General features: G+C 72.9%; 53 protein-coding genes and 1 pseudogene (2 of these 54 running past the window's edge). 32 read left to right on the top strand and 22 right to left on the bottom strand.

From position 1 onward, the window contains the following. Positions 1-769: the 5' portion of a radical SAM protein gene (locus IE316_RS19825; protein ID WP_190205749.1), read on the bottom strand. 551 nt of this gene lie to the left of the window's left edge; the window shows 769 of its 1,320 coding nt (coding positions 1-769); its start codon is at positions 767-769; its stop codon lies beyond the left edge, outside the window. A gap of 143 nt (positions 770-912) precedes the next feature. Here IE316_RS19825 and IE316_RS19820 point away from each other — a divergent pair, with 143 nt between their 5' ends. Next, a complete protein-coding gene (locus IE316_RS19820) occupies positions 913-2,187 on the top strand; it encodes a D-arabinono-1,4-lactone oxidase (protein ID WP_190205748.1) in 1,275 nt (424 codons plus the stop codon). Here the strand turns inward: IE316_RS19820 and IE316_RS19815 are convergent. The 3 genes from IE316_RS19815 to IE316_RS19805 all read right to left on the bottom strand — a co-directional run bounded on the left by IE316_RS19815 (position 2,147) and on the right by IE316_RS19805 (position 5,724). Then, positions 2,147-3,415, bottom strand: coding sequence for an MFS transporter (locus IE316_RS19815; protein ID WP_190205747.1), 1,269 nt, complete (start codon positions 3,413-3,415; stop codon positions 2,147-2,149). The genes IE316_RS19820 and IE316_RS19815 overlap by 41 nt on opposite strands. Positions 3,416-3,493: 78 nt before the next feature. Next, positions 3,494-4,015: a hypothetical protein gene (locus tag IE316_RS19810; RefSeq protein ID WP_190205746.1), complete on the bottom strand. Its 522-nt coding sequence runs from the start codon at positions 4,013-4,015 to the stop codon at positions 3,494-3,496. Then, on the bottom strand, positions 4,012-5,724 hold the full coding sequence (locus tag IE316_RS19805) for a PHP domain-containing protein (RefSeq protein ID WP_190205745.1): 1,713 nt from the start codon (positions 5,722-5,724) through the stop codon (positions 4,012-4,014). Before IE316_RS19805 ends, IE316_RS19810 begins: the two co-directional genes overlap by 4 nt. A 194-nt stretch (positions 5,725-5,918) precedes the next feature. Here IE316_RS19805 and IE316_RS19800 point away from each other — a divergent pair, with 194 nt between their 5' ends. Continuing rightward, positions 5,919-6,497 (top strand): TetR/AcrR family transcriptional regulator, encoded by a 579-nt coding sequence (locus IE316_RS19800; RefSeq protein WP_190205744.1) that lies wholly within the window; start codon positions 5,919-5,921, stop codon positions 6,495-6,497. Here IE316_RS19800 and IE316_RS19795 read toward each other — a convergent pair. Beyond that, the gene (locus tag IE316_RS19795; RefSeq protein ID WP_190205743.1) at positions 6,492-7,355 is read right to left on the bottom strand and encodes an alpha/beta fold hydrolase; all 864 of its coding nucleotides are present in this window, start codon (positions 7,353-7,355) and stop codon (positions 6,492-6,494) included. The two genes, IE316_RS19800 and IE316_RS19795, sit on opposite strands and share 6 nt — an antisense overlap. 201 nt (positions 7,356-7,556) lie before the next feature. On the opposite strand from IE316_RS19795, the gene IE316_RS19790 reads away from it, so the two are divergent. The 4 genes from IE316_RS19790 (at position 7,557) to IE316_RS19775 (ending at position 10,663) form a co-directional block, all read left to right on the top strand. Continuing rightward, on the top strand, positions 7,557-8,858 hold the full coding sequence (locus IE316_RS19790; RefSeq protein WP_190205806.1) for a polymorphic toxin-type HINT domain-containing protein: 1,302 nt from the start codon (positions 7,557-7,559) through the stop codon (positions 8,856-8,858). 151 nt (positions 8,859-9,009) lie between these two features. After that, positions 9,010-9,477, top strand: coding sequence for a hypothetical protein (locus IE316_RS19785; RefSeq protein ID WP_190205742.1), 468 nt, complete (start codon positions 9,010-9,012; stop codon positions 9,475-9,477). 417 nt (positions 9,478-9,894) lie between these two features. Next, entirely contained in the window at positions 9,895-10,176 is a 282-nt protein-coding gene (locus IE316_RS19780; RefSeq protein WP_190205741.1) for a hypothetical protein, read from the top strand. Between the two features lie 124 nt (positions 10,177-10,300). Further along, positions 10,301-10,663, top strand: a complete 363-nt coding sequence (locus IE316_RS19775; protein WP_190205740.1) for a hypothetical protein — start codon at positions 10,301-10,303, stop codon at positions 10,661-10,663. A gap of 220 nt (positions 10,664-10,883) precedes the next feature. On the opposite strand, the gene IE316_RS19770 is transcribed toward IE316_RS19775, so the two are convergent. Together IE316_RS19770 and IE316_RS19765 are read right to left on the bottom strand one after the other, a co-directional pair. Continuing rightward, positions 10,884-11,624 (bottom strand): SDR family NAD(P)-dependent oxidoreductase, encoded by a 741-nt coding sequence (locus IE316_RS19770; protein WP_190205739.1) that lies wholly within the window; start codon positions 11,622-11,624, stop codon positions 10,884-10,886. A gap of 58 nt (positions 11,625-11,682) precedes the next feature. Further along, positions 11,683-12,516 (bottom strand): class II glutamine amidotransferase, encoded by an 834-nt coding sequence (locus IE316_RS19765; RefSeq protein ID WP_190205738.1) that lies wholly within the window; start codon positions 12,514-12,516, stop codon positions 11,683-11,685. A gap of 104 nt (positions 12,517-12,620) precedes the next feature. Between IE316_RS19765 and mmuM the strand changes: the two genes are divergently transcribed. After that, the gene (gene mmuM / locus IE316_RS19760) at positions 12,621-13,517 is read left to right on the top strand and encodes a homocysteine S-methyltransferase (RefSeq protein ID WP_190205737.1); all 897 of its coding nucleotides are present in this window, start codon (positions 12,621-12,623) and stop codon (positions 13,515-13,517) included. A gap of 4 nt (positions 13,518-13,521) precedes the next feature. On the opposite strand, the gene IE316_RS19755 is transcribed toward mmuM, so the two are convergent. Further along, complete coding sequence (locus IE316_RS19755) at positions 13,522-14,031, bottom strand: hypothetical protein (RefSeq protein ID WP_190205736.1); 510 nt, start codon at positions 14,029-14,031, stop codon at positions 13,522-13,524. Between the two features lie 187 nt (positions 14,032-14,218). On the opposite strand from IE316_RS19755, the gene IE316_RS19750 reads away from it, so the two are divergent. Continuing rightward, positions 14,219-15,139: an alpha/beta hydrolase family protein gene (locus IE316_RS19750; RefSeq protein WP_190205735.1), complete on the top strand. Its 921-nt coding sequence runs from the start codon at positions 14,219-14,221 to the stop codon at positions 15,137-15,139. On the opposite strand, the gene IE316_RS19745 is transcribed toward IE316_RS19750, so the two are convergent. Together IE316_RS19745 and IE316_RS19740 are read right to left on the bottom strand one after the other, a co-directional pair. Next, positions 15,124-15,969, bottom strand: a complete 846-nt coding sequence (locus tag IE316_RS19745) for a GNAT family N-acetyltransferase (RefSeq protein ID WP_190205734.1) — start codon at positions 15,967-15,969, stop codon at positions 15,124-15,126. The genes IE316_RS19750 and IE316_RS19745 overlap by 16 nt on opposite strands. Next, positions 15,959-16,441: an ATP-binding protein gene (locus IE316_RS19740; protein WP_190205805.1), complete on the bottom strand. Its 483-nt coding sequence runs from the start codon at positions 16,439-16,441 to the stop codon at positions 15,959-15,961. Before IE316_RS19740 ends, IE316_RS19745 begins: the two co-directional genes overlap by 11 nt. 85 nt (positions 16,442-16,526) lie before the next feature. Between IE316_RS19740 and IE316_RS19735 the strand changes: the two genes are divergently transcribed. Next, on the top strand, positions 16,527-17,342 hold the full coding sequence (locus tag IE316_RS19735) for a helix-turn-helix domain-containing protein (RefSeq protein WP_190205733.1): 816 nt from the start codon (positions 16,527-16,529) through the stop codon (positions 17,340-17,342). Next, positions 17,339-17,578: a DUF397 domain-containing protein gene (locus IE316_RS19730; protein WP_190205732.1), complete on the top strand. Its 240-nt coding sequence runs from the start codon at positions 17,339-17,341 to the stop codon at positions 17,576-17,578. Before IE316_RS19735 ends, IE316_RS19730 begins: the two co-directional genes overlap by 4 nt. Here the strand turns inward: IE316_RS19730 and IE316_RS19725 are convergent. Further along, complete coding sequence (locus IE316_RS19725) at positions 17,535-19,028, bottom strand: carboxylesterase/lipase family protein (RefSeq protein WP_190205731.1); 1,494 nt, start codon at positions 19,026-19,028, stop codon at positions 17,535-17,537. The two genes, IE316_RS19730 and IE316_RS19725, sit on opposite strands and share 44 nt — an antisense overlap. Positions 19,029-19,144: 116 nt before the next feature. Here IE316_RS19725 and IE316_RS19720 point away from each other — a divergent pair, with 116 nt between their 5' ends. Then, positions 19,145-20,161, top strand: a complete 1,017-nt coding sequence (locus tag IE316_RS19720) for a LacI family DNA-binding transcriptional regulator (RefSeq protein WP_190205730.1) — start codon at positions 19,145-19,147, stop codon at positions 20,159-20,161. 47 nt (positions 20,162-20,208) lie between these two features. Continuing rightward, a pseudogene (locus IE316_RS19715) lies at positions 20,209-20,358 on the top strand (VOC family protein); the annotation flags it as partial. A 3-nt stretch (positions 20,359-20,361) separates the two neighbouring features. On the opposite strand, the gene IE316_RS19710 reads toward IE316_RS19715, so the two are convergent. Then, positions 20,362-21,438 (bottom strand): alkene reductase, encoded by a 1,077-nt coding sequence (locus IE316_RS19710; RefSeq protein WP_190205729.1) that lies wholly within the window; start codon positions 21,436-21,438, stop codon positions 20,362-20,364. A gap of 67 nt (positions 21,439-21,505) precedes the next feature. Between IE316_RS19710 and IE316_RS19705 the strand changes: the two genes are divergently transcribed. After that, positions 21,506-21,979 (top strand): MerR family transcriptional regulator, encoded by a 474-nt coding sequence (locus IE316_RS19705; RefSeq protein WP_308438937.1) that lies wholly within the window; start codon positions 21,506-21,508, stop codon positions 21,977-21,979. Between the two features lie 7 nt (positions 21,980-21,986). Here IE316_RS19705 and IE316_RS19700 read toward each other — a convergent pair whose 3' ends face one another. Beyond that, the gene (locus IE316_RS19700) at positions 21,987-23,126 is read right to left on the bottom strand and encodes a YihY/virulence factor BrkB family protein (RefSeq protein WP_190205728.1); all 1,140 of its coding nucleotides are present in this window, start codon (positions 23,124-23,126) and stop codon (positions 21,987-21,989) included. Positions 23,127-23,214: 88 nt separating this feature from the next. Between IE316_RS19700 and IE316_RS19695 the strand changes: the two genes are divergently transcribed. The 15 genes from IE316_RS19695 to IE316_RS19630 all read left to right on the top strand — a co-directional run bounded on the left by IE316_RS19695 (position 23,215) and on the right by IE316_RS19630 (position 38,284). Further along, positions 23,215-24,849, top strand: coding sequence for an acyl-CoA dehydrogenase family protein (locus IE316_RS19695; RefSeq protein ID WP_190205727.1), 1,635 nt, complete (start codon positions 23,215-23,217; stop codon positions 24,847-24,849). A 432-nt stretch (positions 24,850-25,281) separates the two neighbouring features. Next, positions 25,282-26,565 (top strand): GAF domain-containing protein, encoded by a 1,284-nt coding sequence (locus IE316_RS19690; protein WP_190205803.1) that lies wholly within the window; start codon positions 25,282-25,284, stop codon positions 26,563-26,565. Between the two features lie 193 nt (positions 26,566-26,758). Then, a complete protein-coding gene (locus IE316_RS19685) occupies positions 26,759-28,060 on the top strand; it encodes a hypothetical protein (protein WP_190205726.1) in 1,302 nt (433 codons plus the stop codon). 241 nt (positions 28,061-28,301) lie between these two features. Then, on the top strand, positions 28,302-28,874 hold the full coding sequence (locus IE316_RS19680) for a GNAT family N-acetyltransferase (RefSeq protein WP_190205725.1): 573 nt from the start codon (positions 28,302-28,304) through the stop codon (positions 28,872-28,874). A gap of 146 nt (positions 28,875-29,020) precedes the next feature. Next, complete coding sequence (locus IE316_RS36265) at positions 29,021-29,104, top strand: putative leader peptide (RefSeq protein ID WP_351056814.1); 84 nt, start codon at positions 29,021-29,023, stop codon at positions 29,102-29,104. A 128-nt stretch (positions 29,105-29,232) separates the two neighbouring features. Then, the gene (locus IE316_RS19675) at positions 29,233-30,933 is read left to right on the top strand and encodes a nitrite/sulfite reductase (protein ID WP_190205724.1); all 1,701 of its coding nucleotides are present in this window, start codon (positions 29,233-29,235) and stop codon (positions 30,931-30,933) included. Further along, on the top strand, positions 30,930-31,109 hold the full coding sequence (locus tag IE316_RS19670; RefSeq protein ID WP_190205723.1) for a hypothetical protein: 180 nt from the start codon (positions 30,930-30,932) through the stop codon (positions 31,107-31,109). The genes IE316_RS19675 and IE316_RS19670 overlap by 4 nt, the downstream gene beginning before the upstream one ends. After that, the gene (locus tag IE316_RS19665) at positions 31,106-31,819 is read left to right on the top strand and encodes a phosphoadenylyl-sulfate reductase (protein WP_190205722.1); all 714 of its coding nucleotides are present in this window, start codon (positions 31,106-31,108) and stop codon (positions 31,817-31,819) included. The genes IE316_RS19670 and IE316_RS19665 overlap by 4 nt, the downstream gene beginning before the upstream one ends. Positions 31,820-31,848: 29 nt before the next feature. Next, positions 31,849-32,385 (top strand): adenylyl-sulfate kinase, encoded by a 537-nt coding sequence (cysC, locus tag IE316_RS19660; protein WP_190205721.1) that lies wholly within the window; start codon positions 31,849-31,851, stop codon positions 32,383-32,385. After that, positions 32,382-33,317 (top strand): sulfate adenylyltransferase subunit CysD, encoded by a 936-nt coding sequence (gene cysD / locus IE316_RS19655; protein ID WP_190205720.1) that lies wholly within the window; start codon positions 32,382-32,384, stop codon positions 33,315-33,317. The genes cysC and cysD overlap by 4 nt, the downstream gene beginning before the upstream one ends. A 2-nt stretch (positions 33,318-33,319) precedes the next feature. Then, on the top strand, positions 33,320-34,669 hold the full coding sequence (locus IE316_RS19650; RefSeq protein ID WP_190205719.1) for a sulfate adenylyltransferase subunit 1: 1,350 nt from the start codon (positions 33,320-33,322) through the stop codon (positions 34,667-34,669). After that, positions 34,657-35,814: an aliphatic sulfonate ABC transporter substrate-binding protein gene (locus IE316_RS19645; RefSeq protein WP_229910469.1), complete on the top strand. Its 1,158-nt coding sequence runs from the start codon at positions 34,657-34,659 to the stop codon at positions 35,812-35,814. Before IE316_RS19650 ends, IE316_RS19645 begins: the two co-directional genes overlap by 13 nt. 61 nt (positions 35,815-35,875) lie before the next feature. After that, positions 35,876-36,664, top strand: a complete 789-nt coding sequence (locus IE316_RS19640) for an ABC transporter ATP-binding protein (RefSeq protein ID WP_190205718.1) — start codon at positions 35,876-35,878, stop codon at positions 36,662-36,664. Next, positions 36,651-37,547, top strand: coding sequence for an ABC transporter permease (locus IE316_RS19635; RefSeq protein WP_190205717.1), 897 nt, complete (start codon positions 36,651-36,653; stop codon positions 37,545-37,547). Before IE316_RS19640 ends, IE316_RS19635 begins: the two co-directional genes overlap by 14 nt. 5 nt (positions 37,548-37,552) lie before the next feature. Beyond that, a complete protein-coding gene (locus tag IE316_RS19630) occupies positions 37,553-38,284 on the top strand; it encodes a sirohydrochlorin chelatase (RefSeq protein ID WP_190205716.1) in 732 nt (243 codons plus the stop codon). Between the two features lie 4 nt (positions 38,285-38,288). On the opposite strand, the gene IE316_RS19625 is transcribed toward IE316_RS19630, so the two are convergent. Further along, positions 38,289-38,837, bottom strand: coding sequence for a DUF1697 domain-containing protein (locus tag IE316_RS19625; protein WP_190205715.1), 549 nt, complete (start codon positions 38,835-38,837; stop codon positions 38,289-38,291). A 234-nt stretch (positions 38,838-39,071) separates the two neighbouring features. Between IE316_RS19625 and IE316_RS19620 the strand changes: the two genes are divergently transcribed. Beyond that, positions 39,072-41,336, top strand: a complete 2,265-nt coding sequence (locus IE316_RS19620; protein ID WP_190205714.1) for an MMPL family transporter — start codon at positions 39,072-39,074, stop codon at positions 41,334-41,336. Positions 41,337-41,410: 74 nt separating this feature from the next. Here IE316_RS19620 and mgt read toward each other — a convergent pair whose 3' ends face one another. From mgt to IE316_RS19600, 4 genes are all read right to left on the bottom strand, one after another. Continuing rightward, positions 41,411-42,619 carry a macrolide-inactivating glycosyltransferase gene (mgt, locus tag IE316_RS19615; RefSeq protein WP_190205713.1) on the bottom strand — a complete coding sequence of 403 codons (1,209 nt, stop codon included), beginning with the start codon at positions 42,617-42,619 and terminating at the stop codon, positions 41,411-41,413. Positions 42,620-42,689: 70 nt separating this feature from the next. After that, positions 42,690-43,973, bottom strand: coding sequence for an ABC transporter substrate-binding protein (locus IE316_RS19610; RefSeq protein ID WP_190205712.1), 1,284 nt, complete (start codon positions 43,971-43,973; stop codon positions 42,690-42,692). Beyond that, a complete protein-coding gene (locus IE316_RS19605) occupies positions 43,973-44,806 on the bottom strand; it encodes a carbohydrate ABC transporter permease (protein WP_190205711.1) in 834 nt (277 codons plus the stop codon). Before IE316_RS19605 ends, IE316_RS19610 begins: the two co-directional genes overlap by 1 nt. Then, on the bottom strand, positions 44,803-45,753 hold the full coding sequence (locus IE316_RS19600; protein ID WP_373311241.1) for a carbohydrate ABC transporter permease: 951 nt from the start codon (positions 45,751-45,753) through the stop codon (positions 44,803-44,805). The genes IE316_RS19605 and IE316_RS19600 overlap by 4 nt, the downstream gene beginning before the upstream one ends. A gap of 108 nt (positions 45,754-45,861) precedes the next feature. Between IE316_RS19600 and IE316_RS19595 the strand changes: the two genes are divergently transcribed. Further along, positions 45,862-46,725 (top strand): phosphotransferase, encoded by an 864-nt coding sequence (locus IE316_RS19595; RefSeq protein ID WP_190205709.1) that lies wholly within the window; start codon positions 45,862-45,864, stop codon positions 46,723-46,725. A 31-nt stretch (positions 46,726-46,756) separates the two neighbouring features. On the opposite strand, the gene IE316_RS19590 is transcribed toward IE316_RS19595, so the two are convergent. Together IE316_RS19590 and IE316_RS19585 are read right to left on the bottom strand one after the other, a co-directional pair. Then, on the bottom strand, positions 46,757-47,479 hold the full coding sequence (locus IE316_RS19590) for a 3'-5' exonuclease (RefSeq protein ID WP_190205708.1): 723 nt from the start codon (positions 47,477-47,479) through the stop codon (positions 46,757-46,759). Positions 47,480-47,593: 114 nt separating this feature from the next. Further along, complete coding sequence (locus IE316_RS19585) at positions 47,594-48,841, bottom strand: DUF5919 domain-containing protein (protein WP_190205707.1); 1,248 nt, start codon at positions 48,839-48,841, stop codon at positions 47,594-47,596. A gap of 298 nt (positions 48,842-49,139) precedes the next feature. Between IE316_RS19585 and glgX the strand changes: the two genes are divergently transcribed. After that, positions 49,140-51,248 carry a glycogen debranching protein GlgX gene (gene glgX / locus IE316_RS19580; RefSeq protein WP_190205706.1) on the top strand — a complete coding sequence of 703 codons (2,109 nt, stop codon included), beginning with the start codon at positions 49,140-49,142 and terminating at the stop codon, positions 51,246-51,248. 82 nt (positions 51,249-51,330) lie between these two features. Next, positions 51,331-53,679 carry a malto-oligosyltrehalose synthase gene (gene treY / locus IE316_RS19575; RefSeq protein ID WP_190205705.1) on the top strand — a complete coding sequence of 783 codons (2,349 nt, stop codon included), beginning with the start codon at positions 51,331-51,333 and terminating at the stop codon, positions 53,677-53,679. Here the strand turns inward: treY and IE316_RS19570 are convergent. Further along, complete coding sequence (locus IE316_RS19570) at positions 53,676-54,146, bottom strand: SSI family serine proteinase inhibitor (RefSeq protein WP_190205704.1); 471 nt, start codon at positions 54,144-54,146, stop codon at positions 53,676-53,678. The two genes, treY and IE316_RS19570, sit on opposite strands and share 4 nt — an antisense overlap. Next, on the bottom strand, positions 54,143-55,145 hold the 3' portion of the coding sequence (locus tag IE316_RS19565) for a M14 family zinc carboxypeptidase (RefSeq protein WP_190205703.1). The gene runs 356 nt beyond the window's last position; only the last 1,003 of its 1,359 coding nucleotides appear in the window; its start codon lies beyond the right edge, outside the window; its stop codon occupies positions 54,143-54,145. Before IE316_RS19565 ends, IE316_RS19570 begins: the two co-directional genes overlap by 4 nt.

The raw sequence follows: 55,145 nt of genomic DNA, 5'->3' as shown, positions 1-55,145 counted from the left end.
CGATCCAGCGGCCGGGGAAGCGCTCCTCGATGGCCTTGGCGTAGTGGCCGTAGAAGTCGGCCTCGTCCCGCCCGGAGACCGTCGAGGTGATGGCGCCGCCGGTGAGGGTGTAGGCGGTGGACGCCTTCTGGGTGTCGTACCGGTCGATGATCTCCAGGGCTTCCAGCACCTCCTCGACGTCCTTGACGCCCGTGTAGGGGCGGCCGGCCGCCTTGTGCTGGCGCCAGTTGTGATTGATGTCGCAGTACTGGCACTCCTCCTTGGCGCCGAAGTACTGGCAGACCCGGAAGACGGTCAGGTAGATCAGGTAGCCCCACTGGATGGTCGGGGCGACCTCCATGACCGACTTGCCGTTGGAGAGGGTGTGCCGGTAGTACTCCGGCATCGGCGGCACGCCGACGTCCGCGATCCGCCGGCCGTCGAGGTAGAGGCCGAGCACCCCGTCCTCGCCGGCGGCCACGCGGTACGGCGAGGAGGGGTTCACCCGCACCGAGACGACCGTGCGGCGCAGGTCGTAGGGGCCGCCGGTGAGGATGATCTCCTCGGGCGGGCGGCGCAGCGCGGCCTCGCCCAGCTCCGGCAGGGTGCCGTGGTCGAAGGAGAAGATGAAGTACGACTTGGGCTTGACCTCGCCGTCCTCGTTGTCGCTGAGCGCGCTCGGGTCGAAGGCCACTCCGCCGCGGAGCAGGTCCTCCTTGAAGACCGCCTCCCGCGGTACGTGCGGAAAGCGCTCCATCAGATCCTCGACCAGCGCGGTGCGGCTGCCCATCCGTGTCTCCTCCCGGGTCAGGCGTTCGACTTCTCACGGTATGCCCCCGCTGGTGCGGCTTCCCCGCCGGGGCCCCTCCCGGGGCGCCAGGTAGGTTTCCGCGGAGGACCTCGGGTCCGCACGATCGATGGGAGGGCTGCGGTATGACCGACACCGCCGTGACCAATTGGGCCGGCAACATCACGTACACGGCCAAGGAAGTGCACCGGCCGCACTCGCTGGAGGCGCTGCGGGCGCTGGTCGCCGGGAGCGCGCGGGTGCGGGTGCTGGGCAGCGGGCACTCCTTCAACGAGATAGCCGAGCCCGGCGCCGAGGGCGTGCTGCTGTCCCTGGCCGGCCTGCCCGGCGAGGTCGACGTCGACACCGCGGCCGGTACGGTCCGGGTGGGCGGCGGCGTCCGGTACGCGGAGTTGGCCCGGGTGGTGCACGCGCACGGGCTGGCGCTGCCGAACATGGCCTCGCTGCCGCACATCTCGGTGGCCGGGTCGGTCGCGACCGGCACCCACGGCTCGGGTGTGACCAACGGCTCACTGGCGTCGGTGGTCCGCGAGGTCGAGCTGGTCACGGCGGACGGCACGACGGTGACCCTGGCCCGGGGCGACCGGCGGTTCGACGGGGCGGTCACCTCGCTCGGCGCGCTGGGCGTGGTCACCGCGCTCACCCTGGACCTGGAGCCGGCCTACGAGGTCGAACAGCACGTCTTCACCGAGCTGCCGTTCGCCGCGCTGGACGCCGGGACCCTCGCCGCGGTGCTGTCGGCGGCGTACAGCGTCAGCCTGTTCACCGACTGGCGCTCCCCCGGCTTCCGGCAGGTGTGGCTCAAGCGCCGCACCGACCAGCTTCTGCCCGACTTCCCGTACGCCGCCCCGGCCGCCGAGAAGATGCACCCGGTGCCGGGGATGCCCGCGGTGAACTGCACGGAGCAGTTCGGGGTGCCGGGGCCCTGGCACGAGCGGCTGCCGCACTTCCGCGCCGAGTTCACCCCGAGCAGCGGCGACGAACTCCAGTCCGAGTACCTGCTGCCGCGCGAGCACGCCCTGGACGCGCTGCGCGCGCTGGAGGCGATCCGCGAGGAGGTCGCGCCGGTGCTGCAGACCTGCGAGGTGCGCACGGTCGCCGCCGACGCGCAGTGGCTGAGCCCGGCGTACGGGCGGGACACCGTGGCGCTGCACTTCACCTGGATCGCGGACACGGCGGCGGTGCTGCCGGTGGTGCGGCGGGTGGAGGAGGCGCTGGACGCGTTCGACGCCCGGCCGCACTGGGGCAAGGTGTTCACCACGGCCCCGGCGGTGCTCGCCGCCCGGTATCCGAGGCTGGGCGACTTCGCGGCGCTGGTCCGCGAGCTGGACCCGGCGGGCGTGTTCACCAACGCGTTCGTCAGGCAGGTGCTGTCCGGCCCGGCCGGCGGATCGGTGTGACCAGCGCGACGACCGCGATCAGGACGCAGCAGCCGCCCGCCACCAGGGCGACCGGTGCGGTGCCGTGGTGCTCCGCCGCCCAAGTGAGGACGGCGGCGCCGACGGGCGCCGCCGAGTAGTGCAGCGTCCAGAAGGCGGAGGTGACCCGGCCCAGCAGGTGTTCCGGGGTGACCTCCTGGCGCAGGGACATCGAGCAGGTGCCCGCCATGCCGACGCAGGCCAGGAAGGCCGCGCTGAGCACGGCGACGGCGGGCACCTCGCGCACCCAGCCCAGTCCGGCGAAGGCCAGCCCGCACCCCGCGACCGCGCCGGTCCAGGTCCGGCCGAAGCCGAGGCGCCGGCGGACCCGGGCGACCAGCAGGGCGCCGGTGATGGTGCCGACCGCGCCGGCCGCCATGACGGTGCCGACCGTGCCGTCGTCGTGGCCGAGGTCGTGCTTGAGGTGGTAGATCACCAGGTCGTTCAGGCCCAGGGTGAGGAAGCTGAACACGGCCAGCAGCACGGTGAGGGCGCGCAGCACCGGATGCCCGTACAGGAAGGCCACCCCGGTCCGCAGGTCCGCCCAGAGGCCGGGGCGCCGCTCGCCGGGGGCGTCGTCCGCGGCGCGGGCCCGGAACCGGACCAGCAGCACACAGGCGGCCGAGACGCCGAAGCTGGCGGCGTCCACGCCGACCGCGGCGGCGGGCCCCGACCAGGCGGCCACCATCCCGGCGCCGAGCGGGCCGAGCACCCCGGCCGCGGCGGCGGTGGCGTTCAGCCGCCCGTTGGCCTCGGTGAGCTGCCCGGTGCCGACCAGGCCGCGCACGGCGGTGACGTAGCCGACGGCGAAGAACATGCCGACGGCCTCGCACAGCGGCAGCACGACGTACAGCAGCCAGAGCTGCGGGCCCGCCAGCCACACCACCGGGACCGCCCCGTACAGCACCATGCGGACCAGGTCGCAGCCGACGAGCAGCTTGCGCCGGTCGACCCGGTCGACGACGGCCCCGGCGAAGACCGCCGCGCCCACCGAGGCGGCGCCGCCGACGGCCGTGAGCAGGCCCATGCTGGCGATCGAGCCGGTGGCCTCCAGCACCAGCAGGGGCAGGGCGATCAGCGCGAAGGAGTCGCCGAGGACGGAGAGGGTCTGCGCGGCCCAGAAGATCCCGAAGTCCCGCTGCCGCCACAGCGGCCGTGCGCTGGAAGCGGTGTCCCCGCCGGTCGCCTGGCGGTGTGCCTCGTGCGTCATCCGGTCCCTTTCCCCGACGAGGTGCCGGGTCACCCTAGGACACGCGGGGACGGGGACGGTACGGGTTTTCCGGCGGGGTCAGTGGTCGGCGCAGCAGGGCGTGGGGTCGGGGTCCTCGAAGGGCACGAGGGTGCCGCCGGCATGGGGCATGGCGGCGAGCACCAGCACACCGTCCTCCCACTGCGGGCGGACGAACTCCCGGGTCACCAGATGCAGTCCGGGGTCGGCCGGTCCCGGGGTGCCCAGCACGCGGACCCGCTCGATCGCGGACCGCTCCAGCAGTTCCGCGACCGTGAGGGTGCCGGTGAGGCGGGCGGCGCCCGGGTAGAGCACCGCCCGTCCGCTCCGGTCGGGAGCGCCGTCCGTCACCGCGTACCCCTGGTCGGTGAGTGCCGCGCGGGCGGCGTCCAGCACCGCCGCGTCCGCCGCCGCCAGGGAGAGCGCCACCCGGCGTGGGCCGCCGTCGCGCACCAGGTGGGTGCAGCCGAACACGTCCTCGGGCAGGCCGAGCCGGGCCGCCAGGTCCAGGAGCAGGTGGTCGGCGGCCCGGAGCCCGGTCTCCTCGGTGTCGACCCCGAGGGCGTACGGCGGCGGGGTCACGAGGGCAGGACCCAGACCGGGTTGGAGTAGAACCACAGGTCCTTCCACGGGTCGGCGTCGCCCACCACGTCGATGGCCGGGCCGTGCGGGTCGACGGCCGCGCCCATCGCGCCGACCGCGGACCGGTTGCCGTCGGTGCCGCGCAGCCGCAGGTAGACGGGGCGGTCGACGCGGCCGAGGTCGTAGGTGAGGGTGACGGTGCCGGCGTTCTTGTTCACCTCGTAGGACTTGACCACCTTGGCGGTGGGCGCGGTGAAGGTGTCCTTGTCCTTGACCTCTCCCGTGACATCGCCCTGGATGACGTCGACGCGGGCCAGGGTGGGCTGGAACCCGGCCCAGTTGGGGCCGCCGGCCAGGGCCACGTCCACGGTGAGGGAGACGCGGGTGCCCTTCTTGACGTGCAGGGCGCCGCCGAGGGTGGCCCAGCGGCTGCCGCCGCTGACCCGGACGTCGAGGCCGGAGATGAGCTGGCCGTGGTCGACCCAGACGCGGCCGGCGCGGATGCCGTCCATGACGGCGGCGTAGGAGAAGCCCTCGGCGCCGACGTGGGTGCGGCTGTAGTAGCCGGGCCAGTAGTCGTTCTCGGTGATGTCGATCTGGCCGCCGTACACCGGGTCGTCGTAGCGGCCGTTGGCGTTGAAGTCGCCGCCGCCGCGGGCCGCGGTGTCGCCGTAGATCTGGTGCGAGTCGGAGTTGGCGGTGATCCACCAGGGCTTGCCCTCGGCGAGCAGGCTGTCCCACAGGCCGCCGACGGTGGCGGTCATCCAGTCGAAGCCGCCCCAGGTGCGGTACGACTCCAGCGGGTAGGCGGCGAAGGAGTCGGCGCCGGGGCTGTTGTTGTAGATGCCGCGGGCGCCGCCGGGGCCGAGCGGCTTGGGCAGGCCGCCGGCCTGGTGGCCGGGGGCGCCCTCCATGCCGACGGCGATGCGGTGGCTCGCGGAGGTGGCGTCGCGCCAGGCGCGCAGTTCGTGCGGGGAGTCGATGCCCTTGCGCGCCGGGTGGTTGGCGAGCATCAGGGCGTCCTTGACCTTGCGCCGCTTGACCTGCTCGGAGAGGAAGGCGAGACCGGCGATGGCGAGGGCCTCGTTGGCGGGCGAGGAGCCGGTGGCGGCCTTGACCGCGCCGTCGTAGCCGGACTCGAACTGCTTGAGGACGGAGACCTCGTTCTTGCCCGGGTGGACGAAGACGGTGCCGTGCTCGGCGGCCGGGATGTTCCACTCCAGGCCCTGGAAGACGAGGGTGTCCCGGTGGGCGCGGCGGGCGTCCTGGATGTCCGGGTTGACCTTCTCCACGCCGATCTTGGCGTGCGTACCGCTGCCGTGGTCGGTGATGACCAGCCAGTCCATGCCGTGCCGGGCGCCCTGGCGGACCTGGTCGATCACGCGGTACTTGCCGTCGCTGCTGTACTGGGTGTGGATGTGGTGGTCACCGGCCAGCCACAGGAACCCCTTCTTGCCGCCGCCGCGGGCGTACGCGGGCGCGGTGCCGGCACCGGCCAGCACGCTGCTCGCGGCCAGGCCCGCGCCGAGCAGACCGGCGCGGCGCAGCAGGGTCCGGCGGGACTGCTGCTCGGGGCTGAGCGCCTCGTCGGGTACGGAGGTGTCGAAGGCGGCGGGCAGCGGCGCGGTGGCCTGGTGCTCGTGTCCGTGACCGTGGTCGTGGCCGTGATGGTGATGCTGCCCGTGGGTGTGTCCGTGTCCGTGGCCCATGTCGCCCCTCCTCGTCTTTCCGGCGCGAGCCGCGCCGCCCGAGGAGGATCGAGGCAGAAGATGAACGTTGAACGGCCTGGGGGTGAGGGGCGGCCGTACCGGACACGGCAAAGCAGGTCGCGCGCCCCGCTATACGTCACGCACCCCGCTATAGGCTGCGCCTCGACCCTGTCCCCGGTACCCGGAGGTCCCGTATGCCCCGCGCCGGACTCAGCGCCGACCGCGTCGTCACCGCCGCCGTCGAACTCGCCGACGAGGTGGGCTTCGAGAAGGTGACGCTGTCCGCGCTGGCCCGCCGCTTCGGTGTGAAGGACGCGAGCCTGTACTCGCACGTCAGGAACCTCCAGGAGCTGCGCACCCGGATGGCGCTGCGGGCGGGCGCCGAGCAGATCGAGGAGATCGCGCGGGCGGTGGCCGGCCGGGCCGGCAAGGACGCGCTGGCCGCCTTCGCCGGCGCCTACCGGGCGTACGCGCTGCGCCACCCCGGCCGGTACGCGGCCACGCAGATCCGCCTCGACCCCGCCCTGGTGGCCGGCTCCCCCGCGCCGCGCCGCACCGCCGAGATCACCTACGGCATGCTCCGCGCCTACGGCCTCACCGAACCCGACCTCACCGACGCGGTACGGCTGCTGCGCAGCACCTTCCACGGGTACTGCGCCCTGGAGGCGGCCGGCGCGTTCAACGACCCCCGGGACGTGCGGGCCTCCTGGGACAAGGCGATCGAGGCGCTGCACGTGGCGCTGTCCCACTGGCCCGGCGCCGACCGCTCATGACCCGATCGGCTCCAGCGCGGCGAGACCGCCCAGCAGCCGGGCCGCCGGGGCCGGGTCGACCAGCCACTTCAGATGGCTGCCGGGGAGCGTCCGCACGTCCCAGGGGTTCTCCGGCGTCAGCGCGTCGCCCTCGCGGATCATCCGGTCCTGCATGGCGAGCGGGATGCTGGTGTCCTCGCTCAGCCGGACGTACGTCCGCGGGATGCGCCCCCAGGTGCCGGCGCGGGCCCGGTCCTCGGGGGTGCCGGTGTCGAGGTTCTCGTCGGGCTGGAAGGTGTTGAGGAACACCAGGAACTCCTCCTCGGTCCCGTCGGCGAGGAAGGCCGCCTTGAACGCCGCGAGGGCGGCGGGGTCGGCGGTACGGAAGTTGACGCGCAGCAGTCCGAGTTCGCCCGGGTTGCCGACCAGTGCCAGGCCGAGGGACGCGGCGTCGACAGAGGCCATCTCGGGCTCGGCGTAGTAGGCGTTGACGTCGAGGTCGACGGGACACCAGGCGGAGACGTAGACGATGCGGTCGATGAGGTCGGGCCGCTGGTTCGCCGCGAGGGTGGCCGTCAGCCCGCCCCGGCTGTGCGCGACCAGGACGACGGGCCCGTTCCGCTTGGCCCGCTCCAGCACCCCGACGAGGTGCGCGACGTTGTCGGCGAGCGTGACGCCCTTGACGTCACCGGGCGCGGCGGCGAGCCCGTCCAGATCCTGCGGCGCCTGGTAGGCCCGGTGGTACGTCGCCGAGAACCCGTGCCCCGGCAGGTCGACGGCGACGGACCGGTGCCCGAGCAGCCCGAGTTCGGCCTGAAGCGGCGCGAACGAGAAGGAATTGGCGAACGCTCCGTGCACCAGGACGAACGTCGGTCCCATCTGACTGCCCACTTTCCGGCCCCGTGGGGCGAGTTGCCCGTAGTCGAAAGGCGCACAGTACTCAGCGATTGATCACCGGCACCAGCCCCTGGCACCCCGGCGCCGCCGCGCCGGTTCACCCGCGCATCGGCCCGGCACCCCGGGTAACAAGACCGACCCGTTCGGTGTCGAGCGCACCGAGGCCACGACCTGGCGGTGCAGATGAACGGGTACGTCTACTGCGAGAACAACCCGGTCACCTTCGCCGACCCCTCCGGCCTGGCGTCGGAGGGCGGGACCAGCGAGTACGGCGGTCCGTCGGCGTCGGCCGAGGCGTGGGCGAAGAAGCAGCTCAACACCTCCCTGGCCGATGTCATCCTCTCGGTCGGCTGGGCCGCGCTGAAGGACTTCATCGGCTGGAACGACGTGGTCGGCTGCTTCTCCCGGGGCGACCTCTGGGCGTGCGGCAGCCTGTTCATCCAGGCCATCCCCTGGACCAAGCTCGGCAAGATCCCCGCGGTCATCGGGGCGGCCAAGCGCATCGCCAGCGCGGTCAACGCCTGGATGAAGGCCAAGGAGAAGGCCCGCAAGATCATCGAGATGGCCAAGAAGGCCCGTGAACTGGCCCGCAAGGCGAAGGAGGCCAAGCGCAAGGCCGCCGAGAAGGCCGCCCAGTTGAGGAAGAAGGCCAAGGAGGCGGCGACCCGCAAGGCGAAGGCGGCCGCGCGGAAGACGGGCAACGCGGTCCAGAAGACCCAGAAGGCGGCGGCCAAGAAGGCGGAGTCGAAGCCGAGGCAGACGAAGGCGAAGGACGAGTCGTCGGGCAAGCCGTCGGAGTCGTCGGGTGGTGGCGGCGGCTGCACCACGGAGGCCAACAGCTTCGTCCCCGGCACCCTGGTCCTGATGGCGGACGGCACCACCAAGCCCATCGAGGAGATCAAGAACGGCGACAAGGTCCTCGCCACCGACCCGGAAACCGGCGAGACCGCCGTCGAAACGGTCACCGCCGAGATCCTCGGCAAGGGCCTAAAGCACCTGGTCAAGGTCGAGATCACCACCACCGACGGCAAGAAAGCCCAGGTCACCGCCACGGAAGGACACCCCTTCTGGGTCTCGGAACTGGGCGAACGGATCGACGCCACCGACCTGAACCCCGGCCAGTGGCTCCGCACCAGCGCCGGCACGTACGTCCAGATCACCGCGATCACCCACCGGACGACCCGGCACGCGACGGTCCACAACCTGACTGTCAGCGATCTGCATACGTACTATGTGCTGGCGGGGGAAACCCCGGTCCTCGTTCACAATTGTGGGGGAAGTAAGCTCAAAGAAGGTGAGCAATACGTCTACCGCGCCGTGAAGGACGACGAGTTGAAGCAACTCTTGGACACTCGACGCTTCCAGATCCCCGGGGTATCGAATCGAAGTATTTCTCTTCGACACCAGAGGGTGCAGCTCTCTATGCCAGGTCCGCCCATGCGAAGTTCCCTGACGAAGGTGCTTACACGCTGGTGCGTGGCGTGATCAGAACTGAACACATTCCTGCGGAGAGCAGGATTGAGCATCTCGCGGACGGGGGCGGCGGAATCGATGCCTTCGCACTCTGGGAGGACTCAATGAGTACGATCGGCCGAGTTCGCATCCTTCCCTCCATGCCGATCCCTTAGGTGAATCGATGAAGATTTACGTGACGTCTCTCCAGCAATCGACCCTGGACCACTGGTCAAGGGTGCTGCCTGAATCGATGGGGATTGAGTTCGTCAACGAAAGTAGCCGCTCGGTTCGGGCTGACGCGCTTGTTATGTCTGGAGTTTGGGCATTCGACCGCTACGGCGGCAGGCCGAACAGAGAGGCAGCGCAGGTCTTGCCGAACTCAAGAGATGACGGCTTGCCGGAGTGGATCGTCGTCCCGCCGTTTCGTCCGATCGCTGAACGGGACGGGAGATTTTCCATCAGGGAAGATTTCGAGCGAATCAGCCCCGCCTACCATGCTGTACTCCATTCTCTCAGGGCAGTGAGGGATGAATTGGGAGACTCGGTAAGCGTGGCGCTGGATCTACCAATGCTCGGAATGGATGATCCACATGATGAGTCGACCCCGGCGTCGGTGGCTCGGGCCGTCGAGGTATTTCTGAATGAATAAGCAGTAGCCCCACCGGAGAGTCCTTCCGGTGGGGCTACTCGCGCGTGGGCGTAGTCGCCGGCGGTGACGCCGAGGTGGGCGTGGCCCAACAATTCCTTGATCGGTGGTGTATTGCCCGTCCGGGCCCGCCAGTGGGCGACGGTGGCGGCGACTTCCGTCGGGGTCGCGCAGCAGCCGAGGGCGGCGAGAGCGGTGATCGTCCCGGCGTCCGGGACGCTGGTGTTCGTCGGACTGGTTTCGCGACCGTCAGGCCGACAGGTCGCACTGAGCGGGCGATTCATACGCGCGTCCGCCTCAAGGTCGCGGCACCTCGGGCGCCGCGCCGGACGACATCCGCACCGCCGGTAGCATCTGGCCGCCCTGGTCGGCTCCCGTCGGCGCCGAATCCGGCGCAACCGCTGGTGGGCGCTCCCGCTGATGGCCGTCCTCTTCTGCGGCACGGCCGCCCTCGGCCTGACCACCGGTTCGACGACGACGGGCATCGGCATGCTCGTCCTCGGCACCGTCTTCGTCACCTGGCTGACCTGGTGCAACTTCCGCTTCGACCGCCGCCTTACGCAGATGCGGCGACGGGTGAGGCGACAGCGGCCGAAGCAAGGGGTTCGAGGAGAACATCAGGCATTGAACCGTTTGCCCACGGGTGCCGTTGCGATCACTGAAAAGTTCGCATGCGATCGACCGAAGGCGCTGTCAGCCTGACTGAGGGTGCGTTGCTGCCGCTAGTCGAGTGAAGCGGCAGCGACACTCACGACAGCCTGGGTGCTCCCCAGTCCGGCAGACAGGGATTCAGCGACGATCCGGTAAAGGAATGGAGTGGCATCCGATGCCGAAGAAGCAACCCACGGGTAAGAATTCCGCCCCTCAGCCGAGCCCCTGGGACAGGGCCATGTCTCCCGGCACGTTGGCGCGCCTGGACCAGACGCTCGAAGAGCAGAGGACTCGGGCAGCCGCAGCGGCGGCCACGCTTGATGCCGCACAGACCATGCTGAACATCTCGCAGCAGCCGCGGGATTTCCAGAATCCCGCGGCTGCCGTCCCCGGTCAGACGCAGGTGGCGCAGGCTGCCAATCAGCATCTGCCTGCCGGCAGGCCGGCCACCCCCCGCGCCGGGGCCAGCGGAGGATTGCCTTACGACCCGGTGCGGGCGGCGACACAGCAGGCAAGCCCCAAGGGACCTAGCCGCTGAGAGCGTGAGCGAGCCCGGACGAATGTGCTGGGCTGATGGACACCCCGGGCACCCACCTCGGGGCATCCGTCCGGAGACGCCTCCGGATAGATGACCGTGGGGGTGAACGGCACCGCAGGATCCAGGGCCTGTCAAGGGACGTCTGCCTTGGCAGGCCCACCTGCGCGACTTCCATCAGGTGCAACCGTCGGGAGCCGTTGCTGCCGCAGCACAAGGGTGGTCAGACCGTGAATCCCCCGTCCACCGCGATCGACGCGCCGGTGATGTACTGGCCGTCCGGGCCCGCCAAGTGGGCGACCGTGGCGGCGACTTCCGGCGGGGACGCGTAGCGGCCGAGGGCCGTGAAGGCGGTGATCGTCGCGGCGTTCGGGCCGTCGGCCGGGTTGGCGTCGGTGTCGGTGGGGCCGGGGTGGACGAGGTTGACGGTGATGCCGCGGGGGCCGAGTTCACGGGCGAGGCCCTTGGTCATGCCGATGAGGGCCGTCTTGCTCATGGCGTACAGCGCGAAGCCCGGGAAGGGTGTGCGCCCGGCCATGTTGCTGCCGATGCTGATGATGCGGCCGCCGTCGGTCATGTGCCGTACCGCCGCCCGGGATGCCAGGTAGGGCGCCCGGACGTTCACCGCCAGCGTGCGGTCGGCCTCGGCCGGGCCCATGTCCTCCAGCGGGCCGACGAGGAAGGCCCCCGCGTTGTTGACCAGGATGTCGAGCCGGCCGAACGTCCCGGCGGCCCGGTCCACCGACGCGGTGAGCGCCTCCGCGTCCGCGCTGTCGGCCTGGACGGCCAGCGCCCGGCGCCCGGTGGCCTTGATCCGCTCGACCACCTCGGCGGCCCGTTCCGCATTGCTCTCGTACGTCAGGACAACGTCCGCTCCATCCTCCGCCAGGCGTAGTGCCACCGCCGCACCGATCCCCCGGCTTCCACCCGTCACCAACGCCACGTTTCCGTCGAGTCGCTTCATGCCCACGAGCCTCGCCGCCCCCGCCCCGCCACGCTGGCGGGATACCGACCTGGTGCTCCTACGGCGTCTGCGGCGCGAAGGACCAGCGTTCGCCGCCGCCCGGGTGGACGACGCCGTACGTGCTCTCCGGGACCTCGTTCCAGACGCCGGGGAGGTCGCCGAGGGGTTCGGAGACGATGAGGCGGGTGGAGTCGGAGGCTTCGCGGAGGAAGGCGAGGTCGGGGTGGAGGGAGCGGAGGGTCTCCACGCGGGTGCTGTAGAAGAGGGAGCGGGAGGCTTTCTGCGTGGAGTAGCGGAAGGCCCAGACGGACTCGCCGTCGGTGGTCGCCACCGTCATCTGGAGGGGGTACTCCACCCCGTGGGCGCGGCCCACCTCCTCCACCAGGCCGGCCATGCGGGCCACCGCCGTCGGGGGGTCCTGTTCCAGGCCGAAGGTGAGGGCCAGGTAGAACATCACCTCCGAGTCGGTCGAGCCCTCGATGTGCAGGAACAGCTCCGGGTCCACGGCCATGACCAGGTCACGGCGGAGCCGCGGGTACTCCGCGATCGCCCCGTTGTGCATCCACATCCAGCGGCCGTACCGGAACGGGTGGCAGTTGGTCTGCTGCACCGCCGACCCCGTCGAGGCGCGGATGTGCGCGAAGAACAGGTGGGAGCGGACGTGCCCCGCGATCTCGCGCAGGTTGCGGTTGCTCCAGGCCGGGCCGATCTCGCGGACGATCGCCGGGGTGTCCTTGGCGGAGCCGTACCAGCCGACGCCGAAGCCGTCGCCGTTGGTCGTCTCGACGCCCATCTTGGCGTGCAGGCTCTGGTCGATGAGTGAGTGCGCCGGCTTGTAGATCATGTTTTCGAGCAGGATCGGGGAGCCCGAGTAAGCGAGCCAACGGCACATGTCCACCGCCTTGTCGTGATCGATCGTCCGGCCGCGCAAAGGGGTACCCACTTCCCAGCATCGCAGGCCCGCGCGGTCGACGCGCTGCGGCTAGCGTCGACGGCATGACCAGTGGAATCGCCCAGGCGCTCAGCACGTCGGCCCTCGTCCTCGACGGCGGCCTGTCCAATCAGCTCGCGGCGGGCGGGTACGACCTCGGGGACGAGCTGTGGTCGGCCCGGCTGCTGGTCGAGCGGCCCGAGGCCCTCGTCGAGGCGCATCTGGCGTACTTCCGGGCCGGGGCGGACGTGGCGATCACCGCCAGTTATCAGGCGACCTTCGAAGGGTTCGCGGGGCGCGGCATCGGGCGGGAGCGTGCCGCCGGGCTCATGGCGCTCAGCGTGGAACTGGCCCGGGAGGCGGCCCGACGGGCCGGTGCCGGGCGGGCGCGGTGGGTGGCGGCGTCCGCCGGGCCGTACGGGGCCATGCTCGCGGACGGCTCCGAGTACCGGGGGCGGTACGGGCTGAGCGTCGGCGAGCTGGAGCGGTTCCACCGGCCCCGCCTCGAAGTACTCGCCGCCGCCCGGCCCGATGTGCTCGCGCTGGAGACCGTGCCCGACACCGACGAGGCCGCGGCGCTGCTGCGGGCGGTGCGCGGGCTCGGGGTGCCGGCCTGGCTGTCGTACACCGTAGACGGCGGGCGGACCCGGGCCGGGCAGCCGCTGGAGGAGGCGTTCGGACTGGCCGCCGACGCCGACGAGGTGATCGCCGTCGGCGTGAACTGCTGCGCCCCCGAGGAGGTCGACCACGCGGTCGCCGTCGCGGCCCGGGTGACCGGCAAGCCCGTCGTCGCCTACCCCAACAGCGGCGAGACCTGGGACGCCGCCGCCCGCGCCTGGGCCGGCGGCTCCCGGTTCGACGCCGGGCGGGTACGGGGCTGGCGGGACGCCGGGGCCCGGCTGATCGGCGGCTGCTGCCGGGTCGGGCCGGAGACGATCACCCGGATCGCGCGCACCCTGTAGCCGCTCAGTCGCCGTCCGAGCCGCCCGAGCCGTCCGAGCCGTCCGAGCCGCCCGCGCCCTCGTCCAGCACGCCCGGCGGCCCGGGTGCGTCGAGGGGCGGTGTCCCCGTCCTGTCCGAGACGGCCGTCGCGGTGATCAGGCCCGCGACGCACGCGACCATGAGGACCGTGCCCGAGAAGTACAGGGCGGCCCACGGGGGGCTGTCCACGTCCACGTCGAAGAGGGCGAGCAGGCCCGCGCCCGGGAGCACCCCGAAGATCCAGGAACCGCACACAGTGGCCACCGTCAGGTTCTGGTGGAGGTCCGAGGGCGCCCGTCCCGGCCACGCGACCGGGATCACGGCGACCGCCTGGCCGGCCAGGCAGACCAGGGCGACGACGGCACAGCCCGCGAACGACAGCGGACGCGACCAGTAGGACACCAGCCCGGCCAGGGCACCGAGCAGCGTGCCCGCGTTGCCCGCCGCCACCCACACCGAGCGCGAGCGCAGGAATTCCCGCACGCCGTCGACCATGCGCCGCCCCCGTATGCCGCCGGTATGCCACCCCGTACGCCGCTACCGCCCGGCTTGCATCATGCCCGCGCCGGCGGCGCCGGCACATCCCCCTGACCTCCCCGGCTTGCAAAGCGGAACGCTGCTCCGTATCGTCGGAGGTGTTACCGGAGCATTGTTCCGCTTACTCCGCCTGAGAGGCACCCCCATGTCGATCTCGACCTCCCCTGTCCCTACGGTGATCACCGCCAAGCCCGTGGTCCTGCCCGCCCCCGGGCGCGGTGAGGACCTCCAGGTCGCCGTGACCGCGCCCGCGTCCGGGAGCGGTCTGCCCGTCATCGTCTTCTCGCACGGTTTCAGTTGGTCGATGGACGGTTACGCGCCCCTCGCCGACCACTGGGCCGCCCAGGGCTTCGTCGTCCTGCGCCCCACCCACCTCGACTCCCGCACGCTCGGCATCCCCGCCGACGATCCCCGTACGCCCCGGATCTGGCGGTTCCGCGTCGAGGATCTGAAGCGGATACTGGACGGGCTCGACGTCCTGGAGGCCGCGGTACCCGGCCTCGCCGGGCGGGTCGACCGCGACCGGATCGCCGTCGCCGGGCACTCCTGGGGCGCGCAGACCGCCAGCACCCTGCTCGGCGCCCGCGTCCTCGACGCCGACGGCGTACCCGGCGAGGACCTCTCCGACCCCCGCGTCACGGCGGGCGTCCTGCTCGCGCTGACCGGCCTCGGGGACAGCCTCACGCCGTTCGCCGAGGAGCACCTGCCCTTCATGCGACCCGACTTCTCCACCATGACCGCACCCGCCCTCATCGTCGCCGGCGACCACGACGACTCCGCGCTGTCCACCCGCGGGCCCGACTGGTTCACCGACGGCTACACCCACAGCCCCGGCGACAAGCGCCTGCTCACCCTCTTCGGGGCCGAACACTCGCTCGGCGGCATACCGGGCGAACGGGTCGCCGAGACCACCGACGAGAGCCCCGCCCGCGTCGCCCTGATCCAGCGGCTCAGCACCGCCTTCCTGCGCGACACCCTGCACCCCGGCGACCCCGCCTGGAAGGCCGAGGCCGCGGCGCTGGAGGCGGACCCCGAGCCGCTGGGCCGCCTCTACGTGAAGTCGTAGTCGGCGAAGTCGGCCACCGGGACGTACCCGAGGCGCTGGTAGAGGGCGTTGCTGGTCGGGTTGGCCAGGTCCGCGAAGAGGACGACCTCCTTCGCGCCCTCGGCCAGCGCCTCCCGGCTCACCTCGGCCGTCACCGCGCCCGCGTAGCCGCGTCCGCGGAACCGGGCCGGGGTGTAGACCGGGCCCACCCGGACCTGGCCGGCCACCAGCGGGTTCACGCCCGCCATCGACACCGGCGTGCCGTCCGGGGTCTCCCAGAACGCGTAACGCCGGTGGCCGACCCGGCGCTCGTCCACGGACTCGCCGTCCTCCCCCACGTCGATCATGAACTCCCGGTTCCAGCGCACCAGTCGCTCGACGTCCCCTTCCCCCGCCCACCGCACCCGGCCCTCCGGCAACGGCTCCGGCGGCGTCAGCGGCCCCAACCGGTACAGCCGCTGCCGCTCCCTCAGTACGGGCGTCACCCCCGCGTGCCGCCGCCACGCCCGCGCGAACACGGTGGCCGTCGCCTCCTCCGCCTTCGCCCAGGGCAGTACGTGCCCGGCGCCGGCCAGCCGGACCGCCAGCAGGTCGGCCTGCTCACCGGTGAGCGGCGTCAGGTTCAGCCCGGCGGGCGGGGTGCGGAAGAACGTCGCCCGCACCTCGCCCTCCTCCTCCAGCCAGCCGAACACCGGGGCCCCCGCCCCGAACGCGTCCGGCCCCCGCGTGCGCAGCGCCTCCGTCACCGTCAGCGTCACGGTGTGCAGCGCCGGACGCGAGTGCAGGAAGTCGCCCGCGCGGGCGAGGAATTCATCGACGTTCTCGGTGAGGTGCCAGTCATCAGGGCGCATGCCGCATGATGGCTCGCGCCCCCTCCGTACGCCCCTCATTTTCCGCCGCGAACTCGCACCACACCGTCTTGCCGGGGTCCCGCTCCCCCACCCCCCACTTGTCCGCCAGCATCGACACCAGCAGCAGCCCGCGTCCGCCCTCCCCCGGTTCCCGCACCGCCGGTACACCGCCCCCGCTGTCGTGCACCTCGACCCGGACCAGCCCGTCCTCGTACGCCAGCAGCCGCAACAGGAAGCCGCGTCCCGGCGGTACGCCGTGCAGCAACGCGTTCGTCGTCAACTCACTGACACACAGCACTACGTCGTCCGCGCGCCGCCGCGCGCCCCAGTCGTCGAGCGCCCAGCGCGTGAACTCCCGCGCGGCCGGCACGGACCGGCGCTCACGGCGGTAGAAGCGCTCACGCTGAGCAGGTGCGTGGAACAAGGGTGGAGTTTTGCCATTCACGTGACGAGAGTCACACTCCGTGGCCATCATCAAACAGTGCGTGCGCCCGTACGGCTTCTCCGTACGGGGGCCGCCCAGTGAACGTACGCGCCCTGGTGGGGAGTTCGACCGCATGGCCACGACTCGACGGAACGCGTCCGCGATGAAGATGGTGGGTGCGCTGCTCGCCCTCTATCGCGAGGCGGCGGGCCACACGCAGAGGTCCCTCAGTGAGGTCTTCAACATCAGTGAACAGCAGATCGCGTCCATCGAACAGGGCCGCCGCCCACTGAAGCCGGATCTCGCCGAGCAACTTGATGAACGGCTGGAGACCAAGGGGGCGTTGGCGACTGCCGTCAGCCGGATGCCAGAGGTCGACCTGGTTCCGTTGTGGGCGGAGGAGTTCCTGGACCGGGAGCAAGAGGCCATCGTCATCTCCTCCTACGAGAACCAAGTGCTGCCTGGTCTGCTTCAGACGGAGGCGTATGCGAGGGCGGTGTTCCGCAGCCGCATTCCGGTCCTCGACGAGGATGAGATCGAGCACCTCGTGACGGCACGCATCCAGCGGCAGACGATCTTTCGCCGCAAGGAGCCGCCGCTCACGTGCTTCGTCATCTGGGAGTCGGTGCTACGAGACCGCCTGGGCGGCGACGAGGTGTACTTCACGCAGTTGCGCCACCTGCGGCAGCAGGCCGAGATCCCGGGCGTCGTCGTGCAGATCCTGCCACTCGGACGCAGCACTCACGCGGCCCTCGACGGTCCGTTCGTTCTCTTGGAAACACCCGAACACCAGCGCCTGGCTTACACGGAGACCCAGCGTGGTAGCCAACTGATCGCGAGTCCGGACGAGGTGGCCATCCTCACGCAAAGGTGTGCGATGCTGCGGACGCAGGCTCTCAACACAGAGGAGTCGAGGGACCTGTTGGACCGTCTGCTAGGAGACCAATGAGCAGCACTGCACTTCGGTGGTTCAAGTCGAGTTACAGCGGCAGCGACGGCGGCAACTGCGTTGAACTCGCTTACACCTGGCGCAAGTCGAGCCACAGCAGCGGCGAAGGCGGCGCCTGCGTAGAGATCGCCACCCACCCCACCGCCATCCACATCCGCGACTCCAAAACCCCCGCCACCCCCCACCTCACCGTCACGCCCGAAGCCTGGACCGCCTTCCTCCGCCTGACCCGCTGAGCGCCACCTCCCGGTCCCGCAGCCCCCGTACCGTGTGCGGCGACCCGGCCCCGTCGAAGATCCGTACGGGGTGGGAGGCGTCCCACGCCTCCCACCCCGGGTCCCCCGTCGCGGCGAAGCGGACCCACGCCGTGTGCATCGCCTCGGCGAGGGAACGGGGCGCCCCCTCCCCCGCGAGCCGCCGCGCGTCCGGCAGGTCCCCGCTGTCGAAGACGAACCCGAGTTCCAGGGCGTGGCAGGCGCCGAGGTCGGGCAGGTTGGACGGCCAGGCGAACTCGTAGACGTACGACGTACCCGCCCGCGCGTCGGCGAGGCGGTGCAGCGGCACCCGCAGCAGATGGTCGGTGATCATCTGGCCGACGATCTCGGCGGTGCCCGCGTCGGGATGGAGCGCGCGGTAGCCGCGCGGTACGTCGTGGCCGCAGCGGCAGCGGGCCCGCGCGCCCGCGAGGGCGACCGCGCCGAGCCGGTCGACGCGTTGGAGGAGGCCGCCGGGGACGAGCCAGAGCCGGTACTCGTCACGGGTCCAGCCCAGCAGCAGGTCGGTGCCGGGGGCCGCGTCCCCGGCGACGAGCGCGTCGAGGGGGTCGCGGGGCAGCACGTCGTCGTCGACGACGATGCCGAAGGCGGGGCCGCCGAGGACGGGGCTGCTGAGCCGGCCGACCTCGCCCTGGACGCGGAGCAGCAGGGCGCGGTCGACGGCGGCGAACGCCTCGGCGGTGGCGGGGATCTTGAGCCGGTTGGCCATGCGGCGGACGATCCGCCGCACCTTCGCGCGTTCAGTGGCCTCGGGGGCGCCGCTCTGGAGGACGGCCCGGCGGAAGAGGCCCCGGGCCCGGGGGGCGGCGAGGAGCGCGCCGGCGCTGATGGCCCCGGCGGACTGACCGGCGAGGGTGACCAGGCCGGGGTCGCCGCCGAACGCGGCGATGGACTCCCGTACCCACTCCAGCGCGGCGATCTGGTCGCGCAGGCCCGCGTTGGCGGGGGCGTCCGGGAAGAGGCCGTAGCCCTCGATGCCGAGGCGGTAGTTGAGGGAGACGAGGACCACGCCGTCGCGGGCGAAGGAGTGGCCGTCGTAGACCGGTACGGCGGAGGAGCCCCTGGTGAGGGCGCCGCCGTGCAGCCAGACGAGGACGGGCAGGCGGGCGGCGGGGGCGGGATCGGGGGTCCAGACGTTGAGGTTGAGGCAGTCGTCGCCGGGGATGTCGGGGTCGGAGAGGTAGCGGGCGAAGGCCGGGGAGTACGGGGGTTTGGGGGCGGTGGGGCCGAAGGCGCCCGCGTCGCGCACGCCGTCCCAGGGGTCCGGCGGGACGGGCGGGCGGAAGCGGCGGGGGCCGAAGGGCGGGGCGGCGTACGGGATGCCGCGGAAGACCGCGACGCCGTGCTCCCACCGGCCGCGCACTACGCCGTACGGGGTGGGGACCTCGGGGTCCGTCCGGTCCGCCGTCATGTGTGACTGAGCGCCCCGGCGTGCACGGGTATTCCGCCGGATCGGCGGCCGATCTAGATTAGGAAGCGCTTTCTATCCCGTAGCCCGCGTGGGTGCTCTGTGAAGGTGGTTGCCCGATGGTCCGTACGGCGCGTGCGAGCACGGCGGCCGGGCCGACCCTGGCGGTGGTGGCCCGGGAGGCGGGCGTGTCGGTGCCGACCGCGTCCAAGGTGGTCAACGGCCGGGAGGACGTGGCGCCGGAGACGCGGCGCCGGGTGGTGGAGGCGCTGGACCGGCTCGGGTACGTGCGCCGGCCCCGGTTCGACACGGCGCGGGCGCCCCGGCTGGTGGATCTGGTGGTGCGGTCGCTGGAGAGTTCCGCGTCGGGGGCGGTGCTGCACGGGGTGGAGGCGGCGGCGTACGACGCGGGTGTCGACGTACTGGTGTCGGCGTGTCCGGCCCGGGGGCGCGGGGGGCTGGACCGGATCGCGGCGCGGGGGTCGTCGGGGGTGCTGTTCGATCTGGCGGAGCTGCCCGCGGCGCACTACGCGTGGCTGGCGCAGCACCGCGTGCCGTTCGTGATGATCGATCCGGCGGTGGAGCCGCCGCCGGGGGTGGTGTCGGTGGGCGCGGCGAACTGGCAGGGCGGGGTGACGGCGACCGAGCACCTGCTGAAGCTGGGGCACCGGCGGATCGCCGTGATCGCCGGGCGGCGGGGGACGCCGGTGAGCAGCGCGCGGATCGCGGGGTACCGGTCGGCGCTGACGGCGGCGGGGGTGCCGGAGCGGCCGGAGTACGTGCGGCACGCGGGCGCGGACCGGGGGGCGGCGCGGCGGATGCGGGAGCTGCTCGATCTGCCCGAGCCGCCGACGGCCGTGTTCGTCTGCTCCGACCCGATGGCGCTTGGGGTGTACGAGGCGCTGGCGGAGCGGGGCTTACGGGTGCCGGACCAGATGAGCGTGGTCGGCTTCGACGACCTGCCGGAGGCCCGGTGGGCGACCCCGGCCCTGACGACCGTACGCCGCCCCCTGTCGGAAATGGCGGCAACGGCCCTGCGCCTGCTGCTCCGCATGATGGACGGCGCCCGCCCGGAAAGCACCCGGACGGAGCTGTCGACGAGGCTGGTGAAACGGGCCAGCACGGGGCCCGTCTGAGAGGAAGGCGGCGGGGACGAACCGCTCAGATCTCTTGAGGCGTCCGTTCTTCGGTGGACGCGCTGGGCGAGGAGCTGACCCGGGCCGGCGTCCACGGCGAGCTGAAGCCGTGGGACGCCGGGTGGGGGCAGCGGTACGCCGTCGTCCATGATCCGGACGGGCACGGGGTGGATCTGTTCGCGCCGCTGGAGCGGTGAGGGTCAGGCCGTGTGCTGGTATGCCGGGTACGTGATGTAGCCGGCGTCGCCGCCCTGGTAGTAGGTGCTCTCGTCGGCGGTGGCCAGGGGCAGGTCCGTGCGCAGGCGTTCGACCAGGTCGGGGTTGGCGAGGAAGGCGCGGCCGAAGGCGATCAGGTCGGCGCCCAGGTCCAGCCAGTGGTCGGCCTCCGCCCGCCCGGTCTGTGTCGGGCCCAGCGGCATGGTCGGGTTGACGATGAGGGTGCCCGGCCAGGTCTTGCGCAGCAGCAGGAGGGTCTCCTCGTCGGTGGTGGCCTCCAGGTGGACGTAGGCGAGGTCGAGACGGGCCAGTTCGGTCAGCAGGGCGGTGTTCAGCTCGGCCGGGTCGTCCTCGGTCACGCCCCAGAAGCCACCGCCGGGCGACAGGCGGATGCCGGTGCGGGCGGCGCCCACGGCCTCGGCGGTGGCGGCGGCCACCTCGACGGCGAACCGGATCCGGTTGGTGACCGAGCCGCCGTAGCGGTCCTCGCGCAGGTTGGCGTTGGAGGACAGGAACTGGGAGATCAGGTAGCCGTTGGCGCCGTGCAGTTCGACCCCGTCGAAGCCCGCGTCGACGGCGCGGCGGGCGGCGTCGGCGTAGGACCGGACGTGTTCGGGGATCTCGTGGGTGGCCAGCGCCCGGGGCACCGGCATCGGCTGCGGGCCGCTCGGCGTGAAGACGTTGCCCTCGCCGGCCACGGCGGACGGGCCGACCGGCTGGAAACCGGTGGTCTCCGGGTGCGAGACCCGGCCGCCGTGCATGATCTGGGCGAACACGCGTCCGCCGTTGACGTGCACGGCGTCGGTCACCTGCCGCCAGGACTCGGTCTGCTCGTCGGTGTGCAGGCCGGGGGTGCCCGGGTTCGACTGGCCTATGCGGCTGGGCTGGACGCCCTCGGTGACGATCAGTCCGGCCGTGGCGCGCTGCGCGTAGTAGGTGGCCATCGAGGGGGTGGCCAGACCGTCGGCGGTGGCCCGGACCCGGCTCATCGGGGCCATCACGATCCGGTTGGGCAGGGTGAGTCCGCCGCCGAGGCGGAAGCTGCTGAACAGGGACGGCATGTCGATTCTCCTCGTACACATGTGCTCCGGCCGCCGGAGCGCACGAGTACGCTAAAACCTGACACCGGTGTCAGAGGCAAGCGGAAGACGACGGCGGATCGAGGCGGACATGCGGATCGGGGAACTCGCGGCGCGCGCCGGGGTGAGCGTGCGGTCACTGCGGTACTACGAGCAGCGGGGCCTGCTCTCCAGCACCCGCACGGCGAGCGGCCAGCGGCGGTACACGGAGGACGACGTGGACCGCGTCCGCTTCATCCAGGACCTGTACGCGGCCAACCTCTCCAGCAGCACCATCGCCGACCTCATGCCGTGCCGGGAGGCGCCGAGCACGCACAACTCCGACGCCACGCTGGAGCGGCTGGCCCGCGAACGCGAGCGGATCACGGCGCAGATCGAGGACCTGCTGCGGGCCCGGGACACCCTGGACCGGATGACCGCCGTGGCACGGGCCTACCGCGAGTCCCTGGCACACCAGGACGCCGGGGCGGTTCCGGCGGACGCGGCGGTTCCGGCGGGGGCGGCGGTTCCGGCGGGCCGGTGAGCGCGGGTCAGTGGTCCTGCGGCCGGGAGTCGTCGCCGCCGGCCCGGGGCGGGGTCTTGACGTGGGTGCGGAGCCGGGAGGTGACGTCCTCCGGGGGGAGGAAGCGGGACCAGCGCTCGGGGAACTCCGAGGGCATGTCCGGGTCCGCCTCGCCGGTCGCGGCGGCGCGGGCCACGTACTCGGCGACCTGGGCCTGGCGGATGCGCTCGTTGGCCTCGCGGGCGGCGGCGGTGGCGGCGGCCGGCCAGACCCGGTCGATGGCCGCGTTGACCGCCGCGCCGACCAGCACGGCGAACGCGGACACGCCGATCCACAGCAGCACCGCGACCGGCGCGGCGAGCGAGCCGTAGATCGTGGGGCCCTCGACGGTGCTGGTGAGGTAGATGCGCAGCAGGAAGCTGCCCAGCACCCACATGGCCAGGGCGACCAGCGCGCCCGGCACGTCCTCGATCCACGGGGAGCGCACCGGCACGGACACGTGGTAGAGCGTGGTCAGGAACGCGATCGACAGGATGATCACGACCGGCCAGTACAGGACCTGTACGACCGTGGTCGACCAGGGCACCACCCGGACCACCGCGTCCGGCCCCGCCACCATCAGCGGCAGCGCCACCGAGCCGATCAGCAGCGCCACCACGAACAGGCCGAAGGCGAGCAGCCGGGTCTTGACGATGCCCCGGACGCCGTCCAGGCCGTACATCACGGTGATGGTGTCGATGAAGACGTTCACCGCGCGGGAGCCCGACCACAGGGCGAACAGGAATCCGATGGAGATGACGTCGGGCCGGCCGCCCTCCATCACGTCGTCCAGGATCGGCTCGGTGATCTCCTTCACGCCGCGCTCGGAGAGCACCGTGCGGGAGGCGTCCAGGATGTTGGCGCGCAGGCTGTCGGTGGTGTCCGCGCCGATCCACAGGTCGACGTACCCGAGCAGGCCGAGCAGGCTGAGCAGCAGCGGGGGCACCGACAGCAGCGTGAAGAACGCCGCCTCGGCCGCCAGGCCCAGGATGCGGTACTCCATACAGGAGTTCACGGTGTCCTTGAGCAGCAGCCAGGCGGTCCTGCGCTTGGAGACGTTCCGGTAGAGGGCACGGGCCCGGTGGAGCCGTCCGGACGGCCGCTCGGGGGATTCACTTGCTGGCTGCACGAGCTAAAGGTATCCGCCGCGCCGGGCGGCACTCACCCGCGGACGGGACCGGCCGCCCCCGGGGGCCCGAGCGGGATAGGTTCGCGTCATGGCAGGCAGCACCCACACCGTGACGAATCAGCCCCCGCCGCTGGCCGGGTACGACGTGTTCACCGCCGACCGGGCGCTGACCGCGGCCGTCGACCGGCACCTGGCACCGGAGCTGCGCGAGGAGGCCCGGGAGGAACTCTCCGGGCTCGGCCGGAGCTGCGGCTCGGCCCAGGCCCGGGACTGGGCCACGCAGGCCAATGACAATCCGCCCACCCTGCGCACCCACGACCGGTACGGGCACCGCGTGGACGAGGTGGAGTTCCACCCGGCCTGGCACCGGCTGCTCGGCAAGGGCGTGGCCGCCGGGCTCACCGGCAACTGGGACCGCCCCGGCGGGCAGGTGCGGCGCGCGGCGGCGTTCCTGCTGTGGACGCAGGTCGAGGCGGGCACCACCTGCCCGCTGTCCATGACCCACGCGGCGGTGCCCGCCCTGCGGCACGAACCCGCCCTCGCCGCCGAGTGGGAGCCCCGGCTGACCTCCGCCGTGTACGACCGGGGGCTGCGGCCCGCCCACCAGAAGGCCGGGGCGCTGTTCGGGATGGGCATGACGGAGAAGCAGGGCGGCAGCGACGTACGGGCGGGCACGACCACCGCGCGGCCGCTGGCCGAGGACGGGACGTACGAGCTGACCGGGCACAAGTGGTTCTGCTCGGCGCCCATGTCGGACGGCTTCCTGGTGCTCGCCCGGGCACCGGGCGGCCCGACCTGCTTCCTGGTGCCCCGGGTGCTGGCCGACGGGGCCCGCAACGTGTTCCTGATCCAGCGGCTCAAGGAGAAGCTGGGCAACCGGTCCAACGCCTCCGCCGAGGTCGAGTTCGCCGGGACCTGGGCCCGCCGGGTCGGCGCGGAGGGCCGGGGGGTCGCGGTCATCATCGAGATGGTCGCGGCGACCCGGCTGGACTGCGTGCTCGGGTCGGCCGGGCTGATGCGGCGGGCGGTCGCCGAGGCCGTGCACCACACCGCGTACCGCGAGGCGTTCGGCGGCAAGCTGATCGACAAGCCGCTGATGCGCAACGTACTGGCCGACCTCGCCGTGGAATCGGAGGCGGCCACCGCCCTCGGGCTGCGGCTGGCGGCGGCCCTCGACGACGGCGGCGAGTCCGAGCGGGCGCTGCTGCGGCTGGCGGTGCCGGTCGCCAAATACTGGGTGACCAAGCGCTGTCCGCCGGTGGCGGTGGAGGCCGCCGAGTGCCTGGGCGGCAACGGGTACGTCGAGGAGTCCGGGCTGCCCCGGCTGGTGCGCGAGTCGCCGCTGAACTCGATCTGGGAGGGCGCCGGGAACGTCCAGGCGCTGGACGTGCTGCGGGCGCTGGGCCGGGAACCGGCGGCGCTGGACGCGTATCTGACCGAGGTGGGCGCGGCGCGCGGTGCCGACCACCGGCTGGACGCGGCGATCCGGGGGCTGCTGACCGACCTGGCCGACCTGGCCGGCGCCGAGGCGGGGGCGCGGCGCCTCACCGAACGGCTGGCGCTGGTCCTCCAGGGCTCACTGCTGGTCCGGTACGCGCCGCCGGAGGTCGCCGACGCGTTCTGCGCCGGGCGGCTGGGCGGCGACGCCGGGGCGGCCTTCGGGACGCTTCCCGCCACCCTCGACCTGGCGTCCGTGGTGGAGCGGGCCCGGCCGGTGGCCTGACCGGGACGGACGACGGGGGTGGTGCTGCGCCGACACGGCACCACCCCCGTCTTCCCGGCCCGTCACAGGGCACGGGCGCCGCTCTTGGCGACACGGCCCCAAGTCTGGTCCTTCCCGGGGCGGCCCACCAGAGTTGCAAAGGGTTGCAACTTGTCGACGACTGTGTGCGGAGGGTGTTCGTGGACAGGCGCAACCAGTCAGTATGGGCGTGCGCATAAGAGTCTTTTCGGAGTCTTTTCAGACCGTCTTAGGGGAGGACGAGGACCAGTGGCGCTCTCGCCGATGGACGTGGCACAGGCGGACACGGCACGGGCGGACGTGCCGCGGGGGGAGGTGCCACCGGCGGAAGCGGCGCAGGCGGACGCGGCCGAAGCGGACGCGGCCCCGGCGGACGTGGCCCAGGCGGACGTGGCCCAGGCGGACGTGGTGCAGATGGGCTCGGCACGGGTCGCCACCGGCAACGCGGCGCTCGCGGCCCGGGTGCTCAGCGAGGTCCGCTCCGCCCGGCTGTCCGGCGGACGGGCGTCCCTGGCGCCGCGCCCGGTGATAGAGCAGTCCTGGGAACGGCTGCTGCGCCGGGGCGTCGACCCCGACCGGGGCGTCGACGCCGGGCTGCTGCCGCCGGACGAGGTGCGTCGGCGGCGGGAGACCTCACCGCTGCGGCACGTCCTGCCGGTGCTGCGCGAGAGCCTGCTGACGGTCGCGGACGCCGCCCAGCACATCATGGTGGTCGCCGACGACGAGGGCCGGGTGCTGTGGCGGGAGGGCAGCCTGCCGGTGCTCCGCAAGGCCGACGGCCTCGGCTTCGAGGTGGGCGCCGACTGGCGGGAGGACATCGTCGGCACCAACGGCGTGGGCACCGCGGCGGTCACCCGGCGGCCGGTCCAGGTCTTCGCCGCCGAGCACTTCGTCCACACGCACGCCACCTGGACCTGCGCGGGCGCCCCGATCACCGACCCGCGCGACGGGCGGCTGATCGGCGTGGTCGACGTCAGCGGCCCGCTGGAGACCATGCACCCGGCGACCCTGTCCTGGGTCTCCTCGGTGGCCAAGCTCGCCGAGGCCACCCTGCGGGAGCTGCACGCGCGGACACTGGAAGGGCTGCGCGCGGTGGCCGCGCCGGTCCTCGCCCGGATCGACGGTCCGGCCCTGGCGGTGGACCGCAACGGCTGGACCGCGGCGGTGACCGGGATGCCGTACACGCCCCGGATCGGGCTGCCCGCCTCGCCCTCGCCGGGCCCGCGGTGGCTGCCCGCGCTCGGCCCCTGCACGCTGGAGCCGCTCGCCGACGGCTGGCTGGTGCGGGCCGGCGGCACCCCCGAACCGGGCGGCGCCACCCGGATCGAGCTGGACCTGGCCCAGCCGCGCCGCCCGCGCGTGCGGGTCAGCGGCGGCGCGGGCGCCTGGGCCCATGAACTCAGTCCCCGGCACGCCGAACTGCTCTACCTGCTGGCCCTGCGCCGCACCGGCCGCAGCGCGGCGGGACTGGCCGAGGACATGTTCGGCGACCCGGCCCGCACGGTGACCGTCCGGGCCGAGATGTCCCGGGTGCGGCGGTATCTCGGCGGGCTCCTCGAACACCGGCCGTATCGTTTCTGCGAGGCGGCGGAGGTCGAGGTGCTGCTCCCCGCCGACCCCCGCGACCTGCTCCCCCACTCGACCGGACCGGTCGTGACGGAACAGCGGCGGGTCAGCGCGCCCGCGGGCGGGGTGTGACGGCGCGCCTTCCCTCCGGGGGGCCGAACCGGCACCCACACGTGGGGTGTGACGGCGCTTTCTGCCACGTATTCCCGGGGTCCGCACCCGTGGCCCGCCCGCCTGCCGTAGCATCGCTGCGGGCCGTCCCATCTGCTTCTCGGTCAACGCGAGGATCATCGGGCGCAGTTGGTCCGGCGTCCGTGGAGGTTCTATGACGCATCGCGGCAGACACCGCCGGCGCAGGCGCGGTACGGCCCTGCGCGCGACCCTGGCCGGGGCCGCGCTGGCCCTCACGGCCGCCGCCACGATGATCAGCGCGTCCCAGGCCGAGGTCGTCGAGGACACCGGTGGCCTGAAACCGCTCACCGCCGCCGACACCGGCCCGCTGCGGCTGACCGAGCACCAGGTGCCCCGGCGCTGGCTCGGCCGGCTCAGCTCGGCGATGGGCGACCCGGTCGGCGTCGGCACCGTCCTGGCCCACGCCGACCGCACCCTGCGCGACGGCGACGGGTGCACCGAGGAGGACCGGGAGGCGCTGCCCGTCGCCCCGGCGGCCACCCGCGCGTACTGCTTCGCCGACGCCGACACCCGGGGCTGGTCCCCGGGCGCGGTCACCACCTCGGGGGACGCCGACGACGACGGCCGCTGGGGGCGGCACCGGGTGATCCTCTCCGCCTGGAGCCGCGCCGACGGCACCGCCGGGCAGGGCCTGGCCCGGGTCTCCTTCGTCGACGCCGACCACACCGCGCGGCCGGCCTACGCCTCCGCGCTGCTCGTCGTCCCCGTCGACGGCGGCCAGGACTACCGGGCGCTGTCCTCGCCCGTCTCCGGCATGGTCTGGTACCAGGACAAGCTGCTGGTCACCGCGGGCGCCGGGGACCGCGCCGGGCTCTACGTCTACGACCTCGACCGCATCCAGCGGGCCACCGCCGAGGGCGCCGCCGTCGGCCGGGTGCCCGGCGGCTGGGCCGCGTACGGCGAGCGGTACGTGCTGCCCGCCGTCGCCAGCTACGCGATGTCCGCCGCGCCCGGCGCCGCCCGGCCCGCCGCGCTCTCCCTGGACCGGGGGACCTCGCCCGCCAGCCTGGTCGCGGGCGAGTCGGTGCCGGCCGACGCCGGCCGGCCCACCCGGCTGTGGCGGTACGCCCTCAGCGCCGACCCGGCCCGCCGGGGCCTGCCCGCCGCCGACGCCGACGGGCACGTGGACGCCCGGGAGGCGTACGAGACCCGGGCGACGGCGGTCGGCGGGGTGCTCTCCCACCGCCCGGTGGGCGCCGACCGCGCCGACTGGTACCTGGGCACGGCCGGGGCCTGGGACGGGCGGGGCACGCTGTGGCGGCAGAACACCGCCGGGGCGCACACCACCGAGTGCGGCGCCGACCACTCCCAGCGCTGCTGGAGCGGCCGGGCGGGCTCCCTGTCGTACTGGCCGGAGACCGGCGAGATCTGGTCGCAGTCGGGACGGATGCTGTTCGCCCTGCCGCTGTCGGCGGTGGACGGGGCGCTGGGGTAGCCGGTGCGGGCCGCCGGGCCCGCCCAGGGCCGCGCGGGACGACCGGGGGCCGCGCGGGACGACCGAGGACCGTGCGGGACGACCGAGGGCCGCGCGGGACGACTAGGGGCCGCGCGGGATGACCAGGGGCCGTACGGGACGACCAGGGGCCGTACGGGACGACCAGGGGCCGTACGGGATGACCGGCAGCCGCGCGGGGGCCCGTCGACACGTGCCGGGGCCGGGTGATTGGGTGTCCGGTATGACCACCATCCCCGTGACCACCTGGTCCCTGGAGCAGACCGCGCCGAGCGACCTGCTCCCGGCGCCCGCCCCGGAGGGGGACGTCCGCGTCGTCCGCGCCGAGGTGCCCTCGCCCGAGTTCAGCCGGTTCCTGTACGCCTCGGTCGGCGGCGACATCCACTGGACCGACCGGCTGGGCTGGACGTACGCGCGGTGGCAGGAGCACCTGACCCGGCCCGGCGTGGAGACCTGGGTCTGCTACGACCGCGGCACGCCCGCCGGGTACGTGGAGCTGACGCCCGGGGAGGAGGGGTCGGTGGAGATCGAGTACTTCGGCCTGATCCCGGCGTTCCGGGGCCGCGGCATCGGCGGGCACCTGCTGTCGTACGGCACCGCCCGCGCCTGGGACCTCGGGGAGCGCTGGCCGGAACTGCCCCCGACCAAGCGGGTCTGGCTGCACACGTGCAGCAAGGACGGCGAGCACGCGATGGCCAATTACCAGCGCCGGGGCTTCCGGCTGTTCGATACCGAGGTCGCGGAGGAGCCCGCGGCCCCCACCCCCGGACCCTGGCCCGGCGCCTACCCCGTCTGACCCCCGTCCGACCCGCCTGACCTGCGCCGACACACCGTGGCCGGCAGATGTGACCCAGCACACCCTTGTCTCGTCCAGCGAGACAAGGGTGTCCGCATCTCGGACGAAGCTGGACTCTGTTCAGATCGCCGTGCCACGCTTCCGTCATGCCTGGATACGGAATCGCCTTGGTGAGTCGGCGGCACGTCGACCTCGGCCGCATGTCCAGCGCCATCTGTCCGGCGCGCTGAGAGTTCTCCAGCAGCACCGGTCCCCCTTCTCGTACGCCTGTCCCCGCGCGACGCCGCGCACCCATGCCCATGCGCCCGTACGCGCAGGTCAGAGTCGTTTCCCGCCTGTCCCGAAGGACGTGTCAACCATGGCCGCCACCCCGCAGAACCCCGCTGCCGCGACTCCCCGCCGCAAGGTGAGCCGTCACCGTGGCGAGGGTCAGTGGGCCGTGGGTCATCACACCCCGCTCAACGGCAACGAACAGTTCAAGAAGGACGACGACGGTCTCAACGTACGGACACGTATTGAGACGATCTACTCCCGGCGGGGCTTCGACTCGATCGACCCGAACGACCTGCGCGGCCGGATGCGCTGGTGGGGCCTCTACACCCAGCGCAAGCCCGGCATCGACGGCGGCAAGACGGCCGTGCTGGAGCCGGAGGAGCTGGACGACCGGTACTTCATGCTGCGCGTCCGCATCGACGGCGGCCGGCTCACCACCCGGCAGTTGCGGGTGATCGGCGAGATCTCCCAGGAGTTCGCGCGCGGCACCGCCGACATCACCGACCGGCAGAACGTGCAGTACCACTGGATCCGGATCGAGGACGTGCCCGAGATCTGGCAGAGGCTGGAAGCTGTCGGCCTCTCCACGGTCACCGCGTGCGGCGACACGCCCCGCGTGATGATCGGCTCCCCGGTCGCGGGCATCGCCGAGGACGAGATCATCGACGGCACCCCGGCGCTGGAGGAGATGAAGCGCCGGGTGCTGAACAACAAGGCGTACTCGAACCTGCCGCGCAAGTTCAAGACCGCGATCTCCGGATCGCCGGTGCTGGACGTGGTGCACGAGATCAACGACGTGGCCTTCGTGGGCGTACGGCACCCCGAGCACGGGCCGGGCTTCGACGTCTGGGTCGGCGGCGGGCTGTCCACCAACCCCAAGCTGGGCGTGCGGCTGGGCGCGTGGGTGCCGCTGGAGGAGGTCCCGGACGTCTACGAGGGCGTGCTGTCGATCTTCCGTGACTACGGCTACCGGCGGCTGCGCAACCGCGCCCGGCTGAAGTTCCTGGTCGCCGACTGGGGCCCGGAGAAGTTCCGCGAGGTGCTGGAGAACGAGTACCTCGGCGGGCGCCGGCTCATCGACGGTCCCGCGCCCGAGGAGCCGGTGGCGCGCTGGCGCGACCACGTCGGCGTGCACCGGCAGAAGGACGGCCGGTACTACGTCGGCTTCGCCCCGCGCGTCGGCCGCGTCGACGGCACCACCCTCACCAAGATCGCCGACCTGGCGGAGGCGCACGGCTCGGGCCGGGTGCGCACCACCGTCGAACAGAAGATGATCATCCTCGATGTCGCGGAGGAGCGGGTCGACTCGCTGGTGGAGTCCCTGGAGGCGCTGGACCTCACCGCCCGGCCGTCCACCTTCCGGCGCGGCACCATGGCCTGCACCGGCATCGAGTTCTGCAAGCTGGCCATCGTCGAGACCAAGGCCCGCGGCTCCCAGCTCATCGACGAACTGGAGCGCCGCCTGCCGGAGTTCGACGAGCCGCTCACCATCAACCTCAACGGCTGCCCGAACGCCTGCGCCCGTATCCAGGTGGCGGACATCGGTCTCAAGGGCCAGTTGGTCGTGAACAGCGAGGGCGAGCAGGTCGAGGGCTACCAGGTGCACCTGGGCGGCGCGCTCGGCCTGGACCCCGGTTTCGGCCGCAAGGTCCGGGGGCTGAAGGTCACCTCCGACGAACTGCCCGACTACATCGAGCGGGTCCTGCGCCGCTACCAGGCCGAGCGCGAGGACGGCGAACGGTTCGCCACCTGGGCCGCGCGCGCCTCCGAGGAGGCGCTGTCGTGACCGAGCGGGCCGCGCCCTTCTACTGCCCCTACTGCGGCGACGAGGACCTGCGTCCGAACGAAGAGGGCCATGGGGCCTGGGAATGCGCGGCGTGCAACCGCGCATTCCAGTTGAGGTTCCTCGGGCTGCTGGCCCGCGGGCTTCGGGCCGACCCCTCGGAAGGGGAACAGATATGACGGTTACTCAGGAAGACGAGCGGACGACCGGGGATCTCAAGGCGCTCGCCGAGCGGGCGGGCCACGAGCTGGAGGACGCCTCCGCGCCGGAGATCCTCCGGTGGGCCGCCGAGACGTTCGGCAAGCGCTTCTGCGTGACCTCCTCGATGGAGGACGCGGTGGTCGCCCACCTCGCTTCCCGCGCGATGCCCGGTGTGGACGTGGTGTTCCTCGACACCGGGTACCACTTCCCCGAGACCATCGGCACCCGGGACGCGGTGGAGGCGGTCATGGACGTCAACGTCATCACGCTCACCCCGCGGCAGACGGTCGCCGAGCAGGACGCCGAGTACGGCCCGAGGCTGCACGACCGCGACCCCGACCTGTGCTGCAAGCTGCGCAAGGTGCGGCCGCTGGAGGAGGGGCTGCGGGGCTATCTGGCCTGGGCGACCGGGCTGCGCCGCGACGAGTCCCCGACCCGGGCCAACACCCCGGTCGTCGGCTGGGACGAGAAGCGGCAGAAGGTCAAGATCTCCCCCATCGCCCGCTGGACCCAGGACGACGTGGACGCCTACGTGGCCGAGCACGGCGTACTGACCAACCCCCTGCTGATGGACGGCTACGCCTCCGTCGGCTGCGCGCCCTGCACCCGCCGGGTCCTGGCGGGCGAGGACGCCCGCGCCGGACGCTGGGCGGGGCGGGCCAAGACCGAGTGCGGGCTGCACGGATGACGTCGACCCCCCACCTTCAGGAGAATCACGTGACGAGCGGAGCCACCGTCTGGCTCACGGGTCTGCCGAGCGCCGGCAAGACCACCATCGCCCACGAGCTGGCCGGCCGGCTGCGCGCCGAGGGCCGCCGCGTCGAGGTGCTCGACGGCGACGAGATCCGCGAGTTCCTCTCGGCGGGCCTCGGCTTCAGCCGCGAGGACCGGCACACCAATGTGCAGCGCATCGGCTTCGTCGCCGAACTGCTCGCCCGCAACGGCGTCCTGGCCCTCGTCCCGGTGATCGCCCCGTACGCCGACAGCCGCGAGGCGGTGCGCAAGCGCCACCAGGAGAACGGCACCGGGTACCTGGAGGTGCACGTCGCGACGCCGGTCGAGGTGTGCTCCGTGCGCGATGTGAAGGGCCTGTACGCCAAGCAGGCCGCCGGTGAGCTGACCGGGCTCACCGGCGTCGACGATCCGTACGAGGAGCCGGTCGCGCCCGATCTGCGGATCGAGTCGCAGGACCAGACCGTCCAGGAGTCCGCCGCGGCGGTGTACGCCCTGCTCAGCGAAAGGGGACTGGCATGACCACCGCGGTGACCCGCACCGAGGAGACCGACAGCCCGTACGCCCTCTCCCACCTGGACGCGCTGGAGTCGGAGGCGGTGCACATCTTCCGCGAGGTGGCGGGCGAGTTCGAGAAGCCGGTGATCCTCTTCTCCGGCGGCAAGGACTCCATCGTCATGCTCCACCTGGCGCTCAAGGCGTTCACACCCGCCCCGGTGCCGTTCGCCCTGCTCCATGTGGACACCGGACACAACTTCCCCGAAGTCCTTGAGTACCGCGACCGTGTGGTGGCCGCCCACGGGCTGCGCCTCCATGTCGCCTCCGTCCAGGACTACATCGACCGCGGTGTGCTCAAGGAACGCCCCGACGGCACCCGCAACCCCCTCCAGACCCTCCCCCTGACCGAGAAGATCCAGAGCGAGCGGTTCGACGCCGTCTTCGGCGGCGGACGCCGCGACGAGGAGAAGGCCCGCGCGAAGGAACGTGTCTTCTCCCTGCGCGACGAGTTCTCCCAGTGGGACCCCCGCCGCCAGCGCCCCGAGCTGTGGAACCTCTACAACGGCCGCCACGCCCCCGGCGAACACGTCCGCGTCTTCCCCCTGTCCAACTGGACCGAACTCGACGTCTGGCAGTACATCGCCCGCGAGGACATCGCCCTGCCCGAGATCTACTTCGCCCACGAACGCGAGGTCTTCTCCCGCGCCGGCATGTGGCTCACCCCCGGCGCCTGGGGCGGCCCCAAGGACGGCGAGACGGTGCACAAGCGCCGGGTGCGCTACCGCACCGTCGGCGACATGTCCTGCACCGGCGCCGTCGACTCCGACGCCGACACCATCGACAAGGTCATCGCCGAGATCGCCGCCTCCCGCCTCACCGAACGCGGCGCCACCCGCGCCGACGACAAACTCTCCGAGGCCGCGATGGAAGACCGCAAGCGCGAGGGGTACTTCTAGCCATGACCAGCATCACGACGTCCAGCACCACGCCAGAGGTGCTCGCGGAGACCACCCTGCTGCGGTTCGCCACCGCCGGTTCGGTGGACGACGGCAAGTCCACCCTCGTCGGACGGCTGCTGCACGACTCCAAGTCGGTGCTCGCCGACCAACTGGAGGCCGTGGAGCGGGTCTCGGCCTCCCGCGGGCAGGACGCCCCCGACCTCGCGCTGCTCACCGACGGCCTGCGGGCCGAACGGGAACAGGGCATCACCATCGACGTGGCCTACCGCTACTTCGCCACCCCCCGGCGCCGGTTCATCCTCGCCGACACCCCCGGGCACGTGCAGTACACCCGCAACATGGTCACCGGCGCCTCGACGGCCGAGCTGACCGTGGTGCTGGTCGACGCCCGCAACGGCGTCGTGGAGCAGACCCGCCGGCACGCCGCCATCGCCGCGTTGCTGCGCGTCCCGCACGTCGTCCTCGCCGTCAACAAGATGGACCTCGTCGGCTACCAGGAGCCGGTGTTCGCCGCCATCGCCGAGGAGTTCACGGCGTACGCGACCGAGCTGGGCGTCCCCGAGGTCACCGCCATCCCGATCTCGGCGCTGGTCGGCGACAACGTCGTCGAACCCTCCGCGCACATGGACTGGTACGGCGGGCCCACCGTCCTGGAGCACCTGGAGACCGTGCCGGTCAGCCACGACCTGGCGCACTGCCACGCCCGGCTGCCCGTGCAGTACGTGATCCGGCCGCAGACCCCCGAGCACCCCGACTACCGGGGGTACGCGGGCCAGATCGCCGCCGGTACCTTCCGGGTCGGCGACGAGGTCACCGTGCTGCCGTCCGGGCGGACCACCCGGATCAGCGGCATCGACCTGCTCGGCGAGCCGGTCCAGGTGGCCTGGACCCCGCAGTCGGTGACCCTGCTGCTCGAAGACGACCTCGACGTCTCCCGCGGTGACCTGATCGTCCCCCGCAAGGACGCGCCGGCCACCACGCAGGACGTCGAGGCCACCGTCTGCCACGTCGCCGACCAGCCGCTGACCGTCGGCCACCGGGTGCTGCTCAAGCACGGCACCCGCACCGTCAAGGCGATCGTCAAGGACATCCCGGCCCGGCTCACCCTCGCCGACCTGTCCCTGCACCCGCACCCCGGACAGCTCGTCGCCAACGACATCGGCCGGGTCAAGATCCGCACCGCCGAGCCGCTGCCCGCCGACTCCTACGCCGACTCCCGGCGCACGGGGTCGTTCATCCTGATCGACCCCAGCGACGGCACCACGCTCACCGCCGGCATGGTCGGCGAGTCGTTCGCCTCGCCGGAGCCGGTCACGGACGCGACCGAGGACGACGGGTGGGACTTCTGACCGAGGGTCTCGCCCGCGCGGGGCGCCACCCCCGTACACCGAGACCCGCCACCAGCGCCGCGCGCCGCGCCCTCGCGGTGCTCGCCGTGCTGCCCCTGCTCGCCCTGGCCGCCTGCGGCTACGGCTCGCAGGCCAAGGACGACGCCCGCGCCGGGGCCGTCGCGGGTGCCCCGAAGACCGACGGCCTGGACTCGGTGCGCATCGGCTACTTCGGCAACATCACCCACGCCACCGCGCTGGTCGGCGCCCGCAAGGGCTTCTTCCAGCGGGCGCTGGGCGGCACCGAGGCGAAGTACGCGGTGTTCAACGCGGGTCCCTCCGAGATCGAGGCGCTCAACTCCGGCTCCCTCGACATCGGCTGGATCGGCCCGTCCCCCGCGATCAACGGCTACGCCCGGTCCGACGGCCGGAACCTGCGGATCGTCAGCGGCTCGGCGTCCGGCGGGGTGAAGCTGGTGGTGAACCCGGAGAAGATCAGGTCGGTGCGGGACGTCGAGGGCAAGCGGATCGCCACCCCGCAGCTCGGCAACACCCAGGACGTGGCCTTCCTCGACTGGGCCGCCGAACAGGGCTGGCACGTCGACGCGCAGAGCGGCAAGGGCGATGTCACGGTCGTCCGCAGCGACAACAAGGTCACCCCGGACGCCTACCGGTCCGGATCGGTCGACGGGGCCTGGGTCCCGGAGCCGACCGCGTCCAAACTGGTCGCCGCGGGCGGCGAGGTGCTGCTCGACGAGGCCGACCTGTGGCCGGACAAGAAGTTCGTGATCACCAACGTCATCGTGTCGCAGAAGTTCCTCGACGAGCACCCCGAGGCCGTCGAGGCGGTGCTGCGCGCCTCGGTCACCACCAACCGGTGGATCAAGGCCCACCCGGACGCCGCCAAGGCCGCCGCCAACGAGCAACTGGCCGCCGACACCGGCAAGGCGCTGCCCGCCGCCGTCCTCGACCCGGCGTGGCGGTCCATCCAGGTCACCGACGACCCGCTGGCCGCGACCCTCGAGACCCAGGCCGGCCACGCGGTCGAGGCCGGTCTGCTGGACCGGCCCGACCTCCGGGGCATCTACGACCTCGCCCCGCTCAACAAGGTCCTGCGGAGCGCGGGCGAACCGGCCGTCGACGACGCCGGACTCGGCGTGCCGTAGGCCCGCCCGCCCGTATCCCCGACCCCGACCGACCCAGACCCAGACCCAGGAGGTGACGACCATGGCCACGACCCTCGCCAAGGCCGCCGACGGCACCGGCACGGCCACCCACGCCGCCCGGATCGAGCACGTCTCGAAGTCGTTCGCCGGACCCGCGGGACCCCAGCTCGTGCTGGACGACATCAGCCTCGATGTCGCGCCCGGCGAGTTCGTCACCCTCCTCGGGGCCTCCGGCTGCGGCAAGTCCACGCTGCTCAACCTGGTCGCCGGGCTGGACCGGCCCAGCGCCGGGCAGATCACCACGGACGGGCGGCCCGCCCTGATGTTCCAGGAGCACGCCCTGTTCCCGTGGCTGACCGCGGGCAAGAACATCGAACTCGCCCTCCGGCTGCGCGGCGTGCCCAAGTCCGAGCGCCGCGGCAAGGCCGAGGAACTCCTGGAACTGGTCCGGCTGAAGGGCGCGTACGGCAAGCGGGTGCACGAGCTGTCCGGCGGGATGCGCCAGCGCGTCGCCATGGCCCGCGCCCTCGCCCAGGAGAGCGGCCTGCTGCTGATGGACGAGCCGTTCGCCGCGCTGGACGCGATCACCCGTGACGTGCTGCACGACGAGCTGACCCGGATCTGGCGGGAGACGAAGCTGTCCGTTCTGTTCGTCACGCACAACGTGCGCGAGGCCGTCCGGCTCGCCGAGCGCGTGGTGCTGCTGTCCTCCCGTCCCGGGCGGATCGCCCGCCAGTGGACGGTCGGCATCGAGCACCCGCGCCGGATCGAGGACACCGAGGTCGCGGAACTGTCCGTCGAGATCACCGAAGAACTGCGGGGAGAGATCCGTCGCCATGGCCAGCACTGACACTCCCCCGCCCACCAGGGAGGCGGGCGACCTCGCCGGCCTGGAGGCGGGCCTGGACGCGCTGGAGACCCAGCACAGCGGCCGTACGCCGTGGCGGCAGACGCTGACGCAGAAGGTGCTGCCGCCGGTCGTCGCCGTGCTGCTGGTGCTGGCGGTGTGGCAGGCGCTGATCTCCCTGAAGATCGTCGACGACCCGACCAAGCTGCCCGCCCCGGCCGACGTGTGGCACGTGGTCCGCGACGCCTGGCTCCAGGGCGAACTGCTCGGCTACATCTGGACCAGCGTCTCGCGCGGCCTGTCCGGCTTCCTGATGGCGCTGGTGATCGGCACCCCGCTGGGGCTGCTGGTGGCCCGGGTCCGGTTCGTCCGGGCGGCCATCGGGCCGATCCTGTCCGGGCTCCAGTCGCTGCCGTCGGTGGCCTGGGTGCCGCCCGCGGTGATCTGGCTGGGCCTGAACAACTCCATGATGTACGCGGTGATCCTGCTGGGCGCGGTGCCGTCCATCGCCAACGGCCTGGTGTCCGGCGTGGACCAGGTGCCGCCGCTGTTCCTGCGCGCCGGGCGCACGCTGGGCGCGACCGGGCTGAAGGGGACCTGGCACATCGTGCTGCCGGCCGCGCTGCCCGGCTATGTGGCCGGACTCAAGCAGGGCTGGGCGTTCGCGTGGCGGTCCCTGATGGCCGCCGAGATCATCGCCTCCTACCCCGACCTGGGCGTGGGCCTGGGCCAGTTGCTGGAGAACGGCCGCAACGCCAGCGACATGGCCATGGTGTTCGAGGCCATCCTGCTCATCCTGGTCGTCGGCATCGCCATCGACCTGCTGATCTTCAGTCCGCTGGAGCGCTGGGTGCTGCGCAGCCGCGGTCTGCTGGTGCGGGGCTGAGGGCCATGGCCGCGCCGGTCCTCCTCGTCGTCGCCCACGGCAGCCGCGACCCGCGGCACGCCGCGACCGTGCACGCCCTGGTCCGCCGGGTCCGCTCGCTCCGCCCGGAGCTGCGGGTCGAGACCGGGTTCCTGGACTTCACCGTGCCCTCGGTGCCGGGCGTGCTGGCGTCCCTGGCGGCCGAGGGCGTCCGGGACGTCGTGGCGCTCCCGCTGCTGCTGACCCGCGCCTTCCACGCCAAGGCGGACATCCCGGCGGTGCTCGCCGAGGCCCCGCGCACGCTGCGGATCCGGCAGGCCGAGGTGCTCGGCCCCTCCCCGCTGCTGCTGTCGGCGCTGGAGCGGCGGCTGTACGAGGCGGGGCTGACGCCCGCCGACAAGTCCTCGACCGGGGTCGTGCTGGCCTCGGCGGGGTCCACCGACCCGGAGGCGATCGCAGTGATCGCTGACATCGCGCGGGAGTGGCGGCACACCGGTTGGTGCGCCGTGCGGCCTGCGTTCGCCTCCGCTTCCCTTCCCCGCACCGAACAGGCGGTACGGGAACTGCGCGAGCTGGGCTGCGCGCGGGTCGCCGTCGCCCCGTACGTGCTGGCCCCCGGCCGGCTGCCGGACCGGATCGCGCGGGGCGCGGTGGGGGCGGACGTCCTGGCCGGGGTGCTGGGCCCGGCGCCGGAGGTGGCGCGGGTGGTGGTGGAGCGGTACGAGGCGGCCCGCACTCCGCTGCGGGCGGCGGCCTGAGCCGTCAGGGGGCGGTCAGCTCCACCAGCTTGCGTACGGTGTTCCAGTTGCGGCTGGTCGCGATCAGGCCCTGGGTCACGCGGGGCCGGGCGAGGGCCTCGGCCAGCTTGGAACGGCCGAGGCCGTCCGGGGCGTACAGGTACAGCGCCCGGTCCCCGAGGCGGAACTCCTCCGGCAGGTACCCGGCGGGGTCGATCTCCGCGAACCGCCCGGCGTCGACGGGAGCGGAGTAGTAGGTGACGTGGAGTTGCTTGGGCGCCAGCCCGGCGGCCGGGAACGGGCACGCCTCGACGACCGCCCGCAGATAGGCGTGGTCGCGGACGATCACGTCCACGGCGAAGCCGAACCGCCGCTCGATCGCGTCCGCCAGCTCGGCGGCCAGGGACTCCTCGTCGCCGTGGCCGGAGGTGAACACGGCCTGTCCGCTCTGCAGGTGGGTGCCGACGTCCTGGTGGCCGAGATCGGCGAGCAGCGACCGGAGTTCGGCCATCGGGAGCTTCCGGCTGCCGCCCACGTTGATCCCGCGCAGCAGCGCCGCGTACCTCGTCGTCATGCCCCCACCCTAGGCGGCGGCCGGGCGGTACCCGGAGGCGGCGCCCCCGACAACCACCGGTAGATGTAAGGGACCGGTGTCCTCCCCAGCGGTGACCGGACCGGTACGGCGGGATGATCCGGGCCCGCCCCACCTCACCAGGGAGCACGACGAGTTGGCTTTATCCGGCCCCTACCGTCGTTACGGAAGGTGGCGGCAGGGGGTCGTCACCGCACACGAGGGGGCAAGCCCGTCATGGGGAACGGAGAGATACGGGTGCGGGGTCTGGCCGCGCGGGCCGGGGGCTGGAGCGCCCGGCACCGATGGGCTGCCGTCGGCATCTGGGTGCTGTTCGTGGTCCTGGCCATGGGGGCCGGCTCGGCCGCGGGCCGGGTCGACGTCAAGGACAGCGACCAACTGAGCGGCGAGACGCACACCGCGGCCAGGATCATCGAGGACGCCGGGATCGACGAACCGGCGAGCGAGACCGTCCTGATCCAGGCGAAGGACGGCACCCTGAAGGCCACGGACGCCGGGTTCCGGGCCGCGGTCACCGAGGTGGTCCGGGCCGTGCGGGACACCGGGCGGGTCACGGACGTGACCTCCCCGTACGACACGGGCACCATCTCCCGGGACGGGCGGAGCGCGCTGGTCCGGTTCGACATGCGCGGCGACGCGGACACCGCCGGGGAGCGGGTCGAGCCGGTGCTGAAGGCGGTCGAGGGCGTCCAGAAGGACCACGGGGAGCTGCGCATCGCCGAGATCGGCGGCGCCAGCATGATGAAGACGTTCGACGACGCGTTCGGCGACGACTTCCAGAAGGCCGAGCTGTCGGCCGTACCGGTGGCCCTGGGGATCCTGCTGATCGCGTTCGGCGCGCTGGTGGCGGCGCTGCTGCCGGTGCTGCTCGCGATCACCGCGATCATGGCGACGATGGGCCTGATGGGCGTGGTCAGCCATGTGATGCCGATGAGCGACACCGCCAACTCCGTGATGCTGCTGGTCGGTCTGGCGGTCGGCGTCGACTACTGCCTGTTCTATCTGCGCCGCGAACGCGAGGAACGCGCCGCCGGGCGGGACGCGCGGACCGCGCTGCGGATCGCCGCCGCGACCAGTGGCCGGGCGATCGTGGTCTCCGGGGTCACGGTGTGCGTGGCGATGGCGGGCATGCTGTTCACCGGCATCGCCGAGTTCGAGGCGATGGGCCTGGCCTCGCTGATGGTGGTCGCGGTGGCCATGGTCGGCTCGGTGACCGTGCTGCCGGCGCTGCTGTCGCTGCTGGGCGAGCGGGTCGAGAAGGGGCGCCTGCCGTTCCTGCGCCGCCGGTCCCGCCGGGCGAGCGGGGGCAGCCGGTTCTGGAGCGCCGTACTGGACCGGGTGCTGGCCCGGCCGGTGCTCTCGGTGCTGGTGGCGACCGGCGCGCTGCTCGCGGTGGCCGCGCCCGCGGTCGGCATGAAGACGCAGAACCTCACCCTGGACCAGGAGTTCGGTCACTCGCTGCCCATCGTGCAGACCTACGACCGGGTCAACGAGGCGTTCCCGGGCGGCTCGGAACCGGCCGAGGTGGTGGTGAAGGCCGACGACATCAACGCGCCCGAGGTGAAGTCCGCGCTCGCCGACTTCCGGGAACGGGCGATCAGTTCGGGCGCCTCGCGCGGCCCGGTGGAGATCAAGCTGCACGACGCGCAGGACGTCGCCCTGGTCTACGTACCGCTGGTCGGCGGCTCCGACCAGGACCGGGCGGGCGCCAGCCTGGACAAGCTGCGCGACGAGGTACGGCCCGCCACCCTCGGCAAGGTCGACGGCGTACAGGCGCCGATCAGCGGGCAGGTCGCCGGTTCCAAGGACTTCAACGACCAGCTCGTCGGCTCGGTCCTGCCGGTCTTCGCCTTCGTCGTGGCCTTCGCGTTCCTGCTGATGCTGCTGTCGTTCCGGTCGCTGACCGTGGCGCTCACCTCGATCGTGCTGAACCTGCTCTCGGTGGGCGCGGCCTACGGCATCCTGGTCGCCGTCTTCCAGCACGGCTGGGGGGCCTCGCTGGTCGGCGCGGAGGGCGTCGGGGCGATCATCACCTGGCTGCCGCTGTTCCTGTTCGTGATCCTGTTCGGGCTGTCCATGGACTACCACGTGTTCGTGGTCTCCCGGATCCGGGAGGCCCGGCTGCGCGGCCGGTCGACACCGGACGCCATCCGGCACGGAGTGGTCACCACGGCCGGGGTGGTCACCAGCGCCGCGGTCATCATGGTCGCCGTGTTCGCGATCTTCGGGACGCTGTCCATGCAGTCCATGAAGCAGATGGGCGTCGGCCTCGCGGCGGCGGTCCTCATCGACGCGACGATCATCCGGGGGGTGCTGCTCCCGGCGGTGATGTCGCTGCTGGGCGAGCGCAACTGGTACCTGCCGAAGTGGCTGCACCGGCTGCCCGACCTGACGCACGACGAGTCGCCGGAGGCGGTGACGCGGGGCACCCAGGACGCTCGGGACTCCCGGGACGACGAGGGCGAACGGGTCGGGGTGTGACCGCCCGTTGAGGGACAGGGCCCGTCGGCTGCGGGGGTGGCCGACGGGCCCTTCGCCATGCGGCGGAGCCTCGGCTAGGCCCGCCGGCCCGCCGCCGCCAGCTCCGCCTCGATCAGGTCGGCGGCGCGCGGGGTGCCGCCCTCCTCGGCCATCTCGGCCTGGACCCGGGCCAGCCGCCGGGCCACCTCCGGGTCGTCGACCAGGGCGAGGGCGGCGGTGCGCAGCGCCTCGGCGGTCGCCTCCTCGGTGAGCAGCTTGCGGGCCACGCCGAGCGCCTGGAGCATGTCCGCGTTGCCGAACTGGTCCACCGCCTGCGGTACGGCGATCATCGGGGTGGCCGTGGCCAGCCCTTCCTGGCTGCCGCCCGCCCCGGCGTGCGTGACGAACAGGTCGGCCTGGCGCAGGATCGCCAACTGCGGCACCCAGGGGTGCACTTCCACGGTGGCGGGCACGTCACCGAGGTCGTCCCGGGTCACATGGCGGCCGACCTGGAGCACGGTGTGCCAGCCCGGCAGCGCGCCGAAGGCCCGCACGCACTCCCGGTAGAACGCCGGCTGCTTGGTGAACGACGAGCCCAGCGAGACGAGGACGACCTTCTCGGCCCCGGCGGGCCGCGTCCAGTCGCCCTCGCCCGAGCGGTCGCCCTGGCAGGCGCCGACGAAGGAGTACACGCGCTCGTCGACCCGGTCGGCGTGCGGCTGGAGCGCCTTCGGGATCAGTACGAGGGAACGGGCGGGGTGGCTGGAGAACTCGTCCGGGTGCAGGGTGATCCCGTTCTCCTCCAGCCAGGCCCGGAAGCGGGCGTAGTACGCCTGTCCGCGCTCGGTCTTCAGCGGCTCCTCCCACATCGGCTCGCCGACCTCCTTGTCGTACCCCTCCCAGGCGACCAGGTTCGGGGAGAGCGACACCGCGGGGACGCCCCAGCGGTGGGCGAGGACACGGGCCGGGTAGGAGGTGATGTCGTAGAGCACGAGGTCCGGTTCGTCGCCCCGGTACGCCTCGATGAGCTGCGGCAGGGCCTGGATCGCATCGGCGAGGAACGGCTCGACGTTGTCCAGCAGGGTGCTGCCCCACGCCTCCGGATCGGCGTCGGGGCCGGGCAGTGTGCTGTGCCAGAGCTTGGGCTCGGCGCCGGTCGCGGCCACCTTCTCGGCGAAGGCGGGCGGGATGGCGTACGTCACCCGGTGCCCCCGGGCCACCAGCTCCCGGATCACCTCCAGGCTCGGGTTCACGTGGCCGTGCGCGGCGATGGAGAACATGGCGATGTGGGAGCGACTGGTCATGCGGAGACGGTAAGCGAGACGATACGTCTCGTACAACTTCTTTTTCCGGCAGCTTCCGGTCCCAGGTGCCTCACCGCTGGTAGCGGGCCAGTACCAGGTTCCCGTCCTCCTCCAGTCGCCGTCGCAGCTCGCCCAGGCCGATCGCCCCGCTGTAGTACTCCTGGAACGCCGGTGTCGCCACCTTGTCCTTCCACTCGGGATAGCCGCGCACGGCCTGCGCGGGCGCCGACCGCAGGTGGCCGGCCAGGGCGGTGCCGACGGACCAGCCCCGCTCCTCGGTGCGCAGCGCGGGGTGCCGCAATGCCTCGGTCCCGGTCGGCAGCATCCAGTCGCCGAGGGCCAGTTGCACCATGTTCTCCGGCCGCAGCAGGAAGCCGATGAAGGCGGCGGCCTCCCGCTGGTGCGGGCTGTCCGCGGCGATGGACAGCGTCTGCGGGCTGACGCCCTGGTCGAGCCCGGCCGCTCCCGCCGGGGCGGGCAGCACCCGCCACTCGAACCCCTCGGGCGCCTGCTGTTCGACCTGCTGGCGGTAGGAGAACCCGAGCGGCACCATCGCGTACTTCCCCGCGAAGAACCCCGGCAGGGTGTCGGAGCCGCCGCTGCCCAGCGTGGACCGGGCGGCGCTGCGGTCGGTGGTGACCTGGTCGTGGACGGTGCGCGGCACCACCTCGTCGGCCGCCTCGAAGCGGACGGTGACCTTGCCGTCCGGGCCCCGGTGGAACAACCGCCCGCCCGCCGAGAGCGACAGGTTGAGCGTGGCCGAGACGGGCTCCTTGAGCGGCCAGGCCACCCCGTACCGCCCGGGTCCGCTCAGTGCCTTCGTCACCCGCCGGAACTCGGCCCAGCTCCAGGGCCGTTCGGGCGTCGGTATCCGCACCCCCGACCGCCGCAGCAGCTTCGCGTCGGCGATCAGCACCCGGGGCTCCTGGAGGAACGGCACCCCGTAGATCCCGTCGCCGAAGGTGACCGTCTCCCAGGTGCGGTCCGGGATGTCCGACCTCAGCCGGGCGGGCAGCAGCTCGGTCAGGTCGGCGAGGTAGCCGCCGTAGGCGAAGTCCGCCAGGTCGTCGGAGGCGTCGTGGATGATGTCGGGTGCCTCGCCGCCCTCGAAGGAGGTGAGGAGCTGGTCGTGGACGCTGTCCCAACTGCCCTGGACGTACTCGACCCGCACATCGGGGTGCGTGGCGTTCCACTCCGCCACCAGTTCCCGGTTGGCCTCGACCGACTCCTTCTGCCAGGCCAGGGACTGGAAGCGCAGGGTGATCCGGCCGTCGCCGGAGCCGCCGTCCCCGCCGGTGCAGGCGGTGGTGAGCAGCAGGGCGAGGGCGAGCAGCAGGGCCGCCTTGGCGCGCATCAGCTCTTCACCGCCCCGGCGAGCATGCCGCCCGTGATCCGCCGCTGGACGATCGCGAAGACCACCAGCGAGGGCAGGGTGGCGAGGAAGGCCGCCGCGGCGAGCGGGCCGAGGTCCGCCACGCCCTCGGCGCCGATGAAGTGGGTGAGCACCACCGGCAGGGTCTGCTTCTCCGGGGTCTTCAGCAGCACCAGCGCGAAGAAGAACTCGTTCCACGCGGTGACGAACGCGAACAGCGCCGTCGCCACGATCCCCGGCGCCAGCAGCGGCGCGGTCACCGACACCAGCGTCCGCAGCCTGCCGGCCCCGTCGACCGCCGCCGCCTCCTCCAGCTCGGCCGGCACGGCCCGCACGTACCCGGCGAGCATCCACAGCGCGAACGGCAGCGCCCACACCACGTACACCAGCACCAGCCCGGGCACCGAGTCGATCAGCCGCAGGTTCTTCAGCACCAGGAACAGCGGGATGATCACCAGCACGAACGGGAACGCCTGGCTGACCACCACCCACCCGGTCAGGGCCCGCCCCAGCCGGGACCGGTACCGGGTCGTCACGTACGCCAGCGGGGTGGCGATCAGCACGGCGAGCACCGCGGCGCCGGACGCGGCGAGCAGCGAGTTGGCCCCGGCGCGCAGCAGCGGCTGCTCGTCGAACGCCTGCCGGAAGTTGTCGAGGGTGGGGTCCTCCGGGATCCAGGTGGGGTGCGCACTGCCCAGTTCGCGCGGCGGCTTGAACGCGGTGGACAGCAGCCACAGGAACGGGAAGGCCAGGAAGACCAGGTACGCCAGCAGCGCGAGGTACTGGGCGGCGCGGGCCGGGGCCGGGGTCCTCACGCGTCCCCACCTCCGCGCAGCCGGCCGGCCAGGAACACGGCGAGCAGGACCGAGACGACGGCGACCATCACGCAGCCCATCGCGGCCGCGTAGCCGAACTGCCCATAGCGGAACGCCTCCTCGTAGGCGAAGAGCATCGGCAGCCGGGTCCGGCCGCCGGGGCCGCCGCCGGTCAGCACATAGACCAGGGCGAAGGAGTTGAAGTTCCAGATGAGGTTGAGCGCGGTGATGGCGAGGGCGACCGGTCTGAGCGCCGGCCAGGTGACGGCGCGGAACCGGCGCCAGGCCCCGGCGCCGTCGACCGCGGCGGCCTCGTGCAGTTCCTGCGGGGTGTTCTGCAGCCCGGCGAGCAGGGCCACGGTGGTCCCCGGGAGGCCGGCCCAGATGCCGACGATCATGACGGCGGGCAGGGCGGTGGCCAGGCCGCTGAGCCAGTCCCGGCCGTCGCCCAGGCCGAGGTCGCGCAGGGTCTCGTTGAGCACGCCCGCGTCCGGGTGGTAGACCAGCCGCCACATGATGCCGACGACGACCTCGGGCATCGCCCAGGGCACGATCGCCAGGGCGCGGGCCAGCCAGCGCAGCCGCAGCCTCTGGTCGAGCAGCAGCGCGAGGCCGAGGGCGAGCAGGAACTGCGGCGCGCTCACCCCCACCGCCCACGCCAGCCCGATCCGGAACGACTCCCAGAACAGCGTGTCGTGCAGCAGGTCCCGGAAGTTGAGCGCCCCGATCCAGCGGGTGGGCTCGGTGCGGCCCGACTGGGCGTCGGTGAAGGCCAGCAGGACGCCGTAGAGCAGGGGGCCGACGCTGAGCACGAGGATCGGGAGGAGCGCGGGCAGCACCAGGAACCAGGCGCCGGGGCCGGCCGCGCGGTGCGCGGGCCCGCTCGCCTCGGCCGGTCTCGTCACGTCGTCAGCCCCTTCTGCGCGGCTCGGTCGGGCCTGGGTCATGGTCGTGACCGCAGGGCGCTCGGTCAAGAACCCGTGCGCCCCCCGCGACCTGTGCGAATGCGACACTGGCCGGTGGACGACGGTCGACGGGACGGACGGAGCGGGACGATGGACGAGGCTCGGGCGCGGGAGGTACTGGCGGCGGCGGAGGTGCTGCCCGGCCCGGCGGGCGAGGCGAAGCTGCTCGCCCTGGGCGAGAACGCCGTGTTCGCCGCCGGTGACCTGGTGGTCAAGGTGGGCCGCGACGCCGGGCTGCTCGACCGGGCCCGCCGGGAACTGGCCGTGGCCCGCTGGCTGGCGGAGGCCGGGGTCCCGGCCGTCCGGGCGGCCGAGGCCGAGGCGCGGTCGGTCGCGGGCCACCCGGTGACCGTGTGGCACCGGCTGCCCGACCCGGTGCGCCCGGCCGAACCCCGGGACCTGGCCCGACTGCTGCGTCTCGTCCACGCGCTGCCCTCCCCGTCCTTCCCGCTGCCGCCCCGCGATCTGCTGGGCGGTGTGGAACGCTGGCTGAAGCTGGCGGGCGACGCGATCGACCCCGCCGACGCCGAGTATCTGCGCGCCCGCCGCGACGGCTTCGCGGCGGCCGCCGCCGCGCTGGTGCCCGCGCTGCCGCCCGGCCCGATCCACGGCGACGCGCTCCCCCGCAATGTGCACGTCGGCCCCGACGGGCCGGTCCTGGTGGACCTGGAGACCTTCTCCGGTGACCTGCGCGAACACGACCTGGTCGTGCTCGCCCTGAGCCGCGACCGCTACGGGCTGCCCGCCGAGGCGTACGACTCCTTCACCGGGACCTACGGCTGGGACGTGCGGGACTGGGACGGGTGCGCGGTGCTGCGCGGGGCGCGCGAGACCGCCAGTTGCGCCTGGGTCGCGCAGCACGCGCCGAGCAACCCCAAGGCGCTGGCCGAGTTCGAGCGCCGGGTGGCGTCGCTGCGGGACGGGGACCCGGCCGTGCGCTGGTACCCCTTCTGACCCGGCCGGCCGGCCGCTCGCGGACGGTGGCTCAGACCCGCTCGCCGGCCGGTTCGCGCAGCGGCCACAGGCCGTCGACGACGGCCGTGGCGTCGCCCTTGCGGCGCAGGAACGCCTGGAAGTCCGCCGCCCACTCGGCGTGCCACTCGATCTGACGGCGGTGCAGCTCCGCCGGGCCGAGGGCCGCGACCTTGGGGTGGCGGTCGGCTATCGCGCAGGCCAGCCGCGCCGCGGCGAGGGCGTCGGCCGCCGCGTCGTGGGCGGTGTCCAGCGGCACGCCGTACTCGGCGCAGACCGCCTCCAGGTTCCGCTTGCCGCGGCGGTAACGGTCGATGGAGCGGTCGATGGTGTAGGGGTCGATGACCGGGGCGGGGTCCTGGCCGCCCAGGCGGTCGCGGAGGGACGGCAGTCCGTACCGGTGCAGCTCGGCGGAGAGCAGGGTGAGGTCGAAGGCCGCGTTGTAGGCGACCACCGGGACGCCCAGGCGCCAGTGGTCCACCAGGACGGCGGCGATGGCGTCGGCGACCTGGTCGGCCGGGCGGCCCTCGCCGGCCGCGCGCTCGGTGCTGATGCCGTGCACCGCGACCGCGTCCGCCGGGATCTCCACGCCGGGGTCGGCCAGCCACTCCCGCCGGCCCAGCGGCTCGCCGGCTCTGACCTCGATCACGGCACCCGTGACGATGCGCGCCCGGCGCGGGTCGGTGCCGGTGGTCTCCAGGTCGAAGCCGATCAGCGGCTCCCGGTGCCAGCCCATGGGCCGTCCCCCTTCTCGGTGGTGCGTTCCCCCAGTGGTCCCCACCTTCGCACGGGCCACTGACAATCCGAGGATCGCCTTCCGCTCACCGCCCCTGCCCGGGGCCCCGGCCGGTCAGGACACCGGGCGGGCATCCGCCCACATCTGCTCGAACTCCTCGCGGTACGTAGGGAAAAGACCGCCTTCGTCCAGTTCGCCCGACTTCACGAGCCGGCCGCCGTTCTTCCCGTTGCGCAGGACCAGTACGGGCGCCTCCATGCCCCGGGTGCGGCGCAGATAGTGCTGGACGACCGCGATGCCGTCGGCGCCGTCGCCGTCCACGAGGTAGGCGGTGAAGCGGGGCGTCTCGTCGAAGACCTGGATCTCGAAGGCCCCGGGGTCGCGCAGCGCGGCGCGGACCCGGCGCATGTGCAGGATGTTGGTCTCCACCGCCCGGCTCAGCTCGCCGCGTTTGATGCCGAGTTCCCGCTCGCGCCGCTTGACGGCGCTGGAGGCCGGGTTCAGGAACAGCAGCCGCACCCGGCCGCCGGACTGGGCGAGCCGGACCAGGCGCCGCCCGGAGAAGTTCTGCACCAGCAGGTTCAGGCCGATGCCGATGGCGTCGAGCCGGCGGGCGCCGCCGAAGATGTCCTCGGCCGGGAACTGGCGCAGCAGCCGCACCCGGTCCGGGTGGACCGCGACCACGTCCGCGTACCGGTCGCCGACCAGGTCCTCGACCGCGTCGACCGGCAGCCGGTGCGCGGAGGGCACGTCACCGCCCGCGCCGAGCACCTCCAGGAGCCGGGCGGCGGCCCGCTCGGCCTGGGCCAGGACCGCCTCGGACAGGGCCCGGTTGCGGGAGACGACGTTGCGGGTGACCTCCAGCTCGTCCAGGGCCAGCTCCACGTCCCGGCGTTCGTCCATGTAGGGCTCGAAGCAGGGCCAGTGCTGCACCATCAGCTCCCGCAACTGCGGCAGGGTGAGGAAACTGAGCACGTTGTCGTCGGCCGGGTCGAGCAGATAGCCCTTGCGGCGGCTGACCTCGCGGACGGCGACCGCGCGCTGCACCCACTCCTGCCCGGCCGGCCCGGCCGCCGCGACCACCCAGTCGTCGCCGTGGACCGGTTCGTAGACCGGGCGGAGCACGGCGGCCACCACCGCGCGCAGCCGCTGCTCGACCAGGTTCAGCCAGATGTAGGCCCGGCCGGCCCGCTGGGCACGGGTGCGCACCTCGTGCCAGGCGTCGGCGTCCCACTCCAGCTCGGGCCCGATCGCGCCCGCGTCCATCGGCCGCGCCAGGGACACCGCACCGGGCGGGACGTCCGTGGAGTTCCCCTCGTGACCCTCGTCACCAGGGGGCAGCTCCAGCCCTCCCGAGCCCACCCGCGCACCGCCTTCCGCTCCCCCGGACTCACCCCGTCCCAACGATCAAGGAAGGGTACTCCGGGAGCGGTCCGTGACGCAGCCTGATGCGCAGGCTCGTCGCCCAACTGACCGCATCCCCCCGTATGTTCCGCCCCCGGGGTGGTACGGGTGTGAGCGGATTCATCACCCGGTGCGCGCGTCGGGGACTCGATCACCCGGCGAGGGGGGAGGAATTGCTAGGTGGCTCCGGCCGTTTTCGGGAGACTCGGAGCCAAGGCGTCCCCACCGGCACCGCTCACCTGAAAGAGTCATATTCATGCAGGTCTGGCCTGGAGAGGCATATCCACTCGGTGCCACGTACGACGGCGCCGGCACCAATTTCGCGGTCTTCACGGAGGCCGCCGACCGAGTAGAGCTGTGTCTGCTGCACGACGACGGCTCGGAGACGGCGATCGAGCTGCGGGAGAGCGACGCGTTCGTCCGCCACGCGTACCTGCCCGGCGTGATGCCCGGGCAGCGGTACGGCTACCGCGTGCACGGCGCGTACGCCCCGGAGCGCGGGCTGCGCTGCAATTCGGCGAAGCTGCTCCTCGACCCGTACGCGCGTGCGATCAGCGGCTCGATCCAGTGGGGCGAGGAGGTGTACGGCTACCACTTCGACGACCCCGACCGGCGCAACGACCTGGACTCGGCGCCGCACATGATGACGTCGGTCGTGGTGAACCCGTACTTCGACTGGGGCGACGACCGGCGCCCCCGGACGGAGTACCACCACACGGTGCTCTACGAGGCCCATGTCAAGGGCCTCACCATGCGGCACCCCGGCCTCCCGGAGGAGCTGCGCGGCACCTACGCCGCCCTGGCGCACCCGGCGGTCATCGAGCACCTCACCGAGCTGGGGGTGACGGCGCTGGAGCTGATGCCGGTGCACCAGTTCGTCAACGACCACCGCCTGGTCGACATGGGGCTGAACAACTACTGGGGCTACAACACGATCGGTTTCTTCGCCCCGCACAACGCCTACGCCTCCTGGGGCGACCGCGGCCAGCAGGTGCTGGAGTTCAAGTCCGCGGTCAAGGCGCTGCACGAGGCCGGCATCGAGGTCATCCTGGACGTCGTCTACAACCACACCGCCGAGGGCAACCACCTGGGGCCGACGCTCTCCTTCAAGGGCATCGACAACCCTTCGTACTACCGGCTCACCGACGACCCCCGGTACTACATGGACACCACGGGCACCGGGAACTCGCTGCTCATGCGGTCCCCGCACGTCCTACAGATGATCATGGACTCGCTGCGGTACTGGGTCACCGAGATGCACGTCGACGGGTTCCGCTTCGATCTCGCGGCGACGCTGGCGCGGCAGTTCCACGAGGTGGACCGGCTGTCGTCGTTCTTCGACCTGGTGCAGCAGGACCCGGTGGTCTCCCAGGTGAAGCTGATCGCCGAGCCCTGGGACGTCGGCGAGGGCGGCTACCAGGTGGGCAACTTCCCGCCGCTGTGGACCGAGTGGAACGGCAAGTACCGGGACACCGTGCGGGACCTGTGGCGCGGCGAGCCGCGCACGCTGGCGGAGTTCGCGTCCCGGCTGACCGGCTCCTCCGACCTCTACCAGGACGACGGCCGGCGTCCGCTGGCCTCGATCAACTTCGTCACCTGCCACGACGGCTTCACCCTGCACGACCTGGTGTCGTACAACGACAAGCACAACGACGCCAACGGCGAGGAGAACCGGGACGGCGAGAGCCACAACCGGTCCTGGAACTGCGGGGCCGAGGGCGACACCGACGACCCGCAGGTGCTGGAGCTGCGGGCGCGGCAGATGCGCAACTTCATCGCCACGCTGCTGCTCTCCCAGGGCGTGCCCATGATCAGCCACGGCGACGAGTTCGCCCGCACCCAGCGGGGCAACAACAACGCCTACTGCCAGGACAACGAGCTGTCCTGGGTGGAGTGGCCCGAGGACGGCCATCCGCTGCTCGACTTCACGCGCGCGATGGTGTGGCTGCGCAAGGACCACCCGGTCTTCCGGCGGCGGCGCTTCTTCCACGGCCGCCCGGTGGAGGGCACCCACGACGAGCTGTCGGACATCGCCTGGTTCACGCACCAGGGCGGGGAGATGACCCAGGAGGACTGGAACTCGGCCCAGGTCTCGGCGCTGACGGTGTTCCTCAACGGCAACGCGATCTCGGAGCCGGGGGCGCGCGGCGAGCGCATCGCGGACGACTCGTTCCTGCTGATGTTCAACCCCTCGCCCGAGCCGCTGGAATTCGTGGTGCCGGTCGACCACGGCCGCCAGTGGGAGGTCGTCGTCGACACCGCCCTGCCCGACGGCGTACCGCCCGGGACCGGCCAGAAGGTGCAGGCCGGGGACCGGCTGACCCTGGTCGACCGCAGCATGACGGTCCTCCAGCGGCCGGTGTGAGGCGGAACGGGCGTACCCGCGCGGGTACGCCCGTTCAGGCGCGGATGACACGAAACGCGGCCACGGGGGTACCTAGCTCTGCATGACACCTGAGCGCCCCCACCCGGCCCCCACGGCGACCTACCGGCTCCAGCTCCAGCCCGAGTTCCCCTTCGCGGCCGCCGCGGCGGCCGTGCCGTACCTGGCCTCGCTGGGCGTGTCCCATCTGCACCTGTCCCCCGTGCTGGAGGCGGTCCCGGGCTCCACGCACGGCTACGACGTGGTGGACCACGCGCGCGTGCGCGAGGAGCTGGGCGGGGAGGAGGGGCTGCGGGCGCTGGCGCGCACCGCGCGGGAGCACGGTCTGGGCCTGGTGGTGGACATCGTGCCGAACCACATGGCGATGTCCCCGCGGCACAACCGCGCCCTGTGGGAGGTGCTCCGGGAGGGCCCGAAGTCGCCGTACGCGCGGTGGTTCGACATCGACTGGGAGGCGCACGGCGGCCAGGTGCTGCTGCCGGTGCTGGGCGGCCCCCTGGGGGACGTGCTCGGCGACCTGCGGCCCGACGGCGACGTGCTGCGCTACCACGACCACGTCTTCCCGCTGCGCGAGGGCACCGGCGACCTGCCGCTGCCGCAGTTGCTGGACGCCCAGTGGTACCGCCCGGTGTGGTGGCGGCTGGCCCGCACCGAGCTGAACTACCGGCGGTTCTTCAGCATCTCCGAGCTGATCGGCGTCCGGGTGGAGGACCCCGAGGTCTTCGAGGCCACCCACGCCACCGTCCTGCGGCTGCTGCACGAGGGCGTGATCGACGGGCTGCGCGTGGACCACCCCGACGGGCTCGCCGACCCGGACGGCTACCTCCGCAGGCTGCACGAGGCGACCGGGGGCCGCTGGACGGTGGTGGAGAAGATCCTCGCCGACGACGAGGAGCTGCCCGGCTCCTGGCCGGTCGCGGGCACCACCGGGTACGACGCCCTGCGGCACGTCGACGGCCTGTTCACCGACCCGGAGGGGCACGGGGAACTCGTCGGGCACTACCGGCGCTTCGCGGCCCCGCAGACCGACCGGGGCGGCGACTGGGCGGCGACCGTCCGGCGGGCGGCGTACAAGGTGCTCACGCACGAGCTGGCCACCGAGCTGGACCGGCTGGTCCGGGTGGCGCACCGGCTGTGCGCCGGCTCGCCCGACCCCCGGTTGCGCGACCGGGCGCCCTGGGCGCTGCGCACGGCGTTCCAGGAGCTGCTGGTCCGCCTGGAGGTCTACCGGCCCTACGCCTCGCAGGACGCCGCCCAGGTGGTCACCGAGGAGGCGGCCCAGGAGGCGAGGCCGGCGTTCGCGGTGCCGGAGGAGGCCGGTGTGGTGGCCGTCGTACGGGACCTGGTGCTGGGCCGGGCGGGTGACGGGCCGGACGCGGCGGAGCTGCGCACCCGGTTCGCGCAGACCGCGTCCGCGCTGCGGGCCAAGTCGGTCGAGGACACGGCGTTCTACCGCTATGTGCCGCTGCTGTCGGCGACCGAGGTGGGCGGCGAGCCGGGGCGCCCGGCGGTGTCGCCCGCGCGGTTCCACGCGTACTGCGCGCGCGTGCAGCGCGACTGGCCGCTGACCGGCACGGTGGTCTCCACCCACGACACCAAGCGCAGCGCCGACGTCCGCGCGGCGCTGGCCGTGCTGACGGAGTGCCCGGAGCGGTGGGCGGACCTCCTCGCCGAGGTCGCGCAGGGCGGCGAGGCCGCGCCCGACGGGCAACTGGCGTGGGCGGCCTGGCAGACGGTGTTCGGGCTGGGCCCGGCCGACGCCGGGCGGGTGCGGGAGGCGCTGCTGAAGCACGTACGGGAAGCGGGCATGTACACGAGCTGGACCGAGCAGGAGCCGCCGTACGAGGAGGCGGTGGCCCGGTTCGTCACGGCGGGGCCGTGCGGGGCGCCCGGCGAGCGGGTGGCCGCGCTCCGGGCCGGTCTGGAGCCGCACATCCGGGCCAATGTGCTCGGCACCGCCCTGGTGCACCTGACCATGCCGGGCGTCCCCGACCTCTACCAGGGCACCGAGGGCGAGTACCGGGCGCTGGTCGACCCCGACAACCGCCGCCCGGCCGCCTTCCCGCCCGGCGACACCGGCGAGAAGGGCGCGGTGACCCGGGCGGCGCTGGCGCTGCGGGCGCGGCGGCCGGAGCTGTTCGGCGCCTCGGCGACGTACGAGCCGCTGGCCGCCGAGGGCCCGGCGGCCGGGCACTGCGCGGCGTACGTCCGCTCCGGCGAGGTCGTCACCGTGGTGACCCGGCTGTCGCTGAAGCTTGCGCAGGCGGGCGGCTGGCGGGACACCGCGCTGCCGCTCCCGCCGGGCCGCTGGACCGACCTGCTCGCCCCGGGCCGCGAGTACACCGGCCACGCGCGCGTGGCGGACGTGCTCGAACGGCTCCCGGTGGCGCTGCTGGAGCGGGTCGAAGCCTAGGAGGCCGGCGCGGGCGCGGGCGCCGGGGCGGGGGCGGCCGGGGGGTCCTCGGCCAGGGCGAAGACCGCGCCGGTGCGGGCCGCCATCACGCAGGTGTTGGGGAAGGTCCGGGTGTACTCCACCGGCCGTCCCCGCCACTGCCCGCGCGCGTGGGCGGTGACCGGGGAGTAGATCATCGGGCAGTGGGTCTCGCGCAGCGGGACGGCGGCGATGTCGCCGCCCGCCCGGTCGAGTTCCGCGCAGGCCAGGTCGGCGTGGGCGTGGCCGCGGGGCGGGTCGCACAGCAGCAGGGTGCCTTCCGTGCTGCCGCTGCGGGTGTCGCCCCGGGTGACCGTCAGGAGCAGCCAGTCGCCCGCCGGTTCCGGACCGCGTACGGTCGCCTGCGCGGGGGCGGCGCAGGCGACGAGGAGGGCGGTCGCCGCCAGCAGACCGCCCCGTACCGCTCTCGCTGTGGTGGTGTGCGTCATTCCCGGTGCATCGGCACGACGGCCCCGGAACCCCAGTCCCGCTCACCCGAACGGGAGCGGGCGCGGGGCCGCCCGGCCAGTTCGAACGCCATGAGCACCGCCCGCACCTGGTACTCGACCTGCCGCGCGACCGGTATCCAGCGGGCCGCGCAGCCCTCCCGGTAGTCGGCGCACCACAGGTCCAGCAGGTGCTCCAGCTTCGGCAGCGCCCCGGCCGGGTCGCGGCCGGCGCCGGTGACCGCCTGGTGCAGCAGTCCGGCCGTGCGCAGGGCCAGGCGGCGCCCGGCGATGCGCAGGGTGACGAGGTGGGCGGTGGTGAGCGGCGGCAGCGGGCGTCCGGTGCCGTCGTCGGTGTCGGGGTCCCAGGCGTCCGCGAGGCCGGGGCAGACCAGCAGGTAGTCGTCGACCGGGGCGAGCAGCCGGGCGGTGTCCTCGGTGGCGGGCAGGTGCGGCCGCAGCCCGGTCAGCAGGCGGCGCAGCACCCGGGTGTCGTGGCGCAGGACGCCGCTGACGGAGCGCAGGGCCGCGTCCCGGTCGGCGGGCGGGGAGCCGTCCGCCACCGCGGCCACGCCCCACATGGGGGCCTCCACGACGGCCGTGACGGTGCCGTACCGGTGCGGGTGGGTCCAGGTGGAGTCGACGGCGGCCTCGGTGATGGCGGCGCTGCGGTCGCCCCGGCGCGGCGGCGGTATCCGGTAGACGGCCGGTCCCAGTTCCGGCCAGTACAGGGCGTCGTAGGCGCCGAGCTCGCGCGGGACGCCGAGGCGGGCGGCGGTGTGGGCGAGGCGCTGGGCGAGGCCGGGCAGGTCGTGGGTCAGCTCGACGAAGCCGCCGCCCACGTCGACGCCGTGCAGCGAGCACTGGAGGAAGGGCCGCAGCTCGTCCTGGAGGGCGAGCAGCGCCCGGGTCTCGGGCAGGGCGGCGCCGGCCGGGCCGTCGGGCAGCCACTCGGGCTGCTCCAGGAAGCCGGGCCGGAAGAAGTGCCGGACGTACCGGTCC

This window comes from Streptomyces fumanus, from assembly GCF_014655295.1.
Classification (GTDB): Bacteria; Actinomycetota; Actinomycetes; order Streptomycetales; family Streptomycetaceae; genus Streptomyces; species Streptomyces fumanus.
Note: the sequence above shows the minus strand (reverse complement) of the source record. Positions and strands in the feature narration are given on the sequence as shown.

What these genes read in the sequence shown, in the direction of transcription:
- IE316_RS19695 (WP_190205727.1), top strand. Translation starts at nt 23,215, where the DNA reads ATGGCAGGCAGCACCCACACCGTGACGAATCAGCCCCCGCCGCTGGCC.
- IE316_RS19815 (WP_190205747.1), bottom strand. Translation starts at nt 3,415, where the DNA reads ATGACGCACGAGGCACACCGCCAGGCGACCGGCGGGGACACCGCTTCC.
- IE316_RS19750 (WP_190205735.1), top strand. Translation starts at nt 14,219, where the DNA reads ATGTCGATCTCGACCTCCCCTGTCCCTACGGTGATCACCGCCAAGCCC.
- IE316_RS19800 (WP_190205744.1), top strand. Translation starts at nt 5,919, where the DNA reads ATGCCCCGCGCCGGACTCAGCGCCGACCGCGTCGTCACCGCCGCCGTC.
- IE316_RS19625 (WP_190205715.1), bottom strand. Translation starts at nt 38,837, where the DNA reads ATGACGACGAGGTACGCGGCGCTGCTGCGCGGGATCAACGTGGGCGGC.
- IE316_RS19780 (WP_190205741.1), top strand. Translation starts at nt 9,895, where the DNA reads ATGGCCGTCCTCTTCTGCGGCACGGCCGCCCTCGGCCTGACCACCGGT.
- IE316_RS19775 (WP_190205740.1), top strand. Translation starts at nt 10,301, where the DNA reads ATGCCGAAGAAGCAACCCACGGGTAAGAATTCCGCCCCTCAGCCGAGC.
- cysD (WP_190205720.1), top strand. Translation starts at nt 32,382, where the DNA reads ATGACCACCGCGGTGACCCGCACCGAGGAGACCGACAGCCCGTACGCC.
- IE316_RS19600 (WP_373311241.1), bottom strand. Translation starts at nt 45,753, where the DNA reads ATGACCCAGGCCCGACCGAGCCGCGCAGAAGGGGCTGACGACGTGACG.
- IE316_RS19730 (WP_190205732.1), top strand. Translation starts at nt 17,339, where the DNA reads ATGAGCAGCACTGCACTTCGGTGGTTCAAGTCGAGTTACAGCGGCAGC.
- IE316_RS19710 (WP_190205729.1), bottom strand. Translation starts at nt 21,438, where the DNA reads ATGCCGTCCCTGTTCAGCAGCTTCCGCCTCGGCGGCGGACTCACCCTG.
- mgt (WP_190205713.1), bottom strand. Translation starts at nt 42,619, where the DNA reads ATGACCAGTCGCTCCCACATCGCCATGTTCTCCATCGCCGCGCACGGC.
- IE316_RS19590 (WP_190205708.1), bottom strand. Translation starts at nt 47,479, where the DNA reads ATGGGCTGGCACCGGGAGCCGCTGATCGGCTTCGACCTGGAGACCACC.
- IE316_RS19770 (WP_190205739.1), bottom strand. Translation starts at nt 11,624, where the DNA reads ATGAAGCGACTCGACGGAAACGTGGCGTTGGTGACGGGTGGAAGCCGG.
- IE316_RS19745 (WP_190205734.1), bottom strand. Translation starts at nt 15,969, where the DNA reads ATGCGCCCTGATGACTGGCACCTCACCGAGAACGTCGATGAATTCCTC.
- IE316_RS19755 (WP_190205736.1), bottom strand. Translation starts at nt 14,031, where the DNA reads ATGGTCGACGGCGTGCGGGAATTCCTGCGCTCGCGCTCGGTGTGGGTG.
- IE316_RS19570 (WP_190205704.1), bottom strand. Translation starts at nt 54,146, where the DNA reads ATGACGCACACCACCACAGCGAGAGCGGTACGGGGCGGTCTGCTGGCG.
- glgX (WP_190205706.1), top strand. Translation starts at nt 49,140, where the DNA reads ATGCAGGTCTGGCCTGGAGAGGCATATCCACTCGGTGCCACGTACGAC.
- IE316_RS19790 (WP_190205806.1), top strand. Translation starts at nt 7,557, where the DNA reads ATGAACGGGTACGTCTACTGCGAGAACAACCCGGTCACCTTCGCCGAC.
- IE316_RS19805 (WP_190205745.1), bottom strand. Translation starts at nt 5,724, where the DNA reads ATGGGCCACGGACACGGACACACCCACGGGCAGCATCACCATCACGGC.
- IE316_RS19595 (WP_190205709.1), top strand. Translation starts at nt 45,862, where the DNA reads ATGGACGAGGCTCGGGCGCGGGAGGTACTGGCGGCGGCGGAGGTGCTG.
- mmuM (WP_190205737.1), top strand. Translation starts at nt 12,621, where the DNA reads ATGACCAGTGGAATCGCCCAGGCGCTCAGCACGTCGGCCCTCGTCCTC.
- IE316_RS19630 (WP_190205716.1), top strand. Translation starts at nt 37,553, where the DNA reads ATGGCCGCGCCGGTCCTCCTCGTCGTCGCCCACGGCAGCCGCGACCCG.
- IE316_RS19650 (WP_190205719.1), top strand. Translation starts at nt 33,320, where the DNA reads ATGACCAGCATCACGACGTCCAGCACCACGCCAGAGGTGCTCGCGGAG.
- IE316_RS19620 (WP_190205714.1), top strand. Translation starts at nt 39,072, where the DNA reads ATGGGGAACGGAGAGATACGGGTGCGGGGTCTGGCCGCGCGGGCCGGG.
- IE316_RS19765 (WP_190205738.1), bottom strand. Translation starts at nt 12,516, where the DNA reads ATGTGCCGTTGGCTCGCTTACTCGGGCTCCCCGATCCTGCTCGAAAAC.
- treY (WP_190205705.1), top strand. Translation starts at nt 51,331, where the DNA reads ATGACACCTGAGCGCCCCCACCCGGCCCCCACGGCGACCTACCGGCTC.
- IE316_RS19635 (WP_190205717.1), top strand. Translation starts at nt 36,651, where the DNA reads ATGGCCAGCACTGACACTCCCCCGCCCACCAGGGAGGCGGGCGACCTC.
- IE316_RS19665 (WP_190205722.1), top strand. Translation starts at nt 31,106, where the DNA reads ATGACGGTTACTCAGGAAGACGAGCGGACGACCGGGGATCTCAAGGCG.
- IE316_RS19675 (WP_190205724.1), top strand. Translation starts at nt 29,233, where the DNA reads ATGGCCGCCACCCCGCAGAACCCCGCTGCCGCGACTCCCCGCCGCAAG.
- IE316_RS19725 (WP_190205731.1), bottom strand. Translation starts at nt 19,028, where the DNA reads ATGACGGCGGACCGGACGGACCCCGAGGTCCCCACCCCGTACGGCGTA.
- IE316_RS19785 (WP_190205742.1), top strand. Translation starts at nt 9,010, where the DNA reads ATGAAGATTTACGTGACGTCTCTCCAGCAATCGACCCTGGACCACTGG.
- IE316_RS19795 (WP_190205743.1), bottom strand. Translation starts at nt 7,355, where the DNA reads ATGGGACCGACGTTCGTCCTGGTGCACGGAGCGTTCGCCAATTCCTTC.
- IE316_RS19610 (WP_190205712.1), bottom strand. Translation starts at nt 43,973, where the DNA reads ATGCGCGCCAAGGCGGCCCTGCTGCTCGCCCTCGCCCTGCTGCTCACC.
- IE316_RS36265 (WP_351056814.1), top strand. Translation starts at nt 29,021, where the DNA reads ATGCCTGGATACGGAATCGCCTTGGTGAGTCGGCGGCACGTCGACCTC.
- IE316_RS19720 (WP_190205730.1), top strand. Translation starts at nt 19,145, where the DNA reads ATGGTCCGTACGGCGCGTGCGAGCACGGCGGCCGGGCCGACCCTGGCG.
- IE316_RS19690 (WP_190205803.1), top strand. Translation starts at nt 25,282, where the DNA reads ATGGGCTCGGCACGGGTCGCCACCGGCAACGCGGCGCTCGCGGCCCGG.
- IE316_RS19640 (WP_190205718.1), top strand. Translation starts at nt 35,876, where the DNA reads ATGGCCACGACCCTCGCCAAGGCCGCCGACGGCACCGGCACGGCCACC.
- IE316_RS19735 (WP_190205733.1), top strand. Translation starts at nt 16,527, where the DNA reads ATGGCCACGACTCGACGGAACGCGTCCGCGATGAAGATGGTGGGTGCG.
- IE316_RS19680 (WP_190205725.1), top strand. Translation starts at nt 28,302, where the DNA reads ATGACCACCATCCCCGTGACCACCTGGTCCCTGGAGCAGACCGCGCCG.
- IE316_RS19685 (WP_190205726.1), top strand. Translation starts at nt 26,759, where the DNA reads ATGACGCATCGCGGCAGACACCGCCGGCGCAGGCGCGGTACGGCCCTG.
- IE316_RS19820 (WP_190205748.1), top strand. Translation starts at nt 913, where the DNA reads ATGACCGACACCGCCGTGACCAATTGGGCCGGCAACATCACGTACACG.
- IE316_RS19740 (WP_190205805.1), bottom strand. Translation starts at nt 16,441, where the DNA reads ATGGCCACGGAGTGTGACTCTCGTCACGTGAATGGCAAAACTCCACCC.